The 54,773-nt window shown below is 58.1% G+C and carries 63 protein-coding genes and 1 pseudogene (2 of these 64 cut by a window edge); 37 read left to right on the top strand and 27 right to left on the bottom strand.

Going from position 1 to position 54,773, the window contains the following annotated elements; translation table 11 throughout:
* From ACR0AZ_RS06980 to ACR0AZ_RS06990, 3 genes and pseudogenes are all read left to right on the top strand, one after another.
* Positions 1-318 (top strand): annotated as a pseudogene (locus ACR0AZ_RS06980) (TPM domain-containing protein); its annotated part reaches 261 nt to the left of the window's first position; the annotation flags it as partial.
* A 323-nt stretch (positions 319-641) separates the two neighbouring features.
* Positions 642-965 (top strand): 2Fe-2S iron-sulfur cluster-binding protein, encoded by a 324-nt coding sequence (locus ACR0AZ_RS06985; RefSeq protein WP_039534845.1) that lies wholly within the window; start codon positions 642-644, stop codon positions 963-965.
* Positions 965-1,726, top strand: a complete 762-nt coding sequence (locus tag ACR0AZ_RS06990) for an FG-GAP repeat domain-containing protein (RefSeq protein ID WP_480667104.1) — start codon at positions 965-967, stop codon at positions 1,724-1,726. Before ACR0AZ_RS06985 ends, ACR0AZ_RS06990 begins: the two co-directional genes overlap by 1 nt.
* 127 nt (positions 1,727-1,853) lie before the next feature.
* On the opposite strand, the gene purD is transcribed toward ACR0AZ_RS06990, so the two are convergent.
* Positions 1,854-3,116 carry a phosphoribosylamine--glycine ligase gene (gene purD / locus ACR0AZ_RS06995; RefSeq protein ID WP_480470161.1) on the bottom strand — a complete coding sequence of 421 codons (1,263 nt, stop codon included), beginning with the start codon at positions 3,114-3,116 and terminating at the stop codon, positions 1,854-1,856.
* A gap of 75 nt (positions 3,117-3,191) precedes the next feature.
* Here purD and xseA point away from each other — a divergent pair, with 75 nt between their 5' ends.
* Together xseA and ACR0AZ_RS07005 are read left to right on the top strand one after the other, a co-directional pair.
* The gene (gene xseA / locus ACR0AZ_RS07000; protein ID WP_480667106.1) at positions 3,192-4,679 is read left to right on the top strand and encodes an exodeoxyribonuclease VII large subunit; all 1,488 of its coding nucleotides are present in this window, start codon (positions 3,192-3,194) and stop codon (positions 4,677-4,679) included.
* Positions 4,680-4,681: 2 nt separating this feature from the next.
* On the top strand, positions 4,682-5,329 hold the full coding sequence (locus tag ACR0AZ_RS07005) for a glutathione S-transferase family protein (RefSeq protein ID WP_480667107.1): 648 nt from the start codon (positions 4,682-4,684) through the stop codon (positions 5,327-5,329).
* 2 nt (positions 5,330-5,331) lie between these two features.
* On the opposite strand, the gene ACR0AZ_RS07010 is transcribed toward ACR0AZ_RS07005, so the two are convergent.
* Positions 5,332-5,727: a hypothetical protein gene (locus tag ACR0AZ_RS07010; protein WP_480470164.1), complete on the bottom strand. Its 396-nt coding sequence runs from the start codon at positions 5,725-5,727 to the stop codon at positions 5,332-5,334.
* Positions 5,728-5,857: 130 nt separating this feature from the next.
* Between ACR0AZ_RS07010 and ACR0AZ_RS07015 the strand changes: the two genes are divergently transcribed.
* From ACR0AZ_RS07015 to ACR0AZ_RS07035, 5 genes are all read left to right on the top strand, one after another.
* Complete coding sequence (locus ACR0AZ_RS07015; protein ID WP_480667108.1) at positions 5,858-6,496, top strand: lysoplasmalogenase; 639 nt, start codon at positions 5,858-5,860, stop codon at positions 6,494-6,496.
* A gap of 59 nt (positions 6,497-6,555) precedes the next feature.
* Positions 6,556-7,683 (top strand): signal recognition particle-docking protein FtsY, encoded by a 1,128-nt coding sequence (gene ftsY / locus ACR0AZ_RS07020; RefSeq protein ID WP_480470166.1) that lies wholly within the window; start codon positions 6,556-6,558, stop codon positions 7,681-7,683.
* Positions 7,684-7,771: 88 nt separating this feature from the next.
* The gene (locus tag ACR0AZ_RS07025; RefSeq protein ID WP_480470167.1) at positions 7,772-8,674 is read left to right on the top strand and encodes an EamA family transporter; all 903 of its coding nucleotides are present in this window, start codon (positions 7,772-7,774) and stop codon (positions 8,672-8,674) included.
* Between the two features lie 16 nt (positions 8,675-8,690).
* The gene (locus ACR0AZ_RS07030) at positions 8,691-9,296 is read left to right on the top strand and encodes an inner membrane-spanning protein YciB (protein ID WP_480470168.1); all 606 of its coding nucleotides are present in this window, start codon (positions 8,691-8,693) and stop codon (positions 9,294-9,296) included.
* Positions 9,297-9,402: 106 nt separating this feature from the next.
* The gene (locus tag ACR0AZ_RS07035) at positions 9,403-10,071 is read left to right on the top strand and encodes a Crp/Fnr family transcriptional regulator (RefSeq protein WP_480470169.1); all 669 of its coding nucleotides are present in this window, start codon (positions 9,403-9,405) and stop codon (positions 10,069-10,071) included.
* Between the two features lie 228 nt (positions 10,072-10,299).
* Here ACR0AZ_RS07035 and ACR0AZ_RS07040 read toward each other — a convergent pair whose 3' ends face one another.
* From ACR0AZ_RS07040 to rpiA, 6 genes are all read right to left on the bottom strand, one after another.
* On the bottom strand, positions 10,300-11,739 hold the full coding sequence (locus tag ACR0AZ_RS07040) for a Do family serine endopeptidase (protein ID WP_480471904.1): 1,440 nt from the start codon (positions 11,737-11,739) through the stop codon (positions 10,300-10,302).
* 184 nt (positions 11,740-11,923) lie between these two features.
* Positions 11,924-12,118, bottom strand: a complete 195-nt coding sequence (locus ACR0AZ_RS07045; RefSeq protein WP_480470170.1) for a DUF2065 domain-containing protein — start codon at positions 12,116-12,118, stop codon at positions 11,924-11,926.
* A complete protein-coding gene (gene hflC, locus ACR0AZ_RS07050) occupies positions 12,118-13,014 on the bottom strand; it encodes a protease modulator HflC (RefSeq protein WP_480667109.1) in 897 nt (298 codons plus the stop codon). The genes ACR0AZ_RS07045 and hflC overlap by 1 nt, the downstream gene beginning before the upstream one ends.
* Complete coding sequence (hflK, locus tag ACR0AZ_RS07055; RefSeq protein WP_480470172.1) at positions 13,014-14,156, bottom strand: FtsH protease activity modulator HflK; 1,143 nt, start codon at positions 14,154-14,156, stop codon at positions 13,014-13,016. The genes hflC and hflK overlap by 1 nt, the downstream gene beginning before the upstream one ends.
* A gap of 81 nt (positions 14,157-14,237) precedes the next feature.
* A complete protein-coding gene (gor, locus tag ACR0AZ_RS07060) occupies positions 14,238-15,596 on the bottom strand; it encodes a glutathione-disulfide reductase (protein ID WP_480470173.1) in 1,359 nt (452 codons plus the stop codon).
* 130 nt (positions 15,597-15,726) lie between these two features.
* On the bottom strand, positions 15,727-16,512 hold the full coding sequence (gene rpiA, locus ACR0AZ_RS07065; protein ID WP_480470174.1) for a ribose-5-phosphate isomerase RpiA: 786 nt from the start codon (positions 16,510-16,512) through the stop codon (positions 15,727-15,729).
* 167 nt (positions 16,513-16,679) lie between these two features.
* Here rpiA and ACR0AZ_RS07070 point away from each other — a divergent pair, with 167 nt between their 5' ends.
* From ACR0AZ_RS07070 to ACR0AZ_RS07085, 4 genes are read left to right on the top strand one after another with little or no spacing between them, the layout of a single operon-like run.
* Positions 16,680-17,381, top strand: coding sequence for a glutathione S-transferase family protein (locus ACR0AZ_RS07070; RefSeq protein ID WP_480470175.1), 702 nt, complete (start codon positions 16,680-16,682; stop codon positions 17,379-17,381).
* A gap of 1 nt (position 17,382) precedes the next feature.
* Entirely contained in the window at positions 17,383-18,756 is a 1,374-nt protein-coding gene (locus ACR0AZ_RS07075) for an L-serine ammonia-lyase (RefSeq protein ID WP_480470176.1), read from the top strand.
* Between the two features lie 22 nt (positions 18,757-18,778).
* Positions 18,779-19,195, top strand: coding sequence for a GFA family protein (locus ACR0AZ_RS07080; RefSeq protein ID WP_480658083.1), 417 nt, complete (start codon positions 18,779-18,781; stop codon positions 19,193-19,195).
* 44 nt (positions 19,196-19,239) lie between these two features.
* Positions 19,240-20,154 (top strand): DMT family transporter, encoded by a 915-nt coding sequence (locus ACR0AZ_RS07085; RefSeq protein ID WP_480667110.1) that lies wholly within the window; start codon positions 19,240-19,242, stop codon positions 20,152-20,154.
* Here the strand turns inward: ACR0AZ_RS07085 and ACR0AZ_RS07090 are convergent.
* Positions 20,099-20,710 carry a thiamine diphosphokinase gene (locus tag ACR0AZ_RS07090; RefSeq protein ID WP_480667111.1) on the bottom strand — a complete coding sequence of 204 codons (612 nt, stop codon included), beginning with the start codon at positions 20,708-20,710 and terminating at the stop codon, positions 20,099-20,101. The two genes, ACR0AZ_RS07085 and ACR0AZ_RS07090, sit on opposite strands and share 56 nt — an antisense overlap.
* Positions 20,711-20,928: 218 nt before the next feature.
* Here ACR0AZ_RS07090 and ACR0AZ_RS07095 point away from each other — a divergent pair, with 218 nt between their 5' ends.
* Positions 20,929-22,578, top strand: coding sequence for a hypothetical protein (locus tag ACR0AZ_RS07095; protein WP_480667112.1), 1,650 nt, complete (start codon positions 20,929-20,931; stop codon positions 22,576-22,578).
* Positions 22,579-22,802: 224 nt separating this feature from the next.
* Entirely contained in the window at positions 22,803-23,345 is a 543-nt protein-coding gene (locus ACR0AZ_RS07100; RefSeq protein WP_480667113.1) for a GNAT family N-acetyltransferase, read from the top strand.
* Here ACR0AZ_RS07100 and ACR0AZ_RS07105 read toward each other — a convergent pair.
* The 5 genes from ACR0AZ_RS07105 to nthA form a co-directional block, all read right to left on the bottom strand.
* Positions 23,342-23,584, bottom strand: a complete 243-nt coding sequence (locus tag ACR0AZ_RS07105) for a DUF2842 domain-containing protein (RefSeq protein ID WP_480667114.1) — start codon at positions 23,582-23,584, stop codon at positions 23,342-23,344. The two genes, ACR0AZ_RS07100 and ACR0AZ_RS07105, sit on opposite strands and share 4 nt — an antisense overlap.
* Positions 23,584-24,876 (bottom strand): adenylosuccinate synthase, encoded by a 1,293-nt coding sequence (locus tag ACR0AZ_RS07110; RefSeq protein ID WP_480470183.1) that lies wholly within the window; start codon positions 24,874-24,876, stop codon positions 23,584-23,586. Before ACR0AZ_RS07110 ends, ACR0AZ_RS07105 begins: the two co-directional genes overlap by 1 nt.
* Positions 24,877-25,090: 214 nt before the next feature.
* Positions 25,091-25,426 (bottom strand): nitrile hydratase accessory protein, encoded by a 336-nt coding sequence (locus ACR0AZ_RS07115; RefSeq protein WP_480658091.1) that lies wholly within the window; start codon positions 25,424-25,426, stop codon positions 25,091-25,093.
* Positions 25,423-26,100: a nitrile hydratase subunit beta gene (nthB, locus tag ACR0AZ_RS07120; protein WP_480658092.1), complete on the bottom strand. Its 678-nt coding sequence runs from the start codon at positions 26,098-26,100 to the stop codon at positions 25,423-25,425. The genes ACR0AZ_RS07115 and nthB overlap by 4 nt, the downstream gene beginning before the upstream one ends.
* Positions 26,097-26,711: a nitrile hydratase subunit alpha gene (gene nthA / locus ACR0AZ_RS07125; RefSeq protein WP_480658576.1), complete on the bottom strand. Its 615-nt coding sequence runs from the start codon at positions 26,709-26,711 to the stop codon at positions 26,097-26,099. Before nthA ends, nthB begins: the two co-directional genes overlap by 4 nt.
* Positions 26,712-26,862: 151 nt before the next feature.
* Between nthA and secG the strand changes: the two genes are divergently transcribed.
* From secG to ACR0AZ_RS07175, 10 genes are all read left to right on the top strand, one after another.
* Entirely contained in the window at positions 26,863-27,228 is a 366-nt protein-coding gene (gene secG / locus ACR0AZ_RS07130) for a preprotein translocase subunit SecG (protein ID WP_480658093.1), read from the top strand.
* Between the two features lie 161 nt (positions 27,229-27,389).
* Complete coding sequence (locus tag ACR0AZ_RS07135) at positions 27,390-29,033, top strand: CTP synthase (protein ID WP_480470187.1); 1,644 nt, start codon at positions 27,390-27,392, stop codon at positions 29,031-29,033.
* 92 nt (positions 29,034-29,125) lie between these two features.
* A complete protein-coding gene (locus ACR0AZ_RS07140; RefSeq protein WP_480667115.1) occupies positions 29,126-29,902 on the top strand; it encodes an isocitrate lyase/PEP mutase family protein in 777 nt (258 codons plus the stop codon).
* Between the two features lie 71 nt (positions 29,903-29,973).
* The gene (locus ACR0AZ_RS07145; protein ID WP_480470189.1) at positions 29,974-30,267 is read left to right on the top strand and encodes a DUF1330 domain-containing protein; all 294 of its coding nucleotides are present in this window, start codon (positions 29,974-29,976) and stop codon (positions 30,265-30,267) included.
* 41 nt (positions 30,268-30,308) lie between these two features.
* A complete protein-coding gene (locus ACR0AZ_RS07150) occupies positions 30,309-30,758 on the top strand; it encodes a tellurite resistance TerB family protein (RefSeq protein ID WP_480470190.1) in 450 nt (149 codons plus the stop codon).
* Between the two features lie 77 nt (positions 30,759-30,835).
* Positions 30,836-31,273, top strand: coding sequence for a tellurite resistance TerB family protein (locus tag ACR0AZ_RS07155; RefSeq protein WP_480667116.1), 438 nt, complete (start codon positions 30,836-30,838; stop codon positions 31,271-31,273).
* 279 nt (positions 31,274-31,552) lie between these two features.
* Entirely contained in the window at positions 31,553-32,329 is a 777-nt protein-coding gene (locus ACR0AZ_RS07160; protein WP_480470192.1) for an ABC transporter ATP-binding protein, read from the top strand.
* Between the two features lie 31 nt (positions 32,330-32,360).
* Positions 32,361-33,110 (top strand): transporter substrate-binding domain-containing protein, encoded by a 750-nt coding sequence (locus tag ACR0AZ_RS07165; protein ID WP_480667117.1) that lies wholly within the window; start codon positions 32,361-32,363, stop codon positions 33,108-33,110.
* A gap of 81 nt (positions 33,111-33,191) precedes the next feature.
* Positions 33,192-34,079, top strand: a complete 888-nt coding sequence (locus ACR0AZ_RS07170; protein WP_480470194.1) for an ABC transporter permease — start codon at positions 33,192-33,194, stop codon at positions 34,077-34,079.
* Positions 34,076-34,882, top strand: coding sequence for an ABC transporter permease (locus ACR0AZ_RS07175; RefSeq protein ID WP_480470195.1), 807 nt, complete (start codon positions 34,076-34,078; stop codon positions 34,880-34,882). The genes ACR0AZ_RS07170 and ACR0AZ_RS07175 overlap by 4 nt, the downstream gene beginning before the upstream one ends.
* Here ACR0AZ_RS07175 and ACR0AZ_RS07180 read toward each other — a convergent pair.
* Positions 34,879-35,688, bottom strand: coding sequence for a M90 family metallopeptidase (locus tag ACR0AZ_RS07180; protein ID WP_480470196.1), 810 nt, complete (start codon positions 35,686-35,688; stop codon positions 34,879-34,881). The two genes, ACR0AZ_RS07175 and ACR0AZ_RS07180, sit on opposite strands and share 4 nt — an antisense overlap.
* 193 nt (positions 35,689-35,881) lie before the next feature.
* On the opposite strand from ACR0AZ_RS07180, the gene ACR0AZ_RS07185 reads away from it, so the two are divergent.
* A complete protein-coding gene (locus tag ACR0AZ_RS07185; protein ID WP_480667118.1) occupies positions 35,882-37,081 on the top strand; it encodes a DegT/DnrJ/EryC1/StrS family aminotransferase in 1,200 nt (399 codons plus the stop codon).
* On the opposite strand, the gene ACR0AZ_RS07190 is transcribed toward ACR0AZ_RS07185, so the two are convergent.
* The 4 genes from ACR0AZ_RS07190 to ACR0AZ_RS07205 all read right to left on the bottom strand — a co-directional run bounded on the left by ACR0AZ_RS07190 (position 37,082) and on the right by ACR0AZ_RS07205 (position 40,921).
* The gene (locus ACR0AZ_RS07190) at positions 37,082-37,840 is read right to left on the bottom strand and encodes a trypsin-like serine peptidase (protein WP_480658101.1); all 759 of its coding nucleotides are present in this window, start codon (positions 37,838-37,840) and stop codon (positions 37,082-37,084) included. It lies immediately after the preceding gene.
* Positions 37,841-37,848: 8 nt separating this feature from the next.
* Positions 37,849-38,403: a polyhydroxyalkanoate synthesis repressor PhaR gene (phaR, locus tag ACR0AZ_RS07195; RefSeq protein ID WP_480658102.1), complete on the bottom strand. Its 555-nt coding sequence runs from the start codon at positions 38,401-38,403 to the stop codon at positions 37,849-37,851.
* A 137-nt stretch (positions 38,404-38,540) separates the two neighbouring features.
* Positions 38,541-38,987, bottom strand: a complete 447-nt coding sequence (locus ACR0AZ_RS07200; RefSeq protein WP_480470200.1) for a phasin family protein — start codon at positions 38,985-38,987, stop codon at positions 38,541-38,543.
* A 131-nt stretch (positions 38,988-39,118) separates the two neighbouring features.
* Positions 39,119-40,921, bottom strand: a complete 1,803-nt coding sequence (locus tag ACR0AZ_RS07205; RefSeq protein ID WP_480667119.1) for a PHA/PHB synthase family protein — start codon at positions 40,919-40,921, stop codon at positions 39,119-39,121.
* A 111-nt stretch (positions 40,922-41,032) separates the two neighbouring features.
* Between ACR0AZ_RS07205 and phaZ the strand changes: the two genes are divergently transcribed.
* Positions 41,033-42,307, top strand: coding sequence for a polyhydroxyalkanoate depolymerase (gene phaZ, locus ACR0AZ_RS07210; RefSeq protein ID WP_480470202.1), 1,275 nt, complete (start codon positions 41,033-41,035; stop codon positions 42,305-42,307).
* Positions 42,304-42,888 carry a DUF6151 family protein gene (locus ACR0AZ_RS07215; RefSeq protein WP_480667120.1) on the top strand — a complete coding sequence of 195 codons (585 nt, stop codon included), beginning with the start codon at positions 42,304-42,306 and terminating at the stop codon, positions 42,886-42,888. Before phaZ ends, ACR0AZ_RS07215 begins: the two co-directional genes overlap by 4 nt.
* Here ACR0AZ_RS07215 and ACR0AZ_RS07220 read toward each other — a convergent pair.
* From ACR0AZ_RS07220 to ACR0AZ_RS07235, 4 genes are all read right to left on the bottom strand, one after another.
* Entirely contained in the window at positions 42,885-43,595 is a 711-nt protein-coding gene (locus tag ACR0AZ_RS07220) for an alpha/beta fold hydrolase (protein WP_480667121.1), read from the bottom strand. The genes ACR0AZ_RS07215 and ACR0AZ_RS07220 overlap by 4 nt on opposite strands.
* A gap of 84 nt (positions 43,596-43,679) precedes the next feature.
* Complete coding sequence (locus ACR0AZ_RS07225) at positions 43,680-44,294, bottom strand: hypothetical protein (RefSeq protein WP_480667144.1); 615 nt, start codon at positions 44,292-44,294, stop codon at positions 43,680-43,682.
* A 17-nt stretch (positions 44,295-44,311) separates the two neighbouring features.
* On the bottom strand, positions 44,312-45,304 hold the full coding sequence (locus tag ACR0AZ_RS07230; RefSeq protein ID WP_480667122.1) for an alpha/beta hydrolase: 993 nt from the start codon (positions 45,302-45,304) through the stop codon (positions 44,312-44,314).
* Positions 45,304-46,053 carry an alpha/beta fold hydrolase gene (locus ACR0AZ_RS07235; protein ID WP_480667123.1) on the bottom strand — a complete coding sequence of 250 codons (750 nt, stop codon included), beginning with the start codon at positions 46,051-46,053 and terminating at the stop codon, positions 45,304-45,306. The genes ACR0AZ_RS07230 and ACR0AZ_RS07235 overlap by 1 nt, the downstream gene beginning before the upstream one ends.
* Positions 46,054-46,272: 219 nt before the next feature.
* Here ACR0AZ_RS07235 and thrS point away from each other — a divergent pair, with 219 nt between their 5' ends.
* The 5 genes from thrS to ACR0AZ_RS07260 all read left to right on the top strand — a co-directional run bounded on the left by thrS (position 46,273) and on the right by ACR0AZ_RS07260 (position 50,957).
* On the top strand, positions 46,273-48,231 hold the full coding sequence (gene thrS, locus ACR0AZ_RS07240) for a threonine--tRNA ligase (RefSeq protein WP_480667124.1): 1,959 nt from the start codon (positions 46,273-46,275) through the stop codon (positions 48,229-48,231).
* Between the two features lie 222 nt (positions 48,232-48,453).
* Entirely contained in the window at positions 48,454-48,756 is a 303-nt protein-coding gene (locus ACR0AZ_RS07245) for a BufA1 family periplasmic bufferin-type metallophore (protein ID WP_480470208.1), read from the top strand.
* Positions 48,757-48,826: 70 nt separating this feature from the next.
* A complete protein-coding gene (gene bufB / locus ACR0AZ_RS07250; RefSeq protein ID WP_480658114.1) occupies positions 48,827-49,684 on the top strand; it encodes an MNIO family bufferin maturase in 858 nt (285 codons plus the stop codon).
* Positions 49,681-50,442: an HvfC/BufC family peptide modification chaperone gene (locus ACR0AZ_RS07255; RefSeq protein ID WP_480667125.1), complete on the top strand. Its 762-nt coding sequence runs from the start codon at positions 49,681-49,683 to the stop codon at positions 50,440-50,442. The genes bufB and ACR0AZ_RS07255 overlap by 4 nt, the downstream gene beginning before the upstream one ends.
* Positions 50,439-50,957 carry a hypothetical protein gene (locus tag ACR0AZ_RS07260; RefSeq protein ID WP_480470211.1) on the top strand — a complete coding sequence of 173 codons (519 nt, stop codon included), beginning with the start codon at positions 50,439-50,441 and terminating at the stop codon, positions 50,955-50,957. Before ACR0AZ_RS07255 ends, ACR0AZ_RS07260 begins: the two co-directional genes overlap by 4 nt.
* Before the next feature lies 1 nt (position 50,958).
* Here the strand turns inward: ACR0AZ_RS07260 and ACR0AZ_RS07265 are convergent, their stop codons facing one another.
* A complete protein-coding gene (locus ACR0AZ_RS07265; RefSeq protein WP_480470212.1) occupies positions 50,959-51,327 on the bottom strand; it encodes a hypothetical protein in 369 nt (122 codons plus the stop codon).
* 43 nt (positions 51,328-51,370) lie between these two features.
* A complete protein-coding gene (locus tag ACR0AZ_RS07270; RefSeq protein WP_480667126.1) occupies positions 51,371-51,688 on the bottom strand; it encodes an ArsC/Spx/MgsR family protein in 318 nt (105 codons plus the stop codon).
* 215 nt (positions 51,689-51,903) lie between these two features.
* Here ACR0AZ_RS07270 and ACR0AZ_RS07275 point away from each other — a divergent pair, with 215 nt between their 5' ends.
* Positions 51,904-52,110, top strand: coding sequence for a cold-shock protein (locus tag ACR0AZ_RS07275; protein WP_008758035.1), 207 nt, complete (start codon positions 51,904-51,906; stop codon positions 52,108-52,110).
* Positions 52,111-52,231: 121 nt separating this feature from the next.
* Here ACR0AZ_RS07275 and thyX read toward each other — a convergent pair whose 3' ends face one another.
* Complete coding sequence (gene thyX / locus ACR0AZ_RS07280) at positions 52,232-53,143, bottom strand: FAD-dependent thymidylate synthase (protein ID WP_480470214.1); 912 nt, start codon at positions 53,141-53,143, stop codon at positions 52,232-52,234.
* A 177-nt stretch (positions 53,144-53,320) separates the two neighbouring features.
* Here thyX and ACR0AZ_RS07285 point away from each other — a divergent pair, with 177 nt between their 5' ends.
* Positions 53,321-53,749 carry a VOC family protein gene (locus ACR0AZ_RS07285; protein WP_480667127.1) on the top strand — a complete coding sequence of 143 codons (429 nt, stop codon included), beginning with the start codon at positions 53,321-53,323 and terminating at the stop codon, positions 53,747-53,749.
* On the top strand, positions 53,746-54,450 hold the full coding sequence (locus tag ACR0AZ_RS07290) for a DUF1194 domain-containing protein (RefSeq protein WP_480667128.1): 705 nt from the start codon (positions 53,746-53,748) through the stop codon (positions 54,448-54,450). The genes ACR0AZ_RS07285 and ACR0AZ_RS07290 overlap by 4 nt, the downstream gene beginning before the upstream one ends.
* A gap of 118 nt (positions 54,451-54,568) precedes the next feature.
* Here the strand turns inward: ACR0AZ_RS07290 and ACR0AZ_RS07295 are convergent, their stop codons facing one another.
* Positions 54,569-54,773, bottom strand: partial view of a MarR family winged helix-turn-helix transcriptional regulator gene (locus ACR0AZ_RS07295; RefSeq protein ID WP_480470216.1) — the final stretch only. Its footprint extends 293 nt past the window's final position; only the last 205 of its 498 coding nucleotides appear in the window; the start codon falls outside the window, past its right edge; the stop codon is at positions 54,569-54,571.

Consider the following 54,773-nt stretch of genomic DNA (forward strand, 5'->3'; position numbering starts at 1 on the left):
GATAAATTCCTCCCGGCCTTCAAAACAAACAATTATGCAATTGGAATCAAGGTCGGTACCACAGCTGTCATAGATCAGATCGTACAACCTTTCCGCACTGGAAAGGCCGCACCCGCCAAGAAAACAAATGATGATCCGGGTCTCTGGATGTTTGGTCTCTTTGCAATGATGATTATGATGCTCAAGGGCCGCAATTTCATAAGCGATAGCTTGGTGCGATTTCGAACCTGCCCAAGATGTGGCAACCGCAGTCTGCGGCAGAGGCGCCGCATCACACTTGCCGCAAGCACAACCACGGCTGGTTCAGGCGTTCGCTGAATTGAATGCCTTAAATGCGATTATGTTGAAGAAACAAACTATTACATACCTCAGATTTCCAATAGCTCCGGCGGAGGTAGTTTCGGCGGCGGTCGATCTGGTGGTGGTGGAGCATCCGGGCGTTGGTAGCATCCATCGGACAAACGCTTTGCCTAAATTCCCCTCCTTTGCCGCGTTGTGACTGTGTCGCCCGAAAAGAACATCAGGCTTCACCAAGGCCGCAAATATCCGTTCGCGGCATCCAAGGTCGCAATTCCCACTAGAAACACTTAACTCCCTTCACTAAGGAAGAATTCGACAATCGAAGAAGGAAGACGCACGCAATGGCAAAGATCACCTATGTCGAGCATGGCGGTACCGAACACACAGTCGAGGTCGCCAACGGACTGACGGTCATGGAAGGGGCCCGTGACAACAATATTCCCGGCATCGAGGCCGATTGCGGCGGCGCCTGCGCCTGCTCGACCTGCCATGTCTATATCCACCCCGACTGGGTCGAGAAAATCCCGGCCAAGGACGACATGGAAGAAGACATGCTTGACTTCGCTTACGAACCCGATCCTGCCCGCTCGCGCCTGACTTGCCAGATCAAGGTCACCGACGCGTTGGACGGCCTTGTTGTGCAGATGCCCGAAAAGCAGATCTGATGTTCTCCAAAGCGCCGCGTCCCCCGGTTCGCCTATGGCAATCTCGGTCGCGCGGCGCGTTGTTGACATCACTCGTGTGGCTGACTGGAACGCTCCCCGCGCTTTCGGCAGACAGGATCGCATCCGCACATTTTTCCGAACCCACCAAACGCTATGCACATGGTGTACTCGGTGACGCTATTGAGTATTGCACGCTCGATCTGGTCCTTGATGGTATAGGCTCGGACCAATCCACTCTTACCATTCGCCTCTCATCGGATCGCGTGTTCGAAGATCTCATGCCTCGGTTGGCAGATGTGGATGGCGATGGAGCACCCGAAGTTATCGTCGTCGAATCCCAGGCTAAGACCGGCGCACAATTGGCGATCTATAACGCGCGAGGCACGAAAGTTGCCGCCACACCACATATCGGTACCCGCAATCGCTGGCTCGCCCCAATCGGTGCAGTCGATCTTGATGACGACGGCAATGTCGAAATCGCTTATATCGACCGTCCCCATCTGGCCAAAACCCTGCGCATATGGCGCTATAAGGATGGCGATCTGACCGAAATCGCGACGATCCCCGGCCTGACCAACCACCAGATCGGAGAGGACTTCATCTCCGGCGGCCTACGCCAATGCGACGGCGCACCTGAACTGATCGTTGCCAGCGCCGACTGGTCCCGCATTATCAGCGTCTCATATAGAAATGGCTGGCAAACCACCGACCTCGGCCCGCTCAAAACCCGCGAAGACCTGGCTGCGGCCCTGGACTGCTGATCCGCCCTTAATCTGACCAACAAGTACCTTGGGGGTGAGGTCGCAAGGCCGAGGGAGCAAAGCCCTCTGCCCCAAACAATGCCCTCTGACTCAAAACAATAAAGACGGGCGAAGCCCGGCAATCAGATCAGAGAGCCCGCCAGCCGATATCGCGGCGATAGAACCCTTCGGGCCAGTCAACGCCGTCCACCATCGCATAGGCCCGGTCCCGCGCCTCCTGCAGTGTTTCGCCGCGTGCCGTCACATTCAGCACGCGGCCACCGGACGCCACGACCTGCCCGTCGACTGCTTTGGTGCCAGCGTGAAACACCATGTTGCTGCTGTCCTCCGGCAACTCGCCCAAACCAGAAATCGCCGAACCTTTCTCGTAAGCTCCCGGATACCCTTTCGCTGCCATGACAATGGTCATGGCGTGATCGTCAGCCCAGTTAACCCGTGTCTCACCCAATCGCCCTTCGGCAGCGGCGTGCATCAGGTCCATGGTTTGCGCCCCCAGACGCATCATCAGAACCTGGCATTCCGGATCGCCAAACCGCACGTTGTATTCTACCAGCCTGGGCTGACCGTCCTTGATCATAAGGCCAGCATACAAAACCCCTTGAAACGGCATCCCCCGCCGTTTCATTTCGGCCATGGTTGGGCGAATGATGTCGTCCATCGCACGTGCCTCAACCTCTGGGCTCAGAACAGGCGCCGGAGAATAGGCCCCCATACCACCGGTATTCAGGCCGGTATCCCCCTCTCCGACACGTTTATGATCCTGAGCGGTGCCAATCGACAGAATTTCATCCCCGTCACAGAGTACGAACAGCGAGGCTTCCTCACCCTCCATGAACTCTTCGATGACCACCTCAGCACCGGCACCGCCAAAGGCACCACCAAACATATCATCAATGGCGTCCAGTGCGGTCTGCTCGTCCATCGCCACGATCACGCCCTTGCCTGCAGCGAGACCGTCAGCCTTGACCACGATGGGCGCACCCTGTTCACGGATATATGCCTTCGCGGGATCCGCTTCGGTAAATCGCGCGTAAGCTGCTGTCGGTGCCTTCGCCGCGTCGCAAATCTCTTTGGTGAAGCTCTTGGAAGCTTCCAGCTGCGCCGCTGCGGCCGAGGGGCCAAAGACCAACACGCCTGCTTCGCGCAAACGATCCGCAACACCCGCCGCCAGCGGGGCCTCGGGGCCAACGATCACAAAATCGATTGCGTTTTCCTCGGCAAAACTGACAACGGCTCCACCATTCTCGATATCCAACGCAGCGCAATCGGCGATCTGAGCAATTCCGGCATTACCCGGTGCCACGATCAGACGGTCGCATTTGGGATTCTGCATCACTGCCCAGGCCAGACTGTGTTCGCGCCCACCGCTCCCGAGAATGAGGATATTCATGACTGCTCTCCGATCTGCTTGGCCTCGCTTGCCGCGCGTTCTAAGCTGGGCGAGCATTTGACACAAGGCGCTGAAATGTCCGACCTGCTTGACGACCCCATTCCCGGCCAAAATACCCCTGAATACACCGTCTCGGACATTTCCGGAGAGGTGAAGCGCACGCTCGAAGGCACGTTTGGGCGAATCCGGGTACGCGGCGAGGTCGGGCGCGTGTTCAAGGCCCGCTCAGGGCATCTGTATTACGACATCAAGGATGATCGGAACGTATTGGCCTGTACCACGTGGAAGGGCCAGATCTCTGGCCTGTCGGTTGTGCCTGAAGAAGGGCTCGAAGTGGTCGTCACCGGCCGCCTGACGGCCTTCGGTGCCCAGTCAAAATATAACCTGAACGTCGATGAAGTCGCAGTCGCCGGACAAGGCGCTCTGATGGCGCTGTTGGAGAAGCGAAAAAAGCAGCTCGAATCCGAAGGTCTATTTGCACCTGAGCGCAAGAAACCCCTGCCCTATCTGCCAGAAATCATTGGCGTCGTCACCTCACCTTCGGGCGCGGTGATCCGTGATATCCTTCACCGCTTGCGCGACCGCTTTCCCCGTAAAGTCCTGATCTGGCCCGTGGCCGTCCAGGGCGCCAACTGCGCCCCTGAGGTGACCCGCGCCATCGAAGGTTTCAATGCGCTCACACCAGGCGGCGCGTTGCCCCGCCCCGACCTGATCATCGTCGCGCGCGGAGGCGGTTCAATCGAAGACCTCTGGGGTTTCAACGAAGAAAGCGTCGCCCGAGCCGCAGCGGCCTCAGACATTCCATTGATTTCAGCCGTAGGTCACGAAACGGACACCACACTGATCGACTATGTCTCGGACCGCCGCGCGCCGACCCCGACGGCCGCTGCCGAACTCGCCGTACCTGTTCGCATGGAACTGCTGGCCTGGACCGGAGAACAAGGCGCCCGCCTGTCCCGCGCCGCCACCGACGCCGTGCAACGCCGAAACCAGCGCCTGCGCGACCTGTCCCGCGCCCTGCCGCGCCCCGAGACGCTGCTGGACAGCCCGCGTCAACGGCTCGATCAGGTAGCCGAGCGCCTGCCCAGCGCATTGATCCGTGGCGTACAAAACCGACGTGTCAAACTGCTTGATACCTCAGCTCACCTGCGCCCCTCGACCCTGCGCAACCTGGTCGAAACCCGCCGCGACCGCTGGCGCAACCTGTCGTCGCGCTTGTCCCTGCGCCCGATTCAGCGAGAACTGCAAACCCGACGTGAGGCATTGGATCGCCTGGCAGAGCGTCTTAACACCGCGCAAACCACACGCCTGGATCGCATGCGCCAGCAACTAGACGCCACCGACCGCCTGCGTGAAACCCTCAGTTACAAAGCAACGCTGGAGCGCGGCTATACCGTAGTCCGCGCCGGAGATCAGGTTCTGACCCGTAAAGCCGAAGCCGAGAAGCACACCAGCCTGGAGATCGAATTCGCGGATGGCAAGCTCAGCACCGGCCAAAGCGACACGATCAAACCCAAACGCACGCCTAAACCGCCGACTCCCGATCAGGGGTCACTTTTTTAACTATGCTTAAAATCTGGGGCCGAAAAACATCTTCGAACGTACAGGCGCTGATGTGGTGCATTGGCGAACTAGGTCTGAAGTATCAGCGTCACGATGTCGGGCACAGGTTCGGCGGTCTGGACAGCCCCGAATTCGCCAAACTAAACCCGAACCGAACCATCCCGGTTCTTCAAGATGGAGATAATACCCCGCTGTGGGAGACCGGAGCTATCCTGCGATACCTCTCATCCCGATATGGCGATGATGCATTTTGGCCTTCAGACCCCGTGCGGCGCGCAGAGATCGACAGATGGGCTGAGTGGGCCAAGATCAACATAACCATGGCTTTCACAGTGCCCGTCTTCTGGCGTGTGACAAGAACAGCACCTGCGGATCGTGACGATACTATGATCACACAAGCTGTTTCTCATTTGGAATTCAGACTGGCCATAGCTGATGCGCAACTGTCTCAAACGGAGTATCTGACGAGTTCGAGTTTAACACTGGCCGATATACAGCTGGGACACATCCTGTACCGATACTACGATATCGATATCAAACGTGCGTCATTTCTCAATCTTCGCCGCTATTACGAAACACTGACCCAGAGGCCCGCGTACCAGCATCACGTCATGATCAGTTATAAGGAATTAGAGGTCTCAGATCTCTGACATCAAACCCCGATTTCGGGTCCGTAACAGATCATCTCTTCGCCGACATCCTCGGCCTCATAGAGCTCTGTCGCTGTCGGATCACCTTCGAACTGCGCAATCAGCCTGCCCCCGAACTCGGTGAAAACCCAGCATTGCGGGTCCAACCTGTCTTCGTACAGAAAACATATCTGGTCTTCGCGCTCGTACCAGACACCTTCCTTGCAGTCCCCATCCAGAAATGACCAGATCACGCGCCGATTGGGTAAATATCGCTCAACCCCATAGGCCTGACCGTCAAAGCCATAGAACAAGGTCTTTCCACGGGTATAGGCGTCAAACTCGGTCCCCGACAACGGCGATTGCGCCGCAGCGGATTGCGCAAGAAGCGCCAGCAGAATCATAGACAGTCTGTACATAGCAGCATCTTGTCAGATGCCGCCCACTTGCACCAATCAACCTTTCCACTGCGCGTACTACCCTCACGTCACATCTTGATGACCTCACGCAATCATGACGACATGGACGTGACACTCTTGGGGAGGAACAATGCCGACACTTCTTTTCTGGGCGGCGGCCGCCTGCGCACTGGCCTACCTACCGCTCACGGCCCGCCCTGCTGGTATTCTACGCACCCAGTTGAAGATCGCATCCGTCGCGTTGCTAGCGCTCGTTGCATGGCTCACGGCTGCCCCCTGGTTGCTCGTCCTCGCTCTAGCCCTTTGTGCCATCGGCGATGCCCTGCTGTCGCGCGAAACCGAGGCCACCTTCATGGCTGGGATCGCAGCGTTCGCCGCCGGACATCTCGCCTACATCGCGCTGTTCCTGACACATCCGGTCAGCGATCCAAGCCTGATCCTGACGCAACCCGTTATCTTCTGGTCATTGCTGGTTCTGGGCATCGTCATGTCCACCCTGCTTGCCCCGCGCGCCGGAGACCTCAAGGGGCCGGTTCTCGCCTATATTCCGATCATCCTAGGCATGGGTATCGCCGTTCTGTTCCTGCCGGACGCGGGTGCATTGCGCTGGGCCTTGCCCGCTGCAATGGCGTTCATCGCGTCTGACCTGATCCTTGCGACCGAGAAGTTCCTGTTGCCTGCCGACCACCCTGCCCTAAAGCTGACGCCTTACATGATCTGGCCACTCTACTGGGGTGCGCAGGCCGGGTTCCTGATCGCCTTCACCTGACCCTTTGCAACTGCCGCCAATCCGCATTAGGTGAGGGGAACACCTGCGGAGACCTAGAAATGGCGTTTTTCTCAAAGCTCAAGGACAAGCTGTTCAAATCCTCCTCACGCCTCGAAGAGGGGCTGGACGCGATTGTCGAGGATGGCGGCGAGGAAACTGCACCCGATCCGGTGATTCCGAAACCCGAACCGGAACCGCAACCGGTCCCCGAGGTGCCCTCACCGGCACCCACGCCCCAGCCCTCCGAGCCGCCCTCTCCCGCACCTGCAGACCCCGCACCGGCCCCACCGCCTCCCGAATCCAAAGGCCTGCTGGGCCGTCTGTTCAGTCGCAGCGATACCCAAACCGTTGTCCGTCGTACGCTGGATGACGACATGCTGGAACAGCTCGAAGAGCTGCTGATCGCCTCCGACATGGGCGTCGACACCGCCCTGCGCGTCACGTCGAACATGGCCGAGGGACGCTTTGGCCGCAAACTTTCGACCCAGGAAATCAAGCAACTGCTGGCGCAAGAGGTGGCCCGCGTGATGGAGCCCGTGGCCAAACCCATGCCGCTTTATCCAAAGCGACCGCAGGTGGTTCTGGTCGTGGGCGTCAACGGCTCCGGCAAAACCACCACCATCGGGAAACTGGCCAGCCAGTTCAAAGCTGCAGGCAAAAAGGTGGTTATCGCCGCCGGAGACACCTTTCGCGCCGCCGCGGTCGAACAGCTGCAGGTCTGGGGCGACCGCGCCGGTGTGCCGGTGCTGACCGCCCCCGAAGGCTCCGATCCCGCCTCTCTGGCCTTCGACGCGTTGACCAAGGCGCAAAACGAAGGTGCCGACCTGCTGATGATCGACACCGCAGGCCGCCTGCAAAACCGCGCAGACCTGATGGAAGAGCTGGCCAAAATTGTTCGCGTCATCCGCAAGGTCGATGAAACTGCACCGCACAACACCCTGCTGGTGCTGGACGCCACCACCGGCCAGAACGCCCTCAGCCAGGTCGAAACCTTCCGCAACCTCGCCGATGTCTCAGGCCTCGTAATGACCAAGCTCGACGGCACCGCCAAAGGCGGCGTACTCGTCGCACTGGCCGATAAGTTCGGACTTCCTATTCACGCCATCGGCGTCGGCGAACAAATCGACGACCTCGCACCCTTCGATCCCGAAGAATTCGCCGCCGCCCTCATCGGCTTGCAAACCTGATCCGCCCCTTCATCTGGCAAAAAATATCCTCGGGGGGTGTGGGGGGCAGACCGCCCCCCACCTTCTCCATCCAAGCGAAAGCCCTGATTTGAGCGACTGGCTGATCTCCCTTGAAGGCACCGAATCCGGCCACCACCTCGCCCTCGGCCTCGCGCTAATGGCGGCGTTCCTGCATGCAGTCTTTGGTGCCTTGCAAAAGGGCCGCCACGACCCCTGGATGTCACGCGGGGCGATTGACGCCTGTTATTGCCTGATGGCCATGCCTTTCGCCTTCTTCGTCGTTCCATGGCCCGAACCCTATATGTGGCCCATTTTTGCCGTCGTTTGGCTGATCCATATCGGCTACAAGATCCTGCAAGCGATGGCGTACACCAAAGGCTCCTATACCGTCGTCTATCCTGTGGTGCGGGGGACCGGCCCACTATTCACAGTGATTGGGGCTAATCTGCTATTCGGTGAGACGTTCTCGACCATCCAATGGCTCGGCGTGGGCACTCTGATGGCAGGCATCTTCGGACTGGCAGCGTATAACCTGCGCTATCTCGAAACCAATCGTGAAACTCTGGGGATCGCCCTGGCGCTGGCGATCGCCACCGGTCTCTTCGTCGCTCTCTATACCACCTATGACGCCTACGGAATCCGTGCCACAGCCGACCCGTTCACCTTTCTAGCGTGGTTTTTCATGATCGACGGGGCTGCCATGCCGATCTATGCAGCTCTCAGATACCGCGCCATGATCCATCGTCCGGCGCTCGGGCCTCTGATGCTACGTGGCCTTGCGGGCGGCATAATTGCCCCCATGTCTTTCGGTGCCATCATGCTCGCCACACGGCTCGACAAGGTAGGAGAAGCTGCGGTTCTACGCGAAACCTCCACCGTCTTTGCCGCGCTCATCGGCTGGCTGGTTCTGAAAGAAACTGTGGGACCCAGACGGATCACATTGATGGCATTGATTGCACTCGGCGCCGTAATAGTTGAAATGGGCGGATAAGCAGCAGGTCGGAATCATGGCAGAGAAAAAAGACATCAACCCATTCCTCAAACAGGTGCTCGAACTCGGGCCCCCGCTTGCCTTCTTCTTCATTTACTTGCGCCTGCGTGATGACAATTTCGTGATCGGCGGCATCGAGTATTCGGGTTTTATTGTCGCCACCATCCTCTTCGTTCCCCTGATGCTGGCCGCCATGGGCATCCTTTGGTACCTGACGGGCAAGCTCGGCCGGATGCAAATTTTCACCGCCTTCATGGTGATTTTCTTCGGTGGCCTCACTGCGTGGTTCAACGACGAGCGCTTCTTCAAGATGAAAACCACGCTGGTCTACGGCTTCTTTTCCGTCATCCTCGGGATCGGCCTTTTGCAGGGAAAGTCCTATCTGGCTTATGTTCTAGACGAGATGCTGCCCATGCGTCAGGAAGGCTGGATGATCCTGACTCGCCGCCTGTGCGCCTGTTTTGCGGTGCTCGCAGTGGCCAATGAACTGATCTGGCGCACGCTGTCGACAGATCTCTGGGTCAAGATCGAAACCTTTGGATTTCCGATCGCGCTCATGGCGTTCCTGATGCTGCAATTCAGCATGCTGCAGCACTATATGGACGATCCGGACAAACAATAGAGCGCGGCCTGACCCAAGGAAAAGCCGACAAAAACCTTGGCTTAGGCGCAAAGCTGTGGAAAGTTGATCGAACTCGCACCACTCACCACCGGAGACCTGCGCCCGTATGATGGCATTTCCCAACAGTGGATTTCTTTCTGAAGCTTCTGAAGAGCTGCGCAAGATGCTGGCCTCACTGGCCTCCGAAGTTACTCTCGACAGCGGCGACGTCCTGTTCGAACAGGGCGATCCGGGAGAGGCGCTTTATGCGATCCTCACAGGCACGCTCGAAGTGTCTTTTCTGGCCATGAGCGGGCGCAAGCTATCGCTCAGGCTGATGCGCCCGGGTGAGGTGTTTGGCGAGATAGCGCTTTTTGACAGCGGCCCCCGCACCGCCACGGTTACAGCAGCCGATCCTGCCAAAGTTCTGCGGGTTCGGCATAAGGATGTGATGGATCAGATCCGAAAGAACCCTGATCTGGCGGTTGACCTGATCCGTTTGGCCGGTGTGCGCATGCGCTGGATGGGTGACCAGTTGAACGAACAGGTCTTTCTGCCAATGCCGATCCGGCTGGCGCGCAAGCTGCTGCATTTGGCCGGCCAGCAGGACACACCGACCGCGCGCATCACCCTGTCGCAAAGTGAACTGGCCGAATTTGTCGGAGCCACGCGTGAGGCGGTATCGAAAACCATTTCGACATGGAAACGGGACAACGTGGTCGAAGCCTCACGCGGAGGATTGCAGATTCATGATCTCGATGCGCTGCGGCAACTGGCCGAATCCGATTTAATCTAACTTTTTGGCACAGATGTGATCCGCTTCACATACGCGGCTTGAAGATTGCCCTAAGGTCAACCCTGTTACTGTAGGAGGTCGGTTTTATCATCCCCGATATCTGTCCACCGACCTCTCCCTGTACCAGAGCCATATGCCTTCCCCGGCATATGGCTTCTTTCTTAACAAAGTATTAAAAAAGGCCGGGGTCTTGACCCCGGCCTGTCATTTTCCAGACTAGTCGTGAGATTACTGTTCTAGGCTCAGCGCCACGAATCTGGGTTCTCCACCACGGCGCACCAACAGCAACAGCGACTTGCGACCAGCCTCACGTGCCTCATCCATCCGCGCCTCAAGATCGGCGATCGAAACCACCTTCTGCTGGCCAGCTTCAGTGATCAGATCACCAGCGCGCAGCCCCTTCTCAAAAGCTTCGGAAGAATCATCGACATTGGTCACCAGCAACCCTTCGGCGTCGGCATCCAATCCCAGCTCTTCACGCTGGCTGTCACCCAAAGGTGCGATGGTCAGACCCAGAATATCCTTGTCCTCTTCGGTCGGTGCCTCAGCCTCAGGTTCTCCACCCTCATCTGTGCGCTCAGCATCCTCACGACGGCCCAAGGTCACCAGAACGGTTTGCGTGCCGCCGTCGCGATGCACAACCACGCGCACGGATTTGCCCACGGTCGTCTCACCGACCTGACGCACCAGCCCACGCGTATCTTCAACTTCGACGCCATCAAAGCTGATGATTACATCTCCGGCCAGCAGACCAGCTTCTTTCGCCGGGCCCTCGGGCACGTCACTGATCAGCGCGCCGCCGGGTTTATCAAGACCCATTGCCTCGGCCATATCTTCGGTCACATCCTGAATGCGCACACCCAGCCAGCCGCGGCGCGTCTCACCGAATTCGCGCAGCTGATCGACAACCTTGATCACCACGTTCGAAGCCATCGAGAACCCGATCCCAATCGAGCCACCATTGGGCGACAGGATCGCGGTATTCACACCGATCACCTCGCCATCCATGTTGAACAACGGTCCGCCCGAATTTCCCCGGTTAATCGCCGCATCCGTCTGGATGTAGTCGTCATAAGACCCGCTCAGCGCCCGATTCCGGGCCGATACAATCCCCGCTGAAACCGAAAAACCCTGCCCCAGCGGATTGCCCATCGCGATAACCCAATCACCGACGCGCATGGTGTCGCTATTGCCGAACTGAACGTATTGCAGCGGCCCCTCGGCTTCGACCTTCAGCAGCGCGATATCAGTTTTCTCGTCAGTGCCGATCACTTTAGCAGGCAGTTCCTTTACCGGCTGCCCGTCGCCAGGGAAGAATTCGATCAGAATTTCATCCGCTTCGGCAATGACGTGGTTGTTGGTGACGATAAAACCGTCTTCCGAGATCACAAATCCCGACCCCAGCGCATTGCTGCGGCGCGGGCGGTTTTCGCTGTTGCCGCCATTGCGGTCCTGGAATTCACGGAAGAAATCTTCGAACGGAGAGCCTTCGGGCACGATCCCCTGCGGGCCAGTCTGCCCTTCGATCAGGGTCGAGGTAGTGATATTCACCACCGCCGGGCTGATCTTTTCGGCCAGCGGCGCAAGGCTGTCACGGGCCTGCGCGGCCAATGTCTGCGCCAGAACCAGCACCATCCCCATGAAGGCCAGCCACATCAGCCGTACCATCACACCAACATCGTCCCGCCGGACGGACACACTGCGCGCTTTCGCCTGCACTTGGGGTTCTCCTTGTCGATCGTTCTTCAGCGGGACCTAGCTTGAGGTCCCCTCTTAGCAACCAATGTAGTCAGTTTGGCCAAGCCCGCAACTCGGGATCGCGGGGAAATCACCGGCAAGTGAGAACCTTGTATCAAAAGCCGATCTGATAGGCTCCCCAGAGCAGGATAACGCCACTGACTACGCACAGCAGCCCCATCAAGCGCCGCGCCTGTTCTGGCAGTGCTCGCAATGCCTCTAACATGCGTTCAATAAGCGAAGGGGCCAGCGCATAGGCCAGCCCCTCGACAATTAACACCAGCCCGAAGGCCAGAAGGATCATACCCATTACTCAGAAGCCGCAGCCGCTGGCGCCCGCCGACCAGTCGGCGAGGCAAGGTAGTTGAAGAACTCGGAATCCGGGCTCAGGATCAATGAGCTGTTGCTCCCTTGCAGAGCATTCTCATAGGCGGTCAGCGAGCGGTAAAATTCAAAGAACTCCGGGTCTGCCCCATAGGCTTCGGCAAAGATCGCGTTGCGTTCGGCGTCAGCCTCACCGCGAATGATCTCGGCCTCGCGGTTGGCGTCCGATACCAGTTCGACCACGGTCCGGTCGGCCTGCGCACGGACACGCTGAGCAGCCTCGTTACCGCGGGCACGTTCGTCGGTTGCTTCACGTTCCCGCTCGGCCTTCATCCGGTCAAAGGTCGCCTCAAGGTTGGCCTGCGGCAGATCGGTCGCCTTCAGACGCACGTCGATCACGCTGACCCCCAGCGCCCGCGCCTCGGCAATCGCGCTGTTGCGGATGCGCAGCATCAGCGCGGCGCGGTCGGAGCTCAGGATGTCACGTGAAGACACCGAACCCAGAACCTCACGCGTTTCAGCGCGCAGAATGCGGTCCAGACGATCCTCGGCCACCGGGATACCGCCGACACCAACGGCCTGACGGAACTGTTCCAGATCGGAAATCCGGTAGCGCGCGAAGGCATCAACCACCAGACGACGATCGTCCAGAGGCGTCACTTCCAGCGGTTGAACATCAATGGACAGGATGCGGTCATCATAGCGAACAACTTCCTGAATCAGCGGGATCTTGAACGCCAGACCGGGTTCTTCCTTGACCGCTACAACGCGACCAAATTGCAGAACCAGCGCGCGTTCGCGTTCATCCACGATGAAGATCGAGGACAGAACAGCTACAATCGCGATGAAGACGATGGGCAGTATAAATGTCGCTTTACGCATCAGTTGTTCCCTTCGGTCTGGCTACGGCGCAGTTCGTTCAGCGGCAGATATGGCACGACGCCCTGCCCTGATCCGGTCGAGTTTTCATCCAGAATGATCTTGTCCACATCACCCAGAACCTGCTCCATCCGCTCCAGATACAGACGTTTGCGGGTCACATCCGGCGCTTTGGAATATTCCTCGAGAACCGCGCTGAAACGGCTGGCCTCACCCTGCGCGCTGTTGATCTGCTGGGCGCGATAGGCTTCAGCCTCTTCCAGAACCTGCGCCGCTTCACCACGCGCTTCGGCCAACACACGGTTGGCATAGGCGTCAGCGACGTTTTGCAGCCGGTCACGCTCCTGCGCAGCGGCCTGAACGTCTCGGAAGGCGGCGATCACGTCCTGCGGCGGGTCAGCCTTGTCAAAGTTCACACGGACGATATTCACGCCCGAGTCGTAGCTGTCCATCGTCTGCTGAATCAGCTCCTGCAGACGTTCGGCGATGATACCGCGGTCCCGGTTCAGGATCGGGGCCAGTTCGCTTTGCGCGATGATCTCACGCATGGCCGATTCCGACACGGCGCGGATCGTCTGACGCGGGTCGCGCAGATTGAACAGATACTTGGCCGGGTCGTTGATGTTCCAGACGACCTGATAGTCGATATCGACCACATTTTCGTCACCCGTCAGCATCAGACCATCGTCGCTGCCGCGCGCGCCGCCCATATCTTCGTTCTGTTCGCGGGTGACCGGGATAACCTCGGCAGTCACAAACGGCCACGGGGCAAAGTTCAGACCGGGATTACCAACGGCCGAGAACTCACCCAGGAACAGTTCAACCGACTGTTCTTCGGGCTTGACGGTGTAGAAGCTGGCCAGCCCCCACAAGACCGCAGCGGCCACAAGACCAATCGCAACAGTTCCCTTGGTAAACGCCGGACCACCACCGCCGCCCGAGCCGTTCGTGCCACGGCCACCGCCGCCACGACCGCCCATCAGGACGCGCAGCTGCTCTTGACCCTTCTTCATCAGCTCATCGATCTCGGGGATCTGCGGGCCGTCGCCTTCGGGGGGCTTGCGCCCGTCCCCGTTGTTACCCCGATTTCCTCCGCCTCCGGAAGAGCCTCCGCCCCCCCAGGGGCCACCGCTGTTGCCCGCCATATGTGTCTTTTCCCTTGTTTAGACCGTGTAGGACCGTGTGATCACGGGTTCCCTTGTAACTTGTGTGCGCCCGGTTGCAAATCAAGCCGTGCGCACAGGTTGCCGCATTGTCACCAATTCCTCGGCCATGACCGGGTGAACGGCGACCGTACGGTCGAAATCTTCCTTGGTTGCGCCCATCTTTACGGCAATACCTGCCAGCTGGATCATCTCGCCCGCACCGGGCGCAACAATGTGGCATCCCAGCACCTTACGCGTTGCCTGAGACACGATCAGCTTCATCAGAACCCGCTGTGTACCGCCGGCAAACGCCTTTTGCATCGGCTTGAACGAGGTGGCGTAAATCTCAACCGGCTCTTGCGACGCTGCCTCTTCCTCGCTCAAGCCCACGGTGCCGAATTCAGGCTGTGTGAAGATGGCAGTGGGTATTAGCTCGTGATCAACCGGGGTTGGATTGCCTTTGAACACCGTTTCCACAAACGCCATACCTTCGCGGATCGCTACCGGAGTCAGGTTGACCCGATCCGTGACATCGCCGATGGCGTAGATCGAAGGCACGCCGGTCTGGCTGTACTCATCCACGATGATCTCACCTTTGCGGCCACGTTCGACGCCCAGCGCTTCCAGCCCCAGATCATCCGCATTCGGTGCACGACCCGTGGCATACATCACCACGTCGAATTGGTCCTGAGTACCATCGGTTGCTTTGACACGGATCTTGTCACCATCCTTGGCCATCTCAAGCACGTTGGTGCCCAGGCGAACGTCGATACCATTCTGCCGCATCTCTTCGCAGATCAGGCCGCGCGCCTCCTCATCAAAGCCGCGCAAAATCTGCGCGCCGCGATAGAACTGAGTCGTCTTGACCCCAAGCCCATTCATGATCCCGGCAAATTCACTGGCGATATAGCCTCCGCCAACGATGAGAATGCTCTCGGGCAATTTCTCCAGGTGGAAAATCTCGTTCGACGTGATGGCCAGTTCCGATCCGGGAAACTCGGGCACAACTGGGCGACCACCTGTAGCGATCAGAATATGTTTGGCCGTCTTGCGGGTTCCATCGGCCAGTTCGACCGTATGGGGATCAACCACGCGCGCGCGCTGGTCGAAGCTTTCGACGCCGTTGTTTTTCAGGATGTTACGATAGATGCCTTCCAGCCGGTCCAGTTCGGCAACCAGTTTGCCGTGGAACGTGTCCCAGTTGAACGCGCCTGACTGAATATCCCAACCGTATTCCTGCGCATCGCCGACCATCCCGGAATACTCGCTGGCAAACACCATCAGCTTCTTGGGTACACAGCCCCGGATAACGCAGGTCCCGCCATACCGATCCTCTTCCGCCAGCGCCACCTTGGCCCCGTTTTCACCCGCCGCCACACGCGCCGCGCGAACCCCGCCCGAGCCGCCTCCGATGACGAACAGATCATAGTCAAAGCTCATGGGTGCGTTCCTTTTTTATTCCGCTTGGCCAAAATGCATTGGTTATCTGGGCCTGAATTCCGGGCTGCCAACCCCTTGGCAGCTGAAACTCTGGTTTTATTTCAGTGTCCACCAAATCGACATCCAGCACTCAATCCGCCAGATCCGAGAACAGATTATCCCCATTCTCACCCAGCATGTCAGTCTGAACAGTGCCTGCGTTGATATCACGCATCTCGACGCGGCCATCACCGTAACCGACTACGACCTTGTCGCAGATATCAATGAACAAGCCATTCTCAACCACGCCGGGGATCTGGTTCAGTACAAGCGCCAGTTGCCGCGCATTGCCGATGCGTTTCAAATGCAAGTCCAGAATGTGGTTGCCCTCATCCGTGATCTTCGGTGCTTCGCCATTCATGCGCAGGGTAACCGACGTGCCCAGCACATCCATCGTGTCCAGCGCCTCTTCGATCAGGGTGCGGGTGGTCTGCCAGCCAAACGGGATCACCTCGACCGGCAAGGGGAACGCACCCAGCGTTTCGACCTCTTTGCCCGCGTCGGCGATCACCACCATCTGATCGCTGGCCGTCGCCACGATCTTTTCCTGTAACAGCGCGGCACCGCCGCCCTTGATCAGGTTGAACTCATTATCGAACTCATCCGCGCCATCGATGGTCAGATCCAGCCACCCGGCCTGATCCAGCGAGACGACTTCGATCCCCACCTCAAGCGCCAACTGTGCCGTTGCGGTTGATGTGGGAACCCCCTTGATCTTAAGCCCTTCGTCTCGTACGCGTTCACCCAGGCGACGGACCAACCAGGCAGCTGTCGATCCGGTGCCGAGCCCCACGCGCATACCGTCTTCAACCAGATCTGCCGCACGATAGGCCGCAACATATTTAGCTTTGTCGATCGGCGACAAATCCTTGCTCATAACTTCATCCCCTAAGCCTTCTGTTCGCCTTATACGGAATGCCCCTATCGACTGCGAGAGGCAAATCGCCCTGCAACTGTGCTAACATGCCGCTGAAATACGCCTTTCTAATAGGAAAGGTCGCAATCAGGTCTGTGTAGGATCGACTTGCGACATAGATAGATGCCATGGAAACGCCGTACCGTCTGCATTACGCCCCTGACAATGCTTCGCTGGTGATCCGGCTGACGCTGGAAGAGATGGGGTTGCCCTATCACACCGTTCTGGTCGACCGCACCCAGAACGAACAGGATAGCGCGGCCTATCGCGCGCTGAACCCAAACGGGCTGATACCGGTACTGAACACGCCACAAGGACCGATCTTTGAGACCGCAGCAATTCTGCTGTGGCTGGCTGACACCCATGGCAAAATGGCACCAGGACCAAACAGCCCGGAGCGCGCGGCCTTTCTGAAATGGCTGTTCTTCGCCTCCAACACGGTGCATGCCGACCTGCGCATCCTGTTCTACGCCGAAAAGTACATTGCTGCCGCGCATGCCAACACACTGCGTGAGGGCATCCGCCCCAGGCTGCTTCAACACCTGAAGCTACTGGATACGCTCGCCCAGAACGCGCCCCAATGGTTTCGCGCCGACCACCCCTCGGTTCTCAGCTATTATGTGGCTTGCATGATGCGCTGGATGGCACTTTATCCCACACAGGCCGATCGCAGCTGGTATCAGCTGGCCGATACACCTTATCTGCAAAAAATCCTGATGCAGTTGGAGTTGCGACCAGCTACACGCGCAGCCAACACCGCCGAGGGGCTGGGAGCTACGCCCTTCACCTCACCTATCTATGCCAACCCGCCAGAAGGCTCAGCTATCTGATATGTTTCTTTCTGTCTTCGATATGTTCAAAGTGGGCATCGGCCCGTCCTCTTCACACACCATGGGACCGATGGTCGCCGCCGCACGGTTTCTGGACCTGATGCGCGCATCTCCGTTTGAATTCTCGGGCCTGCGCGGGTCGCTGCATGGATCACTGGCGTTTACCGGCGTCGGCCATGCGACTGATCGCGCCACGATTCTCGGCTTGGCAGGATTCGTGCTCGACACGTATGACAACGACAAGGCCGAGGCCGCACTGGCCCAGATCAATGAGACCCACACTGTCGCGCCCGAAGGGCTGCCGACACTCAAGTTCAACCCCAAGACCGATCTGGTCTTCGATTTCGAACACAATCTTCCCGGCCATGCCAACGGCATGATCCTGATGGCCACCGATGCGCAGGATGACGTTATCTTGCGGCAGGTTTATTACTCGGTGGGCGGCGGTTTCGTCCTGACCGAAGAAGAACTGGCTGAAGGCAAGGATACCGAAGAAGGCGCGCCCGTTCCCTTCCCGTTCAAAAGCGCCGCTGAAATGTTGCAGATGGCAAAGGACACCGGCAAATCGGTTGCTCAGATGAAACGCGAAAACGAAATCGCGCGTGGTTGCCCCGAAAGCTTTGCCAAGGGCTCTGCCCGGCTGTGGCAGGTGATGAATGACTGTATCGAGCGTGGACTGACCACGGATGGTATCCTGCCCGGTGGTCTGAATGTGCGTCGGCGCGCCAAGGGCATCCACGATGCGCTGGTGGCTGAACGCGGCATGAACCTGAATGCTCCGCACACAATCAATGACTGGATGAGCGTTTACGCCATGGCCGTGAACGAGGAAAACGCCGCCGGCGGTCAGGTCGTCACTGCGCCCACCAACGGCGCGGCCGGTGTGTTGCCTTCGGTGTTGCGCTACTACCTTGATCACGTTCCGGGTGCCTCGGAAAGCCATATCGAAGATTTCCTTCTGACTGCCGCCGCCATTGGCGGGTTGGTAAAATACAATGCCTCGATCTCGGGTGCTGAAGCGGGCTGCCAGGCAGAGGTTGGAAGTGCATCGGCAATGGCGGCGGCAGGTCTTTGTGCTGTCATGGGTGGCACGCCTGAACAGGTGGAAAATGCCGCCGAGATTGCGCTGGAACATCATCTGGGCATGACCTGCGACCCTGTTGCCGGTCTGGTGCAGGTGCCATGTATCGAGCGCAACGGGCTGGGTGCGATCAAGGCGGTCTCAGCGGCCTCGCTTGCACTGCGCGGCGACGGCAAGCATTTCATGCCGCTGGATGCCGCGATCGAAACCATGCGCCAAACCGGACATGACATGCACGCCAAATACAAAGAGACCTCACTAGGAGGGCTCGCCGTCAACGTGCCGAACTGCTGAGCCGATACAGGAGGCTATCAAGATGCGCGGACACTGCTTATGTGGCAGGATCAGTTTCGAAGTCGATCCTCCGGTTCTGTCCTGCGTCACCTGCCACTGCGACAGTTGCCGACGCCAGTGTGCCGCCCCGATGACCACCTATTTCGGGGTGCGCGACGGCCAGTGGCGCTGGACTGGTGAGGAACCCAAGCGCTTCCATTCCTCCCCCGGGGTCGAGCGCAGCTTCTGCCCCCATTGCGGCACTCCGATCTCGTTTCGGTCGACAAAAATGTCGGATGTACTGCATCTCTATGTTGCGACGCTCGAGAATCCTGAGACCTTGGAACCCACCCTGCATGTTGCACATGAGGAAAAGCTGCGGTGGCTGCACCTGGGCGACGGACTGCCCACCTGCATCGGCCCGGACTACACCAAAGCCCAGCCGCTGCCCAAGGCGTGATGACAGAGCTTCCCAGCGCGAAGCGAAACCGCTAGCGTCGCGCCATGACTCAGGATCGCCCCGTATTCGGCATCGTTTTGATGCTCGGTTTTTGCGTGCTCGCCCCGCTGGGCGATGCCATGGCGAAAGTGCTGGGAGAAATCACGCCAATCGGCCTGTTGGTTCTGGTGCGCTTCGCGGTTCAGGTCATGATTCTGGCCCCGCTGATTGCCGCAACCAACCGCTCATGGCGGATGCACGGGCGGGTTCTGCGGCTGACCGTAATCCGGACCCTGCTGCATATCGCCGGTATCTCGGCCATGTTCAGCGCATTGCTGTACCTGCCGCTGGCCGACGCGGTGGCCATCGCGTTTGTCATGCCCTTCATAATGCTGTTGCTCGGCAGGTTCGTTCTGGGCGAACAGGTTGGACCCCGACGTCTGATCGCCTGTGTCGTCGGGTTCATCGGCACGTTGCTGGTGATCCAGCCCAGCTTTGCCGAGGTCGGTGCCCCCGCCCTTCTCCCTCTGATCGTCGCGGTAGTATTCGCACTGTTCATGTTGGTGACACGACAGATCGCAAAAGAGACCGATCCGGTCTCGCTGCAAGCGGTGTCAGGCGCAATGGCGACAGTAATCCTGCTACCGACCCTGCTGCTCGGATCAAGCGCTGGCATCGATCAGCTATCATTCGTTATGCCAGACAGAGAAACACTCTGGCTGCTCTTCGCGATCGGAGCGCTTGGCACCGTTGCGCATCTGTTGATGACATGGTCGCTACGCTATGCGCCGTCGGCAACTCTGGCACCCATGCAATATCTCGAAATCCCGGTCGCAACTGTGATCGGCTGGATGATCTTCCATGATCTTCCCAACGGCATAGCCGCCATCGGCATCCTGATCACGATTGCCGCAGGGCTTTACGTCATTCTGCACGAGCGGGCCAACGCCCGGTCTGGCCCGACAGAAACGCCCGCATGACCTGATCCAGCGCCTCGCGCGGCACCATCATCAGCAACCCGGGCTGGTCCAGTTCAAGCGTCAATTCTCCAACAGCGCGGTTTGACGTCCCGATCCGTCCGTCCGGTTCCAGCACAATATCGTCAATCGGCCATTCCAATCCTTGGCTCCGCCCGATTACACGCCGAAATGGAAACAATGACACAGTTGAGCCTGCGACAAGGTCTAGCGTGATCCGTGGAGGCACATGAAACACAACCTCATGTGCACCCAACAGAAGACAGGCACGCTCGGGCCAGCGGACAAGGCTGTTGAACACCGCCAACTGATGATCAACGCGCGCGCCAAGGAACCCTGCCGCCAACACCAGTGGTGCCTGAACACTGCGCAGCGCCTTGTCGAAATCCGTGCTGTCCTGTTCTCGAATCGGAAACAGCCGATCCTCGGGAATCCGGGCGCGATAGGTGGCTTCAAGCGAGTCAAAATCACCGATCACCGCATCGGGAATGCGCCCCGAATCAACCAGCGCAGCGGCCCCGCCATCCGCCGCAACCGCAGAATCAACGCGATTCAGCACCAGATTCACGTCACCGGGGCCGATTTCACCCCCTCCAAACAGCCCAATTGGCCCTTCAGACCGAACAATTGACTCATTTTTCGCAAGATTGACCATATTTCCCGGTTTTGGACATAATGAGACCACAAAATGATAGACTCATGGCTACAGTTTGAAGTCGATTGCCGAGATATGTGTTTGGCAATGTGACCTGGTAGTTTGTAGAGGACGTGCGTCTGATGGTACAGAACAACAAGGTGTTAACCGTTTCTTACGGAACCTTCTCGTGCACTTTGGAAGGCTTCGACGATTCATTCGAAACGATGAAAGCCATTGCCGAATATTTCCGGGATCTCGCAGCGGACGACCGTTATTTTGGATCGGAACCGCCTCAGCCCGACGCCGAGATGCTGACCCGCATCGCTCAGCGCGATGTCGCACGTAAAGTGGAAGCCAGTCAGAACGACACCGGTCTGCTCCTGCGGGCTACCGAGACATCAGCCCCTGCGGCACCGACCCCCGCTGCGATCGCACCTACACCTGCACCCGAGCCCGTTCAGCCTTTGTCCAGCGCCGCCCCCTCAACGCCTCAGGCACAATCCGATGAGCCTGCCGAGGACAGCATCGCGGCCAAATTGCAACGCATTCGGGCGGTGGTTTCGCATTCCGACCAAACCCCCACCACATATTCCGAGGATGAGGATACGAGCTATCTCCAACCGGCGAAGCCCAAGGTCGACGCGATCTCGGCAGCCTTCGCAGCAGGTGCGCTCAGCCCTTCAGACCTGGAAGACTCGATCGAAGAACCGGCACCCGCCCCCATGCCAGTGGAAGATCAGGCCGAAGATCTTCCCGAACCCGTCGCATCGACGGATGACGTTGAGGGCTTCGTTGACGAGTTGACTGACACCATGTCAAACGCCGACGAACAGGACGAGACCGACGCGACTGATCTGGTCCCCGCCGAGGACGAAGAAGAAGTTGCGCAGCAGGATGAGGTCACAGACAGTGACGTTCTGTTCTCGGACCTTGATGAAGCGTCTGAGACCGAGGATCAATCCAACATTCTGAACGAACCAGTTGCCGAAGACGATGATCGCGACGCGACCGAAGCACTGGCCGAAATTTCCAGCGATGTAATTTCGGCCGAGGATGAGGCGCTGCTGCTGGACGAGATCGCGCTTGTCGAATCCGAGCTGGAAACAAAGATCTCACCTGAACGGGCGGAAATGTCCGGGCTGGACGAAGACGTCTCACGCCTGATGGACAAGGCTGACGAACAGTTGGATGATCCATCCACCAATGATCAGCGTGAAACTTATTCGCACTTGCGTACCGCCGTCGCCGCAACCGAGGCCGAGCGCGCCGAAGGCAAAGACTCCGCTGGCGAACGCGAGGACGATTATCGCGGTGATCTGGCGTCTGTCGTCAGCCCCCGCCGCCCCGAGGTCGAAGTGACCAGCGAACGCCCCGCCGCGGAAATCGCAGCACCGCTGAAACTGGTCGCAGAACAGCGCATTGATACCGATGAGGCCGACACCGGCCCTGTCATGCCGCGCCGCGTGACCTCGTTGGATGACAGTGCCGCGGATGAGGAAGGCGGGTTCGCCACTTTTGCGCAAGAACAGGGCGCACAATCGCTTCCTGATCTGTTGGAGGCTGCGGCTGCTTACCTCTCGTTCATCGAAGGCCAGGAACAGTTCTCGCGCCCGCAACTGATGAACAAGGTGCGTTCGCTGAAGCAGGAAGCATTCAATCGTGAAGAAAGCCTGCGCTCCTTCGGGCAACTTCTGCGCGACGGCAAGATCGAAAAGGCCGGTGGCGGGCGTTTCGCTGCCTCGACCCAGATCGGGTTCCGCCCGGATGATGACGAACGCGCTGCGGGCTAAACCCGGCGCATCAAATTACCCCCTCGAAACTCGACAGGGCCGGAGGCAACTCTGGCCCTCTCCTTATGGGCGCGATCAAGCTCCTCAGCGGCAAATCCGCTCATTTTTGGCATACTAGGCGCTGCTGGTTATGCTGCGGCGCAGAAATTTGCTACGATCACCGCATCGACTGAACCCGACTCTGTGATCTTAAGTGCCCAAGTTTCCGACCTGAGGTATCTCGTATGTACGATCTTGCAATCCGACGTTTGCGCGTCTTCGACAAACCCCTTGTTACAGCCCATCTGCAGAACCTCGAACCCGAGGCTTTGCGATCACGTTTTGGCGCTGTTGTGCCTAACGTCTTTCTGGATCGTTATGCCTCGGCCCTGTTCGACGATGCATCCTTGGTCTTTGGGGCCTTCCCCGACAGCTGCCTACGTGGAATGGCCGAACTCCGCCCGGTGCGAGACAGCCTTCCCCGCACTGCCGAGGCAGCCTTCACCGTCGAAGCCCCATGGCAGGATCGTGGTATCGGTGACGCTCTTCTCTCGCGTCTTATCGCGAGCGCGCGCAACCGCGGGGTACGAGAGGTACATATGCTCTGCCTCGCGACTAACCAGAGGATGCGCCACCTGGCCAGCAAACACAGCGCTGATCTCAACTTGATGACCGGGGAAGTTGCAGCAACTCTCACACCGCCCTGGCCCACGCCATTTAGCATGGCAGAGGAAATTGCCGGGGAATATCATGCATTTGCCCGTGCAGTATTCAGCTGGCCGGATTAGTGTTTGTCCTGATCCGGGTCTTCCTTGCCCACCCCGCGAAAGACAAATTTGAACGGCAAGACCCAGACAATGCCCAGCGCGACATAGACCAGAAGCTCAAGCCAGATCGGCGGGCGATCCAGCCAGTTCACAATCGTCACGACTGCAACAATATAAGCAGGCAGCCCGACCAGCAGCAGCACCATCGACCAACGCCGCCGCGCCTTATAGCTGAGACCGGGCTTTTCGTTCCCGCTCATCAGTCCGCAAACGGGTCAGTTACCAGAATGGTATCCTCCCGCTCCGGGCTTGTGGACAACAAGGCGACCGGGCATTCGATCAATTCCTCGACCCGACGCACATATTTGATTGCGTTCGCAGGCAAATCTGCCCAACTGCGCGCGCCTTCAGTGGATTCACTCCAGCCCGGCATCTCTTCGTAGATGGGCGTGCAGCGCGCCTGCTGGTCGGCGGCGGTGGGCAGATAGTCGAGGCGTTCGCCATCCAGTTCATATCCGACACAGATCTTCAGCGTCTCGAACCCATCCAGAACATCCAATTTGGTCAGCGAAATACCGTTGACACCGCTGGTCGCACAGGTCTGACGCACCAAACAGGCATCGAACCAGCCACAACGCCGTTTGCGACCCGTTGTTGTACCGAATTCATGCCCCCGCTCACCCAGGCGCTGCCCATCGGCATCGTCCAACTCAGTCGGGAACGGCCCCTCGCCCACGCGCGTGGTATAGGCTTTGACAATCCCCAGAACGAAGTCGATCGATCCGGGGCCAATGCCTACACCGGTCGAAGCCTGCCCTGCGATTACATTCGATGATGTCACAAATGGATAGGTCCCGAAATCGATATCCAACAACGCGCCCTGCGCTCCTTCGAACAGGATGCGCTTGCCCGCTTTGCGCTTTTCGTTCAGCACCTTCCAAACAGGTGCCGCAAAGGGCAGAATCTGCGGCGCAATCTCTTTCAGCTGCGCAATCAACCCGTCCCGGTCAATTGGCTCAAGCCCCAAGCCGTTGCGCAAAGCGTTGTGGTGTACCAAAGCCCGGTCCACCCGCAGCGCCAGCGTTGCATCATCCGCCAGATCAGCCACCCGGATCACGCGCCGCCCTACCTTGTCCTCATAACATGGTCCGATTCCGCGACCGGTTGTGCCAATCTTGGCCACCGAGTTCTGATTCTCGCGTGCCCGATCCAGTTCGCCATGGAATGGCAGGATCAGCGGTGTGTTCTCAGCGATCATCAGCGTCTCGGGCGTAATATCAACACCCTGTTCCCGGATCGTGCCGATCTCTTTCATCAGGTGCCATGGGTCCAGTACAACCCCATTGCCGATCACGCTCAGCTTGCCGCCGCGCACCACGCCCGAGGGCAATGCATGCAGCTTGTAAACCTCACCATCGATAACCAGCGTATGCCCGGCATTATGCCCGCCCTGAAAACGCGCGATCACATCTGCCCGCTCGCTGAGCCAGTCGACGATCTTGCCTTTTCCTTCGTCACCCCACTGGGCGCCGACAACAACCACATTGGCCATATCCGGTCCTTTTGCGCTGAGATATCAAACCCGGCTGATATAGCGAGGCTCAGTCGGCAGGGAAACCGATATTTCGCCGCATCGGGAAATCGCGCTTCGCGCGATGCCTCTGGCGGAGATATTTATAGCCAGATGAAGACCGGATCCCCTGCTTCATCTGGCTATAAATATCTCGGGGGAGTCGCGGCCGGCCGCAGCGGGGGCAGAGCCCCCTCTACCCCTGCGACAAGCACACAGGTTCGCCATGGGGTGTGGTCAGGTAGGCCTCTTCCCACGCATCGCGCACGGCCGAGATATCGGCGAGCGATATGTCACCCTGTTCCGTCAACAACACCTCCAGCGTCTCCAGCCATGCATGGAAATAGTCGTCACCGCCATCCAACTCACGGTCCAGACCATGACGCTTCAGCGTTGCAGAGAACCGAGAGGCCCAATCCGGCCAATCAAAACGACCCGCCTCGTTCAGCGCCACCGTGACAGCAAATATCTGCGCATGCCAGGGTTCGGCAAAGACCGGCTCGGGGACGGTATGGGCGACGCAATCACTCATGCGGGTTCGAGGTAGGATTGCCACAGATCCAGCACGACCTCATCCTCTGAATGTTCGGGATTGGCCCAGAGTTCCGATGCCGGGAAGACCACAGCATAAAGTGGCTCGGGAGCTTCACCCAATCCATGCGCATTAGAATCAGGCAACACATGCGTTCCATGCAGTCGCAGCACCCGCCCTCGGGCACCCGCCGCGTAGATCGGCAGCCGCGTATGACCGCCATCGACCAACCGGTTTGCCGTTGGACGCGCGGTGCGCACCGATTGTCCAACCTCAAACTGAATCGCGACGTTCGATGGGCGATCCGCCGGACCACCCTTGGCAAGGGCTGCGGCAACGGCATCAGCCTTCAGAACACGCGTGGCCAAAGGATGTTCGGCGTCTTCTTCGGCGCCGCGCAAATCATCCAACGTCAGCACGCCGTTTTCGACCAGCAGATCTGCGAGTCCTGAAATCCATTTTTCATAATAGGTAAACTGCGCATAATCCTTGGGGGACAGGCGCTCACGCGCATGGCGCGATACATCGATATTCCATTGCCCCAGAAACCCCGACGCAAGAGTTACCGCCAGAGCACGCGCGTGCCAGTCTTCGGCAAAAACAGGTGCGTCTTCCGCTTCTGGATCAATAGCCCCGTCACCGAACCGCCCTCCCATGTCGTGAACGCGGGTCATGCGTTCACCTTGGGCAAGCTCGTGCCAATCATGCTGTCGCGGGTGACTAAAGCGGCAAGATCGTCTTCGCTCAACCCTTCAGAACCTGCAGGGCGCATGGGCAAAACCAGATAGCGAATCTCCGCCGTTGAATCCCACACCCGAACGGACGTGGTGTCAGGCAAGCTTACACCAAACTCGGCCAATACCTTGCGCGGTTCGCGCACGGCGCGAGCGCGATAGGCATCGGATTTATACCAGCCTGGCGGGATACCCAACAGAGGCCATGGATAACAGCTGCACAATGTACAAACGACCATGTTGTGCTGCGCAGGGGTGTTCTCGACCACCACCATATGCTCTCCCTGACGACCATAATATCCGAGATCGGCAACGACTGGTGTTGCATCTGCAAGCAGAGCCGCCTTGAAGTCAGGATCGCTCCATGCCTTGGCAACAACGCGGGCCCCGTTCTGCGGGCCGATCTTGTTCTGGTAGGTATCGATGATCTCATCCAGCGCCGCCGGGTCGATCAGCCCCTTACGGGTCAGAATCGTCTCCAGCGCTTTGACACGGAGCGCGGGTTCGGGCGGCAACAGGGCGTGCGGGTGGTCGTGGTCATCATGTGGCATGAGCCGCAGCCTGCGCCACGCCTTGCCCGCCTGTCCAGTCCCTTTGGCGTGATCCATCACATCACCAACCGTGATGGCAACTCCTCCCTTGCCCCCAGAACCAAACTTGCATAAGTACCACGCGATACACGCCACGCTGTACAGGACCACCATGGAAAACGTCGTTCTCATCATCCATCTTCTTCTGGCTCTGGGCCTGATCGCCGTTGTGCTGATGCAGCGGTCCGAAGGTGGCGGCCTTGGCATGGGTGGCGGCGGTGGCGGAGCCATGACCGGGCGCGCAGCTGCGACTGCGTTGGGCAAAGTGACCTGGATCCTGGCGGCGTGCTTTATCGTCACCTCGATCACGCTGACCATTCTGGCCGCACAGAAATCCTCGGGCAGCTCGGTTATCGACCGTTTGGGCGTTCCGGCCCCGGCCCCGACCGAGGAAAGCACCCCGGCTGTACCGTCGGCTGATGATCTTCTGCCTCCGACACAGGGCGACAATGCGCCGCTGATCCCGCAGGCCGACTGATACACAAAACCTAGAAACCGGAAAGAGGACTGCAACAGCATCTTGCGGTTCTCTTGCGCTATGGGCGCGAATCCTTTATATGTGAAGTCCCGTGATGCAGCGGTTTTTCGTAAACCGTCGGGCAGCTGATTTTGACGTCTCACGGGAGCAAGCCGAACAACATGGCGCGATTTATTTTCATCACTGGTGGTGTGGTTTCGTCCTTGGGTAAAGGACTGGCTTCGGCGGCTTTGGGCGCGCTGCTGCAGGCCCGAGGGTACTCAGTACGCCTGCGCAAGCTCGACCCCTATTTGAACGTCGATCCGGGTACGATGTCGCCGTTTGAACATGGCGAAGTGTTCGTCACCGATGACGGGGCCGAGACCGATCTGGACCTTGGCCATTACGAACGTTTCACCGGCGTGGCCGCGCGTAAGACCGACTCGGTCAGCTCGGGCCGGATTTATTCCAACGTGCTTGAGAAAGAGCGCCGCGGCGACTACCTGGGCAAAACCATTCAGGTGATCCCGCACGTCACCAATGAGATCAAGGATTTCATCGCCATTGGCGAGGATGAGGTTGATTTCATGCTCTGCGAAATCGGCGGCACCGTGGGCGATATCGAAGGCCTGCCCTTCTTTGAGGCTATCCGTCAATTCAGTCAGGACAAACCCCGTGGTCAGTGCCTGTTCATGCACCTGACGCTGCTGCCTTATATCAAGGCGTCCGGTGAGCTGAAAACCAAGCCGACCCAGCACTCGGTAAAAGAGCTGCGCTCGATCGGTCTGGCCCCCGACATTCTGGTGTGCCGCTCCGAAGGCCCGATCCCGACCAAAGAACGCGAGAAGCTGGCCCTATTCTGTAATGTCCGCCCCGACAGCGTGATCGCAGCACAAGACCTCAGCACCATTTATGACGCCCCGCTGGCATATCATCGCGAAGGTCTGGATCAGGCGGTTCTGGATGCCTTCCAGATCAGCCCTGCCCCCAAGCCCGATCTGGCGAAATGGGAAGATGTCAGCGACCGCATCCACAACGCCGAAGGCGAGGTGAAGGTCGCTATTGTGGGCAAGTACACTCAGTTGGAAGACGCCTATAAGTCGATTGCCGAGGCGCTGACCCATGGCGGCATGGCCAACCGCGTGAAGGTCAAGGTCGAGTGGGTTGATGCCGAGGTATTCGACAATGAAGATGTGGCACCGCATCTGGAAGGCTTCCACGCGATCCTTGTCCCCGGAGGGTTTGGCGAACGTGGAACCGAAGGCAAGATCAAAGCGGCTCAATACGCGCGGGAGCACAAAGTACCATATCTGGGCATCTGTCTCGGCATGCAGATGGCAGTGATCGAGGCAGCGCGGAATGCGGCGGGCATCGCCGAGGCGGGTTCGGAAGAATTCGACCACGAAGCCGGGAAAAAGCGTTTCGAACCGGTTGTTTACCACCTGAAAGAATGGGTGCAGGGCAATCACAAAGTCGAACGTAAAGTCGGAGACGACAAGGGCGGAACCATGCGTCTTGGCGCCTATAATGCAGTTCTGGCCGAGGGATCAAAAGTCGCTGATGTCTATGGCGGCACTCAGATCGAGGAACGCCACCGCCACCGCTATGAGGTCGACATCAAGTATCGCGACAAGCTGGAAAAGGCTGGTTTGAACTTCTCGGGCATGTCGCCCGATGGCCGCTTGCCCGAGATTGTTGAATGGTCGGATCACCCATGGTTCATCGGAGTTCAGTATCACCCGGAGCTAAAGTCCAAACCCTTCGACCCGCATCCCCTGTTCCGCGACTTCGTGCGTGCGGCCAAGGACACATCGCGCCTCGTCTAGGTCACTGCAAAGTGAGGGCTGCTGCGAAAAAAACTGTACGCAGCGGCCGTTGTCGCAGTTAACTGTCGGAAGAAACCGACAGGAGACCGGCCATGACAGATCAGATAACCCAAGCAGAAACCTTTGCCGCCCTGCACAAAAAGGGCGATCCGGTCATCCTCTATAACATCTGGGACGCGGGCAGCGCCGCAGCTGTACGCGATGCCGGGGCCAAGGCTCTGGCGACTGGCAGTGCACCGGTCGCAATGGCGCAAGGCTTTACAGATGGGCAGAACATCCCCTTCGACGCGGCGCTGGAGAACGCGCGGCGCATTGTGGAGGCCGTTGACATCCCGGTCACCATGGATCTGGAAGGCGCCTATGCCGAAGATACGTTCGGCATCTCGGCCAATGTTAAACGGGCCCTCGAAACCGGCGTGATCGGCTTCAACTTTGAAGACCAGATCGTTGGAACGAAAGAGCTTTATGACATCGAAACACAGGCTGCGCGCGTCGCAGCCATGCGTGAGAGCTGTGATGTTGCCGGAATTCCCGCGTTCATCAATGCCCGTACCGATATCTTCCTCAAGGCGGCGCCGGACAGCCATGATCAGGCGATGCTGGACGATGCCATGGCCCGCGCCAGAGCCTATGCTGAGGCCGGGGCCAGCGGCTTCTTTGCACCGGGCCTGAAAGATGAAACGATGATCGGTCGCCTGTGTGAAGCAACCGACTTACCCGTCAATATCATCGCCCTTCCCGGCACACCTGACACGCCGACACTGGCGAAACTTGGCGTAGCCCGGATCAGCTATGGCCCTGTGCCCTACCGGCAGATGATTGCCTGGCTGCAGGACAAAGCCCGCGAGGCGCTGCAATCGGGCGGGTGATCCACTTTTAGGGGATTGCATTCCCAGACATTCCTCCGCACCTTGCGCGTGAAAGCACAGGAGGAAGCCCCATGGCCAAAGGATACTGGGTTGCCCATGTCGATGTCGATGATTTCGACACCTACAAGAACTATATAGCCGCAAACGCCGCGCCTTTTGCCGAATATGGTGCCAAATTCCTCGTGCGAGGCGGTGATCGGACCGAGGTCGAAGGCCAGGCCCGCGCCCGCACCGTAGTGATCGAGTTCCCCAGCTACGAACAGGCGCTGGCCTGTTATGAAAGCGAAGGCTATCAAGCGGCTAAGGCCCTGCGCGATCCGGTGTCCACCGGCGATCTTGTGATCATTCAGGGCTATGAAGGCTAGCACCGCTTGGCGCGTCCGAAATTTAGGAATATCCTAACCCTATGTTGAAGAAGTTCTTTCAGGCGTTCCGTCCGCCGCAACACGACAACCTTCCAGACCCGGATGCCGAACTGGCCCTCGGTGCATTGATGGTGCGCGTGGCTCAGGCAGATCGTGATTACAAACTGGAAGAGATCAGCCTGATCGACCGCATCCTCGCCCGCCTCTACCAGCACAATGCGATTGAGGCCGCAAAGGTGCGTGCTACCTGCGAAAAGCTGCACGCTGCCGCGCCGGAAACCGATACATTTGGCAAGCTGATCCGTGAAACCACTGATTTGCAGGAACGCCTGGCCGCTTTGGACGCCTTGTGGGAGGTCGTGCTGGCCGATGGCAACTCGGACGAAGGCGAGATCAAAATCGTTGAAGAGGCCCGTATTGCCATGGGCTTGAGCTTCAACGACAGTAAAGCTGCCCGCGAACGGGTGCAAAGCCGCTTGGAGGCGACCTAGGCCGGGACATTCTTTGACGCACAATTTGCCCCTAATACCGGTTTCCACCTTTCGGATTGCGCACTATATATCTGACTATGTTCAGTGATTTCCTGTCCCGGCTCACACAGCCACAGCCCGACCCGCTTGTCGAAGACGATGCTCGCCTGGCTCTGACCGCCCTACTGGTGCGCATCGCACGTTCCGACGATGACTATGCCGATACCGAGATGGCCCGGATCGACCGTATCTCGGTCGAGCGTTATGGCCTTTCGCCGTTCGAGGCTGCAGCCCTGCGTGCCCGCGCCGAAGATCTTGAGGCCGAGGCACCCGACACTGTCCGCTTCACCCGAGCCATCAAAGAGGCCGTCGCCTATGACGACCGTCTGGCGGTGGTACAGGCGATGTGGTCCGTCGCACTGGCCGACGGGCAACGCACTGGCGAGGAGGATTCGCTACTGCGCCTCGTTGTCAGCTTGCTGGGTGTCAGCGACGTAGATTCAGCCATGGCCCGTCAACGGGCTGCGAAAGCCTGATAGGCGGCTGATTCGATCACCCTCGATGCCTCCCCAATAGCCCATCCCGCCATCACAGCCAGCACCTCGTCGCGTCGACGCGGCTGGAAACACCGTGTGTCTCATTAACCCTGGCCCGCCCGCTTGGCAGGCAGAGCGGACGTTAAACTGACGATTTTGGTTAAAACGACTGGTCATTTTGGCGATTTCGCCACGTGAACTTGTCATTTGCGCATTGCATTGGTTCAATTTTTCAGCCCTAGTACCGCACCAACACCATTCACAATAACTGGACTGCCCGTGACAGAAAACGCGCCCGTCATCGAGATCAAGAACCTGCACAAAAGCTTCGGAAATCTCGAGGTGCTCAAGGGAGTGGACATTACCGCCCATCGTGGCGACGTTGTCTCGCTGATTGGTTCTTCCGGGTCAGGCAAATCTACTCTTCTACGCTGCTGCAACCTGCTGGAAGACAGCCAGCAGGGCGAGATTCTGTTCAAAGGTGAACCGGTGAGCTGGTCCGGTGAAGGGCATAACCGCCGCCCGGCCGACGCCAAACAGGTGCTGCGTATCCGCACCAACCTTTCGATGGTGTTCCAGCAATTCAACCTCTGGGCCCACATGACCATCCTGCAAAACGTGATGGAGGCTCCGGTCACCGTTCTGGGCCGTGATAAGGCCGAAGTTGAGGACAGCGCCCGCAAATATCTGGAAAAGGTGGGCATTGGCGACAAATGCGACGTCTATCCGGCACAGCTGTCTGGCGGCCAGCAACAGCGCGCCGCCATCGCGCGTGGGCTTTGCATGGAGCCTGAGGCGCTCCTGTTTGACGAACCCACTTCAGCGCTCGACCCTGAGTTGGAACAGGAAGTGATCAAGGTGATCAAGGATCTGGCCGCCGAAGGCCGTACTATGATCATCGTGACCCATGACATGAAGATGGCAGCGGACATCTCCAGCCATGTTGTGTTCCTGCATCAAGGCCTGATCGAAGAAGAGGGCACACCCGAAGATATTTTCACTACCCCTGAATCCCAACGGCTTCAGGGCTTTCTCTCCGCCACTCAGGCGGCATAATCAACGGACAGAACCAATAAGGGGAGTAACAATGAAAAACCTGATTCTGACCACCGCAGCACTGGCTCTGACCGCCGGTGTGGCCATGGCCGAAACCGTGCGCATGGGCACCGAGGGCGCCTACCCTCCGTATAACTTCATCAACGACGCTGGTGAGATCGACGGCTTTGAGCGTGACGTAGGTGATGAACTGTGCAAGCGCGCCAATCTGGAGTGCGAGTGGGTCAAGAACGACTGGGATTCGATCATTCCGAACCTGGTCTCGGGCAACTACGACACTATCATCGCGGGCATGTCGATCACTGACGAACGTGATGAGGTCATCGACTTCACTCAAGACTACTATCCGCCGACTGCTTCAGCATACGTTGCGACCTCTGACACGGCAGATGTGACCGGCGGTATTGTTGCAGCGCAAACCGCCACCATCCAGGCTGGCCACGTTGCCGAATCCGGCGCGACCCTTGTCGAATTCGCAACCCCGGAAGAAACCATCGCAGCTGTTCGTAACGGCGAAGCCGATGCCGTTCTGGCAGACCGCGATTATCTGGTTCCTTTGGTAGAAGAATCGGGCGGTGAACTGGTCTTTGTTGGAGATCCGGTTCCGCTGGGCGGTGGTGTCGGCATGGGCTTGCGTGAAAGCGACGGCGAGCTGCGTGGTAAGTTTGACGAGGCCATCACTTCTATGAAAGCCGACGGCACACTGAACGAAATGCTGATCAAGTGGTTCGGTGAAGGAATCGCCACATACGGTGCTGACGGTTCAGTCGTCACCAACTAATACCTATCGTATCCCGGTCCGGCGCCTCAGCGCCGGGCCGCGGCATCGGCTTTGCCGGTAAAGACGTTCGAAAGACGCCATATGTTCTCCTACTGCGCTGATCCTGACACGCTCGGCACGTTCCACTGGTTCTCGTGCTATCTAACCAATGGCGTCCACTGGTCATTCTACCTATCCTTTCTCAAAGTGTTGGGCTTGTTAGCCGTCACTGCCCCAGTCGCGCTCAGCTTCGGCTTTGCCGGTGCCATGGCGGCGCGGTCGCATTTCCCACCGCTAAGCTGGCTGGGCAAAGCTTACATTGCCATTGTGCGCGGCGTGCCAGACATCGCCTTTTTCCTGTTTTTCGTGATCGCATTGGATCAGGGTTTCGAGTGGATCCGGCACAAAGTTATCTGCCCCGACTGGACCGAACCAGTTCGGCAAGGCAATGACTTCCTCGTCTGCCAAGCCGCCAAGCTGCCGCTGGGCACCGCGCCTGAATGGGTGCACGAAACTTATGGGTTTTTCCTCGCAGTCATCACCTTTTCCATCGTTTTCGGCGCCTTCGCCGCCAACGTCCTGTTCGGCGGCATGCGTGCCGTGCCCCACGCCCAACTGGAAACCGCCGAGGCCTATGGCATGACCCGCCGCCAGACCTTCTGGCGCATCCTCGTGCCACAGATGTGGGTCTACGCCCTGCCCGGCCTGTCGAACCTCTGGATGGTGCTGATCAAGGCCACGCCGCTGCTGTTCCTGCTGGGCATCGAAGATATCGTCTATTGGGCACGTGAACTGGGCGGCACCAAAACCTCGCGCTTTACCGACTACCCCCACGGCGACTGGCGTATGTGGTACTTCCTCGCCCTGCTGATCTTCTATCTCGGCATGACCCGCGTCTCGGAAGTCGGGCTTGAGAAACTGATGCGCCGCCTGTCCCACGGTCAGGCCACATCGGGCGGAGAGCTTCTGCGCAAGGAGACCACCGCATGAGCTGCCTCCAGACCATTCAGGATTATGGCCTCCGGTCACTGGGCTTCGGCGAGCGCCTGCTGCCCAAAACCGATTTCACTCTGTGCGAGCATTTCACGCTGATCGGCTCGGGCATGATCTGGAATATCTATTTCGGGATCATGGCGATGGTCACAGGGTTCTTCCTCGCCACCGCGTTGGCCGTCGGCAAAGCCTCATCGAATAAATGGCTGCGCAAACCGTCCGAGTGGTTCATCTTCCTGTTCCGCGGCTCACCGCTCTTTATCCAGTTCTTCTTCGCCTATTTCTTCTTCCTGTCGCTGAAGAAACCCTATCCGATGTTCGACGCCTTCACCTCGGCCTGGCTGGGGGCGCTGATCGTGCTGTTCCTGAACACATCCGCCTATTCGGGTGAGATCTTCTATGGTGCGCTGCGCTCGATTCCCAAAGGGGATACCGAAGCCGCAGACGCATATGGCATGTCTGGCTGGTCCCGGTTCCGCCGTATCATCTGGCCCACCATGCTGCGGCTGGCTTGGCCCGCTTATACGAACGAAGCCATCTTTGTGTTCCAATCCACCACGCTGGTTTTCTTCTCGGCGTTCCCGGCCTGGCAGCAACGCGGAGACGCGCTGTATTACGCGAGCTACTTCGCCGACAAGACGTTCAACCCGTTCATTCCTTACCCGATTCTGGCGTTCTACTTCATCTTACTGACACTGGTCATCGTCTGGTGTTTCGGCATGGTCAACAAACGTCTGAACCGGCACCTGCCCGCCGAGCGAAAGGCCAAGATGCGGTTCCGTCTGAATCTGGCACGCTAATCCCACTCGACCGGGTTCAAACGGAACAGTTTCGAGAGTTGCTCGTACACCTCAGGCACCTCGCGCTGTAACGCGCGGGGGCGTTCAAAAAATACTTCGACCGAGACGGCAAAAAACTCCTCGTGCCCAGTCGCACCATAGGGGTCAATCACCGTGCGCCGACCGCTTTCGACAGCGCGCACATGCGCGTCATAGGCGGTCAGAAATACCTTTTCCCATTCGGCAAAGCTCTGACCTGCGCTTAGAATTGGCACGCCGTTCGTACCGCCGGAAAGGTCGTCAATCTGATGCGCAAATTCATGCAGCACCACGTTCTGGCCATCCCGATCATCCAGCGCCCCTTGCTGGCTATGCGCCCAGGACAGAATGACCGGCCCGCGATCCCAGCTTTCACCGGTGCGCACGATTTCTTTCTCAGACACGACATAACCCGAGCGCCGCTGCTGCTTTGACTTGAAGGCGTTGGGATAAATCAGGATCGTCGTCAGATTATCGTACCAAAGGTCACTGTTGATCACGAGCAGACAAGCCTGTGCCGCAATCGAAAGTTCCATCTCTTCCGTCACATCCAGCCCATCGCAACCGTAGTAACTCACCTGATCCAGCAACAAGTTCACCTTGCCATCCAGATGCTGGCGCAGCGGCTGCGGAAGCCGCCGGATGATTGGCACCTGACGATCAATGATATCGCGCTGACGGGCGCTCAGCGGCGTGGCAAGCAACTCGGCGCGGGCCTGCCGTTTCGACCAGAAATAATAGCAAAGGCCAGCGACGACGAGGAACAGAATGGTAAGAAAGATCAACATGGAAAGACACTATATGCATCAGTTGCTCGGGCACAATTGGCCACCAGCTCTGGCACGGCGAACCTGCGACTGACACTGTGATCCCTGAGTTTACGACAGATTGGTGAAATTTCGCCAATAGGGCGAAACAAGCCTTGGCTTGAGCGCTATATGACTTTATCTTTCCCAAAGATAAAATTCGGGAAATCCAAATATGACGCTTGTACCCAACGTTCATGACGCCGAACCCATCCCCGCAGCCGCAAGAGACGCAATTGACGCCCTGATGCAATCTGGCGACCTGTTCCGCTATACCGCGCCACAGGATGCACCGGTTTCGCTGCTTGAGGCCGAGTTTGCCGCGCTGCTGGGCAGCAAATACGCTCTGGCCGTGTCGTCCTGCTCTGCTGCGCTGTTCCTGTCGCTCAAGGCATTGGATCTGCCGCGGGATGCGCGGGTTTTGATCCCAGGATTTACCTTTGCCGCCGTACCGTCCTCGGTCGTTCACGCGGATTGCATTCCGGTTCTTTGCGAAGTTGGCAGCAATTATCGCATCGACATGGAGGATTTCGCGGCCAAGCTGGATAGCGTTCAGGCAGTGATCATCAGCCATATGCGCGGCCATACCTCGGACATGGATGCCATAATGGAGCTGTGTGACGCGCGCGATATACCTGTGATTGAGGACGCCGCACATTCGCTTGGCACCACCTGGAATGGGCGCAATATCGGTACGATCGGCAAGATCGGCTGTTTCTCGTTCCAGTCCTACAAGATGATCAACGCGGGCGAAGGCGGGATCCTGATTACAGATGACGCTGATCTGGTAGCCCGCACCGTCATCATGTCAGGCGCATATGAACATAACTGGAAAAAACACTCAGGCGCACCCGAGCTTGAGCTGGCCTTTGCCCGCTGGCAAAACCAGTTGCCGCTTTACAACCTGCGGATGAGCAACCTCAGCGCCGCCGTGATCCGCCCGCAGATTCCGGAACTGGCGCGTCGGGTACGTGACGGACTGGAGAACCATGACTATGTCGCGGATCGCCTGAACGCGTCGCCCCATATCGACGTGCCCGCACCGCTGACAGCTGAACGCCGCGCGCCGGATTCGATCCAGTTCAATCTGGTGGACCTTGGTGACGATGAAATCAAAGCTTTCGCGGCAGCTGCCGAGGCACGGGGTGTTAAGGTGCAGGTCTTCGGTCTGAGCCAGGATAACGCGCGCGCCTTCTGGAACTGGCAATTCCTGCCCGAACAGGTCGATCTGCCACAAACCCGCGCCATGCTGATGAGCGCCTGTGACGTGCGCCTGCCCGTCCGCCTGACGCGCGAAGAACTTGACGTGATCGCGGATATTCTGCTGGCCTCAATAGGTGAAGTGGTCGGCCCGATGCCGGTCTACGGTACCTGATCAGCTCTCACCAAGATCAAACGCTTGAACGGACAAAAACAACGCGTCGATCCCATCCGGGGTCGGCGCGATGCGCGACAATATCCCAGCGACTGCCGGACCTTCCTCCGTCTGAACCAGTAGTGGCGCGCCGGAATCTCCCATCATGACAGGACATATTGCGTGCAGGAGGTGCTGACCCGCAGGCTGAGGCACGCAAGCTCCGGTACGGCTCAAGACATGGGAGCGCAAGCCGGGATACCCCGACACAAACCCTTCGCTTGTGTCGTCGGCGAGCGCCAAGAACCCAAGCTCTGCTCCGATCGGATCGGTCAGTTCCAGCACGGCCCAATCCAAGTCGGCGCGATTGTTGAAAGCTCCATCCACACCTTGCGATGCGGACAGCCGGTAGGCATTGACGGCAGAGACCGCGACAGCCTCACCGCGCTGATATCCTGCGGCAAACCGGATGCTTGAAGGCGGTATCCATCGCTGGCGGGCAGAATTGTAAAGGCAATGCGCCGCCGTAAGCACCAACTGCTCCGACACCAGAACACCTGTACAGTGAGACCGCTGGCTGCGGCTGGCAAAATTGACGCGCCCAATAGCCCGCCAAGGCTCCTCGAAGGCGTTCAGGATTTCGCGATCCCGGATATCCGCGCAGCCAGCCGAAGTGTCCTGCCCCATTGTGCAGATCGGCTCCCACACGTTCGAGAATTTACCTTGCGCCAGCGCCGTCTGCGCCCAGAGCAGTACCGCAATCGCAAGCAGTCGGCGCATCAGCCCGATCAGCTAAGCTTGGACAATTTCTGCTGCAATTCCGCGAGTTGCTTTTTGATGTCGTCCAGATCTTCTTTGGGTTCCGACGACGCCTCTTGCTCGTCATCCGAACCGGACCATTTGCCCGACAACCCGCCGGTCATGGCTTTCAGGAACGCCTGCTGCTGCGCCTGCATCGCCTCGAACCCAGGCATCTGCGACATCGGGTTCATGGCGTTCATGTTCTCCATCATCTTGGACTGGCTTTCGCGCAGCATATCGAACGAGCTTTGCAGGAATTGGGGCATCATGCCCCCGCCGGGCACCATGTAGCTGCGGACCAGATCGTTGAGAACATTGACCGGCAGAACGTTTTCCCCTCGGCTTTCATGTTCAGCGATGATTTGCAGCAGATACTGGCGGGTCAGATCATCCCCGGTTTTCAGGTCGATGATCTGCACCTCGCGCCCATCGCGGATGAACCCCGCGATATCTTCAAGTGTGACATAGTCGCTGGTCTCGGTGTTATACAGCCGACGGCTGGCATAGCGCTTGATCAACAACGGCTTTTCTTGTTCCGACACCGTTTACCCTCCCCAAGGATGATGCGTTGCAGCAGAGGTTATGCGACTGCAGAACAAAAAGAAAGGGCAGGTCAAACGACCTGCCCTCTTGCGATTGCACCGCTTGGGAGGAATGGGTGCTAGTTCGCAGACTTGCCTTACTTGGTGGTTGCTGCTTTCTTAGCGGCAGCGGTCACCTCGTTGGTGGCTTTTTTGACGGCTGCGGTTGCATCTTCTGCAGCGTCTTTGCCAGCCGCCATCAGCAGCTCAACAGTTTCGGTCTGAACTTTTTTCGCGATTTCAGCGAAAGCAGCCATGTTTTCTGCAGCAACTTCGGCCGACGCGCTTGCGAAGTCGGTTGCGGCTTTTGCGTAGTCAGCAGGCTCTGCCTTTGCTTTCGACATCTCGGTCAGCTTGGCCAGGGTTTCCTTGGTCCATTTGTTCGAGATTTCAGCCGATTTCTCAGCTGCGTCCAGGGCAACGCCCGACAGCTTTTCGTTCAGCGATGCGGTCGATTTGAACGCGTCTTCCAGAGCGCTTGTGTCAACCGGGAATGCACCCATCATGTCTTTCAGGGTCGCGGTAAAGTCTTGGGTCTTTGCCATTATCCTAATCCTTTTAGCCTGTCCGGGCCCACCCCGGGTTTCATCAGCTTGAGGACAATATGATTGCTGCATTGCAGCATTGCAAGTTTTTTCTCGCTGCAATGCAGAAAAAGTTGAGTTTCAAAATGATATCAGCGGTTTGCCTTGACCAAAACATAGGTTCCAGGGGCCGGGCACAGCCGCGGATGGTCCGAATCGCCGGTGTCGCGGGCCGGAACCTGCTTGCCAGAGCGCTTTTTCAGCCATGCTTCCCACATCGGCCACCAGGAGCCCTCGTGGAAGTCAGCGTCTTTCAGCCAGGTTTCGGCATCCGCCTTCATATCCGGGTTGGTGTAGTGGCCGTATTTCTTCTTGCTGGGCGGGTTTACGATACCCGCGATATGACCCGATTCCGAGACCACAAAGGTTTTGGACTTCGCCCCCATCTGCTGCACGCCGCGATAGCAATCCTTCCACGCAGCGATGTGATCCGTCTCGCAGGTGATCGCCATCAGAGGCACGTCGACATCCTTGATGTGCAGCTTGTGACCCAAAAGCTCGAACCCGTCTGTGACGAAATCATTGCTCTGGCACAGCCCGCGCAGATACTGGATCGCCATTTTCCCGGGCAGGTTGGCCCCGTCTCCGTTCCAGAACAGCAAATCGAAGGCGGGCGGTGTTTCACCCATCATGTAGTTCCGGATCGCTGGGGTGTAGATCAGATCCCTCGACCGCAGGAATGACATGGTTCGCCCGATAATCCAAGCCTTGAGAATCCCGTCCTTCGTGACCTGATCCTCGATACCGTCGACGAAATCGTTCTGCAGGAAGGGCGTAAACTCGCCCTGATCACCGAAATCCGTAAGGGTCGTGAAGAAGGTCGCTGACTTCACCGATTTGTCACCCTGCTGTTTCATCAGCGAGAGCGTAAGGTTCAACGTCGTACCCGCGATGCAATACCCCACCGCGTTGACCTGCTTGACCTTGCAGATCTTCTTGACCTCGTCGATGGCAGTCAGGAAACCGTCCTGAACATAATCCTCCAACCCGATATCGGCATGAGAGCTGTCGGCATTGACCCAGCTGACAACAAACAGCGTATAGCCCTGTTCGGTCACCCATTTGATCAGACTGTTCTGCGCCTTGAGATCGAGGATATAGAATTTGTTGATCCAGGGCGGGAACAGCACGATCGGCGTTTCATGCACTGTCTCGGTGACCGGTTTGTACTGGATCAACTCCATCAAACGATTGCGATAGACGACATCGCCGGGTGTGGTCGCGATATTGCCACCAATCTCGAAGGCGCTTTCGTCGGCCAGCCTGACGACCATCTCGCCATCATTGGCCTCAAGGTCCGAGACAAGATTTTCCAACCCCTGGATCAACGACTGACCCTCGGTCTCGACCGCCTTTTCCAGCGCATCTGGATTAGTGGCCAGAAAATTCGTTGGTGCCATCATGTCGATGATCTGTTGCGAAAAGTACTGAAGCCGCTGCTTGTCCTTGGCCTCAAGATCCTCAACCGACGCAACAGCCTGCGAGATGGCCTCCGCGTTGGTCTGGTACTGCTGGCGAATAAGACGGAAATACGGGTTGGTTTCCCACATCGGATTCGAGAATCGCTTGTCCTTGGACAAAGATTCAGGCGCTTCGTTTTCGCCGCTTGCAAAGGCCTGTTGAGCCTCGGCAAAGTTCAGGACAGACTTTCCCCAATATTCGATCTGATGTTCAAGCAGCTTGGTCGGGTTCTGAAAAGCTTCGGTCCAATAGGCCGTTGCTGCTTTTGCAAAAAGCTCTTGATTCGGGCCATCCAGGGCGGGGGTATGCGGCGTTTTGCCGGCCATGACCTCGACAAGTCGCTTGGACAATTCTTCGACTTTGCCCATATTTTCTTTAAGTCGATCAATGGTTTCTTCGGTCAACTTAGGCGTTTGGCCGTCAGCAGTTGTCATTTTAACAATTCCCCCCTAACCTCGCTGCTATGCAGAATAACGTCGTAGCCATCGGGGAGCAAAGCGGCGAATGGTCCAAACTTTCAGGCTGATACCCAGGAGGCACATTCGATGCGCTACATGATGACCTACGACCTGATGGAAACAATGCGTAACACCAACCAGTGGCTTGGTGCAACTGCCAGTGCGATGGCGTCCTACCCGTTGTTTTCGATGACACCCAACCCGGCGTTCAACTGGATGGCAGCCTGGGGTGAAGTGACGGAGCGTACTTTTCAGCGCATGGTGGTCAAGCCCGACTGGGGCATCCGCACCTTTACCTGCGAAGACGGCAAAGATCATCTGGTTGACATAACTACGGTTCTGGAGCGCCCATTCGGTGACCTGATCCACTTCCGCGTCAATGGGCGTGAAGAACAGCCGCGCAAGGTTCTGCTGGTTGCGCCGATGTCCGGTCACTATGCAACGCTGTTGCGGTCGACCGTCAAAAGCCTGCTGGTCAATTGTGAGGTTTACATCACCGACTGGCATAACGCGCGCGATATCCCTGTGTCCGAAGGCAAGTTCGATGTCGAGGATTACACGCTCTACCTTGTCGATTTTATGAAAGAGCTGGGCCCCGACACGCATGTTGTTGCTGTTTGCCAGCCCGCGCCTCTGACTCTGGCTGCAACCGCCTATCTGGCCGAGGTCGAGCCCAAGGCACAGCCCAGCACCCTGACCCTGATCGGCGGACCGGTCGACCCTGACGCGACCCCAACCGAGGTCACGGATTTCGGTCGCCGCGTCACTATGGGTCAGTTGGAAGAAACCATGATCCAACGCGTTGGTTTTAAATACAAAGGTGTGGGTCGGATGGTTTATCCCGGCCTGCTGCAGCTGGCCTCGTTCATGTCGATGAATGCCGAGCGTCACAGCAAGGCCTTCTCGGACCAAATTCAGCGCGTTATCCGCGATGAAGCCTCGGACCACGATGCCCACAATCGCTTCTACGATGAGTATCTGGCCGTGATGGATATGACGGCCGAATTCTATCTGTCGACGGTTGAGCGTGTGTTCAAGAACCGCGAGATCGCGCGCAATGAATTCGTAGTCGCCGGACATAAGGTCGATATCGGCAAGATCACCGATGTCGCGGTGAAATCGGTTGAGGGCGCGAATGACGATATTTCGGCCCCCGGTCAGTGTATTGCGGCGCTGGACCTGTGCACCGGTCTGCCCGACAGCAAGAAGGCAAGCCATGTTGAGCCCGGCGCGGGCCACTATGGTATCTTCGCCGGGCGCAGCTGGCGCGATAATATCCGCCCGCTTGTGATTGATTTCATGAACGAAAACAGCCGCAAGAAGCCCAATCGCCGGGCGGCCAATAGCAACAAGGTTGCATGAGTGAACCAACCGCAGATGCACTTCCCTTTTCATGCACCTGCGGTGCATTGTGCGGGCATCTGACACCCAGAGGTGTCAGGTGCGGCACCCATGTTGACTGCTATTGTCACGATTGCCGCGCCGCGCAGCTGTATTTTAAACAACCCGACCCCGCCCCCGGCCCGGTCGAAATCCTGCAGACCACGCCAGAAGATATCCGCATCGATAAGGGTCTAGAGCATCTTGCAGCCATGCAGCTTAGCCCGAAGGGAATGTTGCGGTGGTACGCGAGCTGCTGTGATGCGCCTCTGGCGACCACACCGCAAACTGGTAAATTTCCATTCGCGGGCTTTGTCGTGAAACGTATTCCCGATCCATCCAGGCTCGGCCCGATTACCACACGCGGGTTCGTGCCTGCGCCAAATGGCAAGCAGAAGCACGAAAAGGTGCAATATGCAGCGTTTGGATTGATCAGACGCGTAATCGGATCGCGCCTGTCAGGTCGTTGGAAGACATCGCAATTCTTTGCCGCAGAAACCGCCGCACCCGTCGTCACCCCGACCATCCTGACCAAAGAACAGCGTTATGCGTTCTACGACTAAAGCAATCGCAGCGGCACCTGCAGCCACTCCACCAAAGCGCTGTTGACGACCCCCGGGGCCTCCAGCGTTGGCAAATGACCCGCATCATCCAATACCAGCAACTCGGTTTCAGGGATCATATCTGCCATGAACTGGTGTTTTCGAACCGGGGTCACAGTGTCGTAAGCACCGCACAGAACCAACGTTGGCACTCCGATCAAGCGCAGCGTGGCCTGCTGATCCGGTCGGCGCTGCAAAGCCCGCATTTGCCGCGCGAACAGATCAGACCCCAGCTCAAGCGCCATCTGGATCATATCCTGCAGAATGGGTATTCGCCGCGGCCCCGGTGCCAGAGTGTCCGAACCGATGACTTTGTGCATCACCTCGTCCAGACGTCCGGCCTGCGCCCCAATCATCAACTCTTCGCGCCCTGCCGCGATATGCGGGGTATCAGCTTGCGCATCCGTCGATATCAGGCAAAGCCTCCTCACCCGATCCGGAGCGCGGCGGATCAGCTCCAACGCGATCATTCCGCCCATGCCGTGCCCGGCAAGCGCGAACCTTTGTGGCAGTTGGTCAAGTAATCCCGAGGCGATCTCCTCGATTCGCTCCCCGCCCGAGATCGGCGCAACCGTTACGGCCCTGTCTCGCGACAGAAGTTCGATCTGCGGTCGAAACAGCCTTGCGTCACTCATCAGTCCGGGCAGCAAAACCAGCGGCTCGATCACGCGGGTCCTCCCTCTTTTGACGGTTCAGTCGTTCTTGCTTTGCTTCAGGATGAGAGTTTTGAGCGTGTGCGGCAAGCGCAAAATTCAGGGATACTGAATGCCGCGAAAAGTTGGGAAATCAGCATACCGTGCCTGCCGCTGCTCCGGCGTTTCATCCGGCTCTTCGCCCGCGCTCAGCAGGCACCCACGCGGCGCTATATAGCTGTCGATCCGACGCTGCGGCTTGGGTCGCCAGACCAGATTGAACGCACAAAGCTTGGGAAAGAACCAGATTTCGGAGTAATCAAGATGGTCGTGCATCCACCAGGCCAGATCGCGCCAGTCGCGGCCTTCGGCATAGCGATCCGCAAACCACGGGATCACCACCGAAGCCCCAGCAACCCGCGCATCATCCTGCCCCCAATCCCAGATGTGGCACTCCAGCGGATTGTCATTGCGGGCACAGTTCAGGCGGTTTTCATTCCCGAACCGGTTCAGGGACGGAGAGCGATAACCCGACCGCACAGCGACCCGCCCAAAGGTCTCTTCCAGTGGGTCCATCAGCGCCTCGCAGAACGCCCGACCTGTCTCGATGGCGAGATCAGGGTTTTCGGGGATGTTCTGTTTTTGGTGAAAATTCCCGATCTCGGAATATAGGAAGTCACGCATAAAGAAATGCTTGGACAGACGCACCCGGCCCAAGGTCTCAAGACTCCACATGCTCCCGGGTTTGCGCATCACTCAATACCCTGATCTGCAAGCCATCCAAGCATCCCCGAAACCGCAGCATCTGTCTGCCCCGGAGACATCAGCCGCCCGGCAACCACATGTGAGGCCGGATCATCCCCCGGCCCCATTTCCACTAGTTGAACCATCGATGGCCCACCCCACGCCTCAGCCACCTTGTGCGTCAATTCTGGTCGGACGACCTGATCGTCATCTGAGAACCAGAACAAGGCGGGGACCTGAGCCGACGAGAAATCAAGTGCATAAACCGCCTTCGTCAAAACTGACATCGGCACCACCGCTTCCCACGGATAAACAACTGTCCAGTAACGGTTCTTTTCAGGGTCAGGCCCCGATACATCCCGTTCTGCGCCCATCAGTAAGGGCAGCCAGTTGCGCGCCCAAGGCAATGTCGGGATCCAGGCACCTACCATGTTCACACCAAAATTTGGTGAAACAAATATCAACGCCGCAATGTCTTCGCTCAACACCGGGTCCAGAGCCGCGGCGGCAGCCAGAGTGCCGCCGGTCGAAGTCGACATCACGATGACCTGATCTCCCACCGCCCGAGCCGCAGCCAACCCTTCGGCCGTATCCTGCATCCAATCCGTAGCAATTGCCTTGCCCAACTCCGCTCCATCGCGTCCATGGCCCCGCAATCGGGAATAGACCAGATTGGCGCCCAGAGCGTCAGCTATGAGGTCAGGCACGGGTCGAATCTCTTCAGACGAGGCCGAAAAGCCGTGCAGATACAGGACAGCATAGGGCGTGCGGCGCTCATAGAATCCGTCCCGCCAGACAACCCGCTTTTCTGTACCCGGAACAATGTCATCATAGGCGGCCTCGGTGCTTTCGAAATACACCTGCACCCCTTCGCCGAACTTGCGCGGATCAAAACGCGGATGCAGGTCGATCTGCTCGCGCGGCCCGAAGGCGTAAACCAGCCCGCCGACGAGCACGAGCCCCAGCAACACGCGCCCCAAGACCCAGCCGAAGCGCCGCATTAAGCCTCATCCATCACATCCAGAACGGCACACTCAATCAACTCCAGACACACACCATCCGAAAACCGGTGATCGGCATCCTTTACCAAAAGCAACCGCATGTCGGTGCCTGTCGCATGTTCAAGCAATCGCACTGCTGTCTGCGTCGAAACAGCCGTATCCGCCGTTCCTTGCAAAAATCGCACCGGAAACGGCAGTTCCAACGGCGACCGGAGCACCAAACGCTCACGCCCATCCTCGATCATCCGCTTGGTGATAATGTACGGCTCCATGTAATCCGAAGGCAGCTCAACATATCCTTCATTTTCCAAGGCCGCTTTCTGGTCGTCTGAGAAGGATTCCCAATATCCGTCTTCGGTAAAATCCGGCGCTGCGGCTATGGTCACCATCCCGGCCACACGCTCTGGCATCACACGGGCCAGCAACAACGCCTGCCAACCGCCCATCGACGATCCGACAACAATCAGGGGGCCCTCGGTCAGGCGCGAGACGGCCGCCAGTGTGTCTTCGTGCCAATCTCCGATGCAGCCTTCGGTGAACGCCCCGGAACTCTCACCATGCCCCGAATAGTCGAACCGCAGGAAGGATTGCCCCCGCGCCTGTGCCCAGGCCTCAAGATGCACTGCCTTGGTGCCTTCCATATCCGACTTCAGCCCGCCTAGGAAAACGATGGTCGGCCCTGCCCCCGCACTCTTGTGGTACGCCAACCGCCGCCCCTGCGCCGTCTGCAGGAATTCTGTCTCTGCCATGAAACCCTCTCTACTATTCTCACGCATCATGCACGTCCCTGCACTCTTCGCAATTCCCCGATCCCTCTTCATCTGACCCAAAATACCTCGGGGAGCGCGCGAGGCTGGCCCCTCGCAGCCACCCTTGACACAAGCGCAACCACCTGCCAAAGCAGCCGAACACATAAAACCCGCAACCGGGCGTTCAGTGGGCGCCAAACCGACGAGGAGAGCCAGACTATGGCCCTGGATTCAAAATCCGTCTCACTCACCTTCCCTGATGGCAATGCACGATCCTATGACGCCGGCGTCACGCCCGCCGAGGTCGCAGCCGACATCTCGAACTCTTTGGCCAAAAAGGCCATATCGGCCACCGTCAACGGCAAACACTGGGACCTGCAATGGCCCATCGAAGCCGATGCCGACATCGCCATCCATACCATGAAGGATGAAGACCAGGCCAACGAACTGATCCGCCACGATCTGGCCCATGTCATGGCCCGTGCCGTGCAGGAAATCTGGCCCGCCACCAAAGTCACCATCGGCCCCGTCATTGAAAACGGCTGGTATTATGACTTCGACCGCGAGGAACCGTTTACGCCCGAAGATCTCGGCCTCATCGAGAAAAAGATGAAAGAGATCATCAACAAACGCGACCCCGTCACCACCGAAGTATGGGACCGTGACCGCGCCATTGAGTTCTACAAGGCCAATAACGAGCCCTACAAGGTCGAGCTGATCGAGGCCATTCCGGGGGATGAACCCCTGCGTATGTACTGGCACGGTCATTGGCAGGATCTGTGCCGCGGTCCGCATTTGCAGCACACCGGTCAACTGCCCGGCGACGCTTTCAAGCTGATGTCCATCGCGGGGGCCTACTGGCGCGGCGACAGCGATCGCGCCATGCTGCAACGCATCTACGGCGTGGCCTTCACCGGCAAGGAAAAGCTGAAAGCGCATCTGCATATGCTGGAAGAGGCCGCCAAGCGCGACCACCGCAAACTCGGCCGCGAAATGGACCTGTTCCACATGCAGGAAGAGGCCCCGGGTCAAATCTTCTGGCACCCAAACGGCTGGACCATCTACACGCAGTTGCAGGACTACATGCGCCGCAAGCAACGCGACGGTGGTTATGTCGAGGTCAACACCCCTCAGGTCGTTGACCGCAAGCTGTGGGAACGCTCCGGTCATTGGGAGAAGTATCAGGAGAATATGTTCATCGTCGAAGTCGACGAGGAACACGCCCGCGAAAAGGCCGTCAACGCTCTGAAGCCAATGAACTGCCCCTGCCATGTCGAAATCTTCAAGCAGGGCCTGAAATCCTATCGCGATCTGCCGCTGCGCATGGCCGAGTTCGGCTCTTGTGCCCGTTATGAGCCGTCAGGCGCATTGCACGGGATCATGCGTGTGCGTGGCTTTGCGCAGGACGATGCGCATATCTTCTCGACCGAAGACCAGATCGGAGAGGAATGCGCGCGTTTCATCGGTTTCCTGACTGATGTCTACAAAGACCTCGGCTTCGAAAGCTTCAAGGTCAAATTCTCGGACCGCCCCGATACCCGCGCCGGTTCCGACGAGGTCTGGGACAAAGCCGAAGAGGCACTGCTGACTGCCACCCGCGCCGCGGGTGTCGAGCCCGAACTGAATCCCGGCGAAGGGGCGTTTTATGGTCCCAAGCTGGAGTTCGTCCTGACCGATGCCATCGGTCGCGACTGGCAATGCGGCACATTCCAGGTGGATTTCGTGCTGCCTGAACGTCTCGACGCCACCTATGTCGGAGCCGACGGGGGCAAGCACCGCCCCGTCATGCTACATCGCGCCTGTCTTGGTTCGTTCGAACGTTTCATCGGCATCCTGGTCGAGGAACACGCCGGCAAACTGCCGTTCTGGCTGGCCCCGCGTCAGGTCGTCGTCGCCTCGATCACTTCCGAGGCCGATGACTATGTGGCCGAAGTGGTTGAGACGCTCAAAGCCGCCGGTGTGCGTGCAGAAGCGGATATTCGCAACGAGAAGATCAACTATAAGGTTCGCGAGCATTCAGTCGGCAAAGTGCCGGTAATTCTGGCCGTCGGGCACCGCGAGGTCGAGGATTGTACCGTCAGCGTTCGCCGTCTGGGCGAAAAACAGACGCAGGTTCAACCGCTTGAGTCTGTAACAAACGAGCTTTCCCAAGCGGCAACTCCGCCTGATCTGCTGTAACATTCGGCATCATATTGCCGGGATTCCGGCCCCGCCCCCGGGGCCGGATTGAAATATTTCAACTTTTCCCCTTCAAAAACAGTTTGTTAACACGCAAGATGCCATGACTATCTTTGACGCGCTTGTGAGACACGGGCTCGTGAATTCAAACACGGCCATCAAGCCACTAACTTGGATGGTGTCACAAGCAGACAAACACAGTCAGCAAGAGGATTACTCGAGATGTCGAACACCGCAAAAACCCTAGTTATCGCAAGCGCCGTTGCAGCCGCCGTATCGGGCGTAGCCACAACCGCAACCGCACAAGCGAAAGAGAAATGCTATGGCGTATCGCTGGCCGGTCAGAATGACTGCGCCGCAGGCCCCGGCACCACCTGCGCGGGCACCTCGACCGTCGATTATCAGGGCAACGCATGGACCCTGGTTGACGCAGGCACCTGCGCCGACATCGAACTGCCGGCCGAAGCCAACGGCACCGCGCGCAAAGGCTCGCTCGAGCCGCTGGAACGCGACCTGCCGGCATAAGACTGTCCGTATGAATTACGAGGGGCGGGCAGGTTCGCCCGCCCCTTCGTTACGAACAGAGGATTTGCAGATGTTGGATGACGCTTTGAGATCGAACCGGTTGCCTGCGGCGCCCGGCGTTGGCTACAAACCGCAGCATTTTTCGCAGATCCTCGAGCAGGCCAAGCCTGTGGCGTGGCTGGAAATCCATGCCGAAAACTATATGGGAGACGGCGGACGCCCTCTGGCGCAACTGCGCCACCTGTCAGAACAATTTCCTATTTCCGTCCATGGTGTCGGCCTTTCCATCGGTGGCGAAGGCCCGTTGGACCCCGATCATCTGGCCCGTCTGAAACATCTTGTCGGTTGGCTGAACCCTGCCAGCTTTTCGGAACACTTGGCCTGGTCGACCCACGACAGCCATTTCCTGAACGATCTGCTGCCGCTGCCCTATACCGACGCTACCCTGGCGCGTGTCTGTGATCATATCGATCAGGTGCAAGAGGTGGTGGGACGGCAAATGCTGCTGGAAAACCCCTCCAGCTATCTGGCTTTTGAGGAAAGCACCTGGTCCGAACCCGATTTCCTGCGCGAGATCGCGCGCCGTACTGGCTGCGGACTGCTTTTGGATGTGAATAACGTCTTTGTCTCGGCCACCAATCTGGATTTCTCGCCGCAAGGCTATATCGATGCCTACCCGCTGGATCAGGTCGGCGAAATCCATCTGGGCGGTCATGACGAGGACGAGGACGACCACGGGCGCCCCCTGCTTATCGACAGCCACGGGCGCGAGGTGGTCGATCCGGTCTGGGCCCTGCTGGACTATGTTCTGGATCAGTCTGGCCCTAAACCTCTGCTTATCGAATGGGACACTGATGTTCCCGACTGGCCTATCCTGCGGGCAGAAGCCGAGCGCGCGCAAAAGGCCCTGGATCGTGTGCCCGCATGAGTGTGTCCCAGACAACATTCCACAGCGCCCTACTGGACGCCAACCAGCCGATCCCTGAGGGATTGCTCGACGCCGAAGCGCAACCAGCCGGACGCCGATTCAGCGTTTACCGCAACAATGTCGCTGTTTCGTTGACCGAAGCGATGCACCAGGCTTTCCCGGTGATCACCAAATTGCTGGGTACACAGAACATGGATGGGCTTGCCGGGATTTTCCTGCGACAACACCCACCTGCCTCGCCATTGATGATGTTTTACGGCGAAGAGTTTCCCGCGTTTCTGGAAAGTATGCCGCAGCTGTCGCATCTGGGGTATCTACCCGATGTTGCCCGGCTGGAGCTGGCCTTGCGCCGATCCTATCACGCTGCTGACGGCGAGGCGATTGCACCGGAAGCTCTGGCAATTCCACCTGAGGATCTGATGCTGGCCAAGCTGGTGCTGGCTCCCGCTGTACATGTCCTGCGCTCGGATTGGCCGGTTCATGCGATATGGCAGTTCAACACGCAGGACGGCGCGCCAAAACCGCAGGCCGAAGCACAGGATGTTCTGATCACGCGCCCTGAATATGACCCTGCGCCCCATCTGCTGCCCGCAGGTGGCGCTGCCTGGATCGTGCGCATTCAAACGGGTCAGACCATCGGCAACGCATTCGAAGCAACCGTGGCGGAGACGCCCGAGTTCGATCTAGGAACCACTCTGGCACTGCTTTTACAGGGCGGTGCAATAACTTCTGTGACTATCGAAAGGCTGGACACATGACTGCCCTGATATCAACCTACAACACCGCGATGGAAAAGGTGGACCACTCCTCGGGTTGGCTGACACCGACTCTGGCACGGGTGATCTTCGTCGCGGTTCTGTTTGTCTATTACTGGAATTCAGCGACACTTAAGATCGACGGCTCGATCTTTTCGCCTTCGGCTGGCGCTTTCGGTCAGATTTTCCCCAAAGCTGCCGAAGCCGTTCTGTATGACGTCACCCAAATGACATTCTTCCAGCGTATCGTGATCTTCTTCGGCACGGTAGCGGAGTTTGTTTTGCCCGTTCTGCTGCTGGTCGGCCTGCTGACCCGCGTTGCGGCCCTGGCGATGATCGGCTTCATCTGGGTGCAGACCTTCACCGACGTGGTTGGCCATGGGGTCAAACTGGGCGGGTTGTTCGACAACGCAATCACCTTGATGGATCAGCGGGTGATGTGGAGCTTCCTGATGCTGGTAATCGTGATCAACGGCGCAGGTCCCTTGTCGCTGGACCGGGTCCTACGCCTGAAATAACTCAGAAATGCACCTTGGGTTCGTCCGGCTTTCCTGCGGCGAGCCCAAGCACACCCGCGACGCCCGCAAATGCGATCGGGAACATCGTGAAGACGCCAAAACCAAAGGCGTAGTACATCCCCGCTGCCGAGAATATCAACAATATGCCCCCGACGAGGGCACGGGCGTGTGCCATCGCTCCGCCGACAATCGCCAGCAAAGGCGCTACAATCGACGCGGTTTGAATCAGGCCGGGGTTGTCCACCTGCTCGGCGATGCCCTCGATTTCACCGAACCAATCGACGAAAGCCACAAAGCCGTAGCCGAAAAATCCAACAATCATTCCGATCAGCCCGGCGATCACGCCCAGTATCATGGCTGCATTGCGCATAAACAGGTCTCCGTCTGTTGCCCCGTGTCACATAGGCAGTTGTTCAGGCAACACCAAGCCCTTTACGGGTTTCAGGTGTCCAACCCAAGTACATCTGGCCGTCATTCTCGATCAGCGGACGCTTCATCAGCGTCGGATGATCCGCCAGAAGTTCCAGCACCGGGCGATTGCGCGTGTCCTCATCCAGTCCACGCCAGGTTGTGGAGCGGGTATTGAGCAAAGCTTTGCCGAAAATCTCGAACGCCTGTGACATTACATTTTCCGGCACGCCCTGTTCCCGCACATCAACAAAATCCGCATCTTGAAGGCTTTTCAATGCCTTACGGCAAGTGTCACAGTTCTTTAACCCATATAGGCGCATATTTTGGCTGATCCTGTATTTGCTGCAAATTCGGGCAAACCACTTGGCCTGCCTCGGTTATTCTTGATTTTTTACTTCACCGTGCAATGTTGAAAAAGACGAAACACGCAATCCGGGCTGTATCGTTTGGGCGAACAGTGATGTGTTGTGGTATTGTCGGAGCACTGCCCCCACCAATTTGTGGGACAACGTGAAAGTAGAAGGAGACACGGGAAATGCCAACCGGCACCGTGAAATGGTTTAATACGACCAAAGGCTATGGTTTTATTGCGCCTGATGAGGGTGGCAAAGATGTGTTTGTTCATATCTCGGCCGTAGAACGATCCGGTCTGACCGGACTCGCTGACAATCAGAAAGTCTCGTACGAGTTGCAGGACGGACGTGACGGCCGCCAGATGGCTGCTGATTTGAAGCCGCTATAAGGCAAGGCCCGCCAAGGCGGGAAGGATAAGAAGGTTAGCGGCCAATTTCCGGCCGTTAACCGTTAAACCCCAAAAACACGCGCACGCACTGGGACGCGAGTTTTTTGTTATTTCTCGGGAATCAGCCCTCGCGAATAACGGCTTCAAACTCGCGCCATTCGCGCGCAGTCATACCCGAGTTTTCCTGCGTAACCGCCTCACCCGCCAACATCCGGCGCAAGCAGGTGACCATCTGGGCCGACAGATTAACCGCGCCCAGGCGGTAATCCTCGAACGCTCGATAGGCGAACGGCACCCAGTCAGCCACGACCTTGCACATGGTTTCTGCATAGACCCGAATCTCGTATTGCGCGTGCGGATCGGCGCGCAGGCGCAGGAAGTGGAACAGATTGTGCAAATCCACCTTCCAGTACCACTGCGTATAGATATTCGCAGGCAGATTCATTCGCGCCAATTCACGCGCCAATCCCTGCTGACCGTCCTGACCAATCATTGCCTCGTAGTTGTCATAACAGCGGGCGCTGTCGGCCTTGAGGATTTCCAGCACGCGTGCGGCTTCTTCGCCCTGCAACGTATCACCCCGGCCCTGATTGTTGACTTCGGACTGGGCAGCCACGTGTTCGGGTGCCGGAATATAGAACTCCCGATCCAAGATCGAATAACGGGCTGAATATTCATTCACATTCGCCGTCCGATGGCGGATCCACTGGCGGGCAACAAAGACCGGCAGTTTGACGTGGAGCTTGATCTCGCACATTTCAAACGGCGTCGAATGCCAGTGGCGCATGAGGTACCGGATCAGGCCTTCGTCGTTCTGAACCGATTTGGTCCCCTTGCCGTAGGACACGCGCGCGGCCTGACAAATCGCGGCATCATCGCCCATGTAGTCGATGACGCGGACAAATCCGTGATCCAGAACCTGATGCGCCGTGTACAAGTGGTCTTCCATACCTTCGGCTACGACGCGGCGGGTCGGGCTCGACTGTGCGCGTTGAGCTTCGATCTCGGCCAATTGGTCGGCAGACAGAGGCATGAAATTATCCTTTCCAGCAATGAGTCGCCTACCACTATATATCGGCCAACACTTCACCGGAACCGCGATATGTGCGGCACAGCGCGCAAATTCGGAAATGTGTCCAGGCTGCCCCTCGACATGAGGTGAAGGCGCGCTAAGGTGCTGAAGATCACTATCAATGTAAGGAAAGTCGCGATGGGGCTGACATACCTCCATACTATGGTCCGCGTGAAGGATCTTGAGAAATCCATAGCGTTTTATGAGCTTCTGGGGCTGAAAGAAACACGCCGCTATGAAAGCGAAGCGGCACGGTTCACCTTGGTCTTCCTCGCCCCGCCGGGACAGGAGGACGCCCCGATCGAGTTGACTTATAACTGGGACGGCGATGATGCATTGCCCAGTGACAGCCGTCATTTCGGGCACCTCGCCTATGGTGTCGAAAATATTTACGAGACCTGCCAGCACCTGCAAGACAACGGTGTCGTGATCAATCGCCCTCCGCGCGATGGGCGCATGGCATTTGTGCGGTCGCCCGACAATATCTCGGTAGAGCTGCTGCAGAACGGCGAAGCGCTGGAACCGGCGGAACCCTGGGCCAGCATGGAAAGCACCGGCCACTGGTGATCCGTTGGCTGGGAACACTGGGGTTGGCTATCACGGGCAGCCCCCTTTGGGCCGAGCACTGCCGCCTCGCGCTCGCGCTGGCAATGGACATTTCAACCTCGGTCGATGCGTCTGAAGACGCGCTGCAGCGCAAGGGGCTGGCCAATGCTTTGATCGCACCCGAGGTGCAAGAGGCCTTCTTCCTTTCTCCACAACCCGTTGCATTGGCAGCGTATGAATGGTCAGGCCGGTTCAATCAGACTTTGCTGCTTGATTGGACATTGATTCAGACACCCTCGGATCTGCTTGCCGCTGCAGAGCGGATTGGTCGTTCAGATCGATCCGAAAACGAATTCCCAACCGCGATGGGGCATGCTTTGGCCTATGGGGCAACCTTAATGCAACGCGCGCCGCGGTGCCTGTTTCAGACCATCGACATCTCGGGCGACGGCAAAAACAACGACGGCTACGGGCCGCTGACTGCCTATAAGCACTTTCCGTTTAGGAACATGACCGTCAATGGTCTTGTTATCAACGCAGCGGATTTCGAAGGTGAGATCGACCTGATCCCCTTTTTCCAAGACAATGTCCTGCACGGGCCCGGTGCCTTTCTTGAAATCGCTGCTGGCTTCGAGGATTTCGAGCGCGCGATGCGTCGTAAATTGGAGAGAGAGCTCAAGGGGTTGGAACTCAGCGATCTTGGACGGCACCAATCAGAATGATCCGACCGCCTGGCGTGTATTCATCAACCTATAGCGCCGAATTTCGGACAAAGGGTGAGCTGAAACGGATCAATCCAAGCTCCACCCAATCTACCTGCTGCAGAATTCGCCGAGCCGGTCAGTAGATATAACGGATCTGATCCGTCCAGTACCGTTCAACCCGGCGCAATGAATCCGTGATATCTTCGATGCCTTCGGCCCCGATCACACCTCTTGTCTGCAGCCCCGTGGCGTGGCGGGAGAACAGCTCAGCCACGATATCCCGAATTTCGCGACCGCGCGGTGTCAATCGCACGCGGACGGACCTGCGATCAATCTCGCAG

This window comes from Ruegeria sp. BE3, assembly GCF_056538865.1.

Coding starts and splice junctions, on each gene's coding strand:
- ACR0AZ_RS07185 (WP_480667118.1), top strand. CDS start 35,882: ATGACGCTTGTACCCAACGTTCATGACGCCGAACCCATCCCCGCAGCC.
- ACR0AZ_RS07135 (WP_480470187.1), top strand. CDS start 27,390: ATGGCGCGATTTATTTTCATCACTGGTGGTGTGGTTTCGTCCTTGGGT.
- ACR0AZ_RS07150 (WP_480470190.1), top strand. CDS start 30,309: ATGTTGAAGAAGTTCTTTCAGGCGTTCCGTCCGCCGCAACACGACAAC.
- ACR0AZ_RS07265 (WP_480470212.1), bottom strand. CDS start 51,327: ATGCGCAATGCAGCCATGATACTGGGCGTGATCGCCGGGCTGATCGGA.
- ACR0AZ_RS07170 (WP_480470194.1), top strand. CDS start 33,192: ATGTTCTCCTACTGCGCTGATCCTGACACGCTCGGCACGTTCCACTGG.
- ACR0AZ_RS07155 (WP_480667116.1), top strand. CDS start 30,836: ATGTTCAGTGATTTCCTGTCCCGGCTCACACAGCCACAGCCCGACCCG.
- bufB (WP_480658114.1), top strand. CDS start 48,827: ATGTTGGATGACGCTTTGAGATCGAACCGGTTGCCTGCGGCGCCCGGC.
- thrS (WP_480667124.1), top strand. CDS start 46,273: ATGGCCCTGGATTCAAAATCCGTCTCACTCACCTTCCCTGATGGCAAT.
- ACR0AZ_RS07035 (WP_480470169.1), top strand. CDS start 9,403: ATGATGGCATTTCCCAACAGTGGATTTCTTTCTGAAGCTTCTGAAGAG.
- ACR0AZ_RS07180 (WP_480470196.1), bottom strand. CDS start 35,688: ATGTTGATCTTTCTTACCATTCTGTTCCTCGTCGTCGCTGGCCTTTGC.
- thyX (WP_480470214.1), bottom strand. CDS start 53,143: ATGCCTCTGTCTGCCGACCAATTGGCCGAGATCGAAGCTCAACGCGCA.
- ACR0AZ_RS07200 (WP_480470200.1), bottom strand. CDS start 38,987: ATGGCAAAGACCCAAGACTTTACCGCGACCCTGAAAGACATGATGGGT.
- ACR0AZ_RS07145 (WP_480470189.1), top strand. CDS start 29,974: ATGGCCAAAGGATACTGGGTTGCCCATGTCGATGTCGATGATTTCGAC.
- ACR0AZ_RS07235 (WP_480667123.1), bottom strand. CDS start 46,053: ATGGCAGAGACAGAATTCCTGCAGACGGCGCAGGGGCGGCGGTTGGCG.
- hflC (WP_480667109.1), bottom strand. CDS start 13,014: ATGCGTAAAGCGACATTTATACTGCCCATCGTCTTCATCGCGATTGTA.
- nthB (WP_480658092.1), bottom strand. CDS start 26,100: ATGACCCGCGTTCACGACATGGGAGGGCGGTTCGGTGACGGGGCTATT.
- purD (WP_480470161.1), bottom strand. CDS start 3,116: ATGAATATCCTCATTCTCGGGAGCGGTGGGCGCGAACACAGTCTGGCC.
- phaZ (WP_480470202.1), top strand. CDS start 41,033: ATGCGCTACATGATGACCTACGACCTGATGGAAACAATGCGTAACACC.
- ACR0AZ_RS07255 (WP_480667125.1), top strand. CDS start 49,681: ATGAGTGTGTCCCAGACAACATTCCACAGCGCCCTACTGGACGCCAAC.
- ACR0AZ_RS07215 (WP_480667120.1), top strand. CDS start 42,304: ATGAGTGAACCAACCGCAGATGCACTTCCCTTTTCATGCACCTGCGGT.
- ACR0AZ_RS07015 (WP_480667108.1), top strand. CDS start 5,858: ATGCCGACACTTCTTTTCTGGGCGGCGGCCGCCTGCGCACTGGCCTAC.
- ACR0AZ_RS07040 (WP_480471904.1), bottom strand. CDS start 11,739: ATGGTACGGCTGATGTGGCTGGCCTTCATGGGGATGGTGCTGGTTCTG.
- ACR0AZ_RS07005 (WP_480667107.1), top strand. CDS start 4,682: ATGCTTAAAATCTGGGGCCGAAAAACATCTTCGAACGTACAGGCGCTG.
- ACR0AZ_RS07080 (WP_480658083.1), top strand. CDS start 18,779: ATGCGCGGACACTGCTTATGTGGCAGGATCAGTTTCGAAGTCGATCCT.
- hflK (WP_480470172.1), bottom strand. CDS start 14,156: ATGGCGGGCAACAGCGGTGGCCCCTGGGGGGGCGGAGGCTCTTCCGGA.
- nthA (WP_480658576.1), bottom strand. CDS start 26,711: ATGCCACATGATGACCACGACCACCCGCACGCCCTGTTGCCGCCCGAA.
- ACR0AZ_RS07045 (WP_480470170.1), bottom strand. CDS start 12,118: ATGGGTATGATCCTTCTGGCCTTCGGGCTGGTGTTAATTGTCGAGGGG.
- ACR0AZ_RS07205 (WP_480667119.1), bottom strand. CDS start 40,921: ATGACAACTGCTGACGGCCAAACGCCTAAGTTGACCGAAGAAACCATT.
- ACR0AZ_RS07070 (WP_480470175.1), top strand. CDS start 16,680: ATGGAAACGCCGTACCGTCTGCATTACGCCCCTGACAATGCTTCGCTG.
- ACR0AZ_RS07175 (WP_480470195.1), top strand. CDS start 34,076: ATGAGCTGCCTCCAGACCATTCAGGATTATGGCCTCCGGTCACTGGGC.
- ACR0AZ_RS07275 (WP_008758035.1), top strand. CDS start 51,904: ATGCCAACCGGCACCGTGAAATGGTTTAATACGACCAAAGGCTATGGT.
- ACR0AZ_RS07110 (WP_480470183.1), bottom strand. CDS start 24,876: ATGGCCAATGTGGTTGTTGTCGGCGCCCAGTGGGGTGACGAAGGAAAA.
- ACR0AZ_RS06990 (WP_480667104.1), top strand. CDS start 965: ATGTTCTCCAAAGCGCCGCGTCCCCCGGTTCGCCTATGGCAATCTCGG.
- ACR0AZ_RS07225 (WP_480667144.1), bottom strand. CDS start 44,294: ATGTGGAGTCTTGAGACCTTGGGCCGGGTGCGTCTGTCCAAGCATTTC.
- ACR0AZ_RS07085 (WP_480667110.1), top strand. CDS start 19,240: ATGACTCAGGATCGCCCCGTATTCGGCATCGTTTTGATGCTCGGTTTT.
- ACR0AZ_RS07030 (WP_480470168.1), top strand. CDS start 8,691: ATGGCAGAGAAAAAAGACATCAACCCATTCCTCAAACAGGTGCTCGAA.
- ACR0AZ_RS07165 (WP_480667117.1), top strand. CDS start 32,361: ATGAAAAACCTGATTCTGACCACCGCAGCACTGGCTCTGACCGCCGGT.
- secG (WP_480658093.1), top strand. CDS start 26,863: ATGGAAAACGTCGTTCTCATCATCCATCTTCTTCTGGCTCTGGGCCTG.
- ACR0AZ_RS07075 (WP_480470176.1), top strand. CDS start 17,383: ATGTTTCTTTCTGTCTTCGATATGTTCAAAGTGGGCATCGGCCCGTCC.
- ACR0AZ_RS07270 (WP_480667126.1), bottom strand. CDS start 51,688: ATGCGCCTATATGGGTTAAAGAACTGTGACACTTGCCGTAAGGCATTG.
- ACR0AZ_RS07260 (WP_480470211.1), top strand. CDS start 50,439: ATGACTGCCCTGATATCAACCTACAACACCGCGATGGAAAAGGTGGAC.
- ACR0AZ_RS07010 (WP_480470164.1), bottom strand. CDS start 5,727: ATGTACAGACTGTCTATGATTCTGCTGGCGCTTCTTGCGCAATCCGCT.
- ACR0AZ_RS07115 (WP_480658091.1), bottom strand. CDS start 25,426: ATGAGTGATTGCGTCGCCCATACCGTCCCCGAGCCGGTCTTTGCCGAA.
- ACR0AZ_RS07285 (WP_480667127.1), top strand. CDS start 53,321: ATGGGGCTGACATACCTCCATACTATGGTCCGCGTGAAGGATCTTGAG.
- xseA (WP_480667106.1), top strand. CDS start 3,192: ATGTCCGACCTGCTTGACGACCCCATTCCCGGCCAAAATACCCCTGAA.
- ACR0AZ_RS07095 (WP_480667112.1), top strand. CDS start 20,929: ATGGTACAGAACAACAAGGTGTTAACCGTTTCTTACGGAACCTTCTCG.
- ACR0AZ_RS06985 (WP_039534845.1), top strand. CDS start 642: ATGGCAAAGATCACCTATGTCGAGCATGGCGGTACCGAACACACAGTC.
- ACR0AZ_RS07140 (WP_480667115.1), top strand. CDS start 29,126: ATGACAGATCAGATAACCCAAGCAGAAACCTTTGCCGCCCTGCACAAA.
- ftsY (WP_480470166.1), top strand. CDS start 6,556: ATGGCGTTTTTCTCAAAGCTCAAGGACAAGCTGTTCAAATCCTCCTCA.
- ACR0AZ_RS07190 (WP_480658101.1), bottom strand. CDS start 37,840: ATGCGCCGACTGCTTGCGATTGCGGTACTGCTCTGGGCGCAGACGGCG.
- ACR0AZ_RS07100 (WP_480667113.1), top strand. CDS start 22,803: ATGTACGATCTTGCAATCCGACGTTTGCGCGTCTTCGACAAACCCCTT.
- ACR0AZ_RS07230 (WP_480667122.1), bottom strand. CDS start 45,304: ATGCGGCGCTTCGGCTGGGTCTTGGGGCGCGTGTTGCTGGGGCTCGTG.
- ACR0AZ_RS07105 (WP_480667114.1), bottom strand. CDS start 23,584: ATGAGCGGGAACGAAAAGCCCGGTCTCAGCTATAAGGCGCGGCGGCGT.
- gor (WP_480470173.1), bottom strand. CDS start 15,596: ATGAGCTTTGACTATGATCTGTTCGTCATCGGAGGCGGCTCGGGCGGG.
- rpiA (WP_480470174.1), bottom strand. CDS start 16,512: ATGAGCAAGGATTTGTCGCCGATCGACAAAGCTAAATATGTTGCGGCC.
- ACR0AZ_RS07245 (WP_480470208.1), top strand. CDS start 48,454: ATGTCGAACACCGCAAAAACCCTAGTTATCGCAAGCGCCGTTGCAGCC.